Genomic DNA, 55059 nt, shown 5'->3' with positions numbered 1-55059 from the left:
TGGCCTTCGCGCTGCTGGCCCTCGTGTACTTCTACGTGCACTACCTGTTCGCGTCCAACACGGCGCAGATCGTGGCGATGTACGCCGTGTTCCTGACCGCCGCGGTGGCCGCCGGCACCCCGCCGGTCTTCGCTGCACTCGCCTTCGGCTTCATCGGCAACCTCTTCGGCGGCCTGGCCCACTACTCCTCCGGCCCCGCGGGCGTGGTGTACGGCTCCGGCTACGTGCCCACCAACGAGTGGTTCCGAGTGGGCTTCCTGGCGAGCCTCGTGAACATCGTCATCTGGACCGTGGTGGGCGGCGCCTGGATGAAGGTCCTCGGCATGTGGTGAGGTCCGCTCGGGAATGAGCAGCGCGCCCCCGCCTCGGGAGTCCTCCTCGACGCGGGGGCGTTGCCGTGTCCGGTTCCTCCCGCACCGTGTCCGGTTCCTCCCGCGCCGTACGATTCCTCCCGCGCCCACCAGCGAAGCATCATGACCACGCCGATGATGCGCCCGATCTCAGCGCCACCGCTCGAGGGCCTGGGCGATCTCCGCGAACGCCCGCTGCCTGGCCGCCACGCCGACCACGAGGTCGTCGGCGCCGTCGTCCGGTGCCTCGATCCATGCGCCGTCGAGGTCGAGGAAGACCACCGTGGCACGCCACCCGTGGCACCACTCGGAAGGCCCCGGCCGGAATCACCGGGTGAGGGCCGTCCGGGAGCTGCCCTCCGCCTGCACGGGGACCGTTGCGGGGACGACCCCGGTGAACCACCCTCCAGCGGGCAGCAGGCTCACCTGCGCCTCGAGGCGGACGATCACGGTCGCGCCGTCCCCGGCCACCCCGGCCTCCATGCCTGCGAGGCCGGGCACGCTCTCCTGCCCGCCCACGGCCGACAGGTATGCGCCGGCGGACGCGGCGACTTCGTCGTCGGACAGGACCACCGTGGGGTTCTCGTCCAGGCGGAAGCCCAGCTCCTCGGCACCGGCGAGCGCGGCCCCGTCCGCGAGGGACTGCAGCCGCCTCACCTGGATGGCCACCGTGGTGACGGCCAGCATGACGAGCATGAGGGCGATCAGCACGGCGCACAGTCCGACGGTGAGGACGGTGGTCTGGCCGCGGTCGTCAACGAGTCGGGTCCGAGCACGCATCAGAACCTCGGCACCATCTGCCGAGCCTCGGAGCCGACGCTCACGGGGCTGAGCGAAGCGGACCAGGACGCCGGTGCGAACGGCACGGGGACCTCGACGGCCACGCTGACCTCGACCACCTCAGCGGGCTCACGGGTTCCGCAGCCGCCGACGCTGCACCGCACGGACACGTCGGCGAGGTCGGAGGAGACGCCGTAGTCGGCGAGGGTCAGCTGGATGGTGGAGGCGGCCTGCCCGGCGGAGACCTCCTCCGTGCTGGCGACGAGGACCCTCGCGGCCTGGTCCGCCGCGGCGACCGACGCGAAGGCGGCGGCCTGGATCTGGGACACGTAGATCATCAGATACACCACGGGGATGAGCAGGACCAGGGACAGCATGAGGAATTCGACCGTCGCAGAACCGCGCTCCCCGACGTCGTTCTGCGTCTCAGTGCCGGTACGCATGGCCGCTCACCGTGAGTGGAACGGGTCCCGGGAGGAATCCGACTCCGGGCAGCGAGCTCGAGACGGTGACGCGGACGATGGGAACGCCTCCCTGGCTCGTCGTCTCCGCCGTGATGGCCGCACCCGACTGACCGGGAGCACTCGCCGCCAGGACTTCCCGCGCCCGTTCCACACCGTCCCCGGGGTGGCGGTCCGCGAGTGCCCCATAGCGGGCCCCCGCCGACGCGGCGTCGATCATCACGTTCCGGGTGTGGATGACGATGCCGGCCTGCAGGAGTGCGGCGAAGAGCAGGACGACCAACGCCATCACCATCGACGACTCAGCGACGGCGGCACCCGTCTCGTCCTGCCGGCGGCTCCCCGGCCGGAGCCCGGGAGCCGCCACAGGGGGCATCCAGTGGGACTGCGACATGGGTCAGGCGCCCGTGGACACCTTGTCGATGGCCTGGTTGAACAGGTCCTGCAGAGCAGGGCCGGCGATCAGCAGGAGGCCCGCCACCAGGACGGCGGACATCAGGGTGATCATGACCCAGCCCGGCACGTCGCCGCGGTCGTCACGGACGTCGGTGGGGATGAAGCTCTGCAGTGCGGTGATCAGGGCGGCGAAGGCGTGGTGGTGGTTCATGGTTCCCTCCTCGGGATGGCGGGCATGGCCCGGTGCGGTGCGATGGGTCGTCTGGGCGGATGGCTGGCGGGTGGGGGCTATTCAGTTGTGGGTCTTCAGAAGCCCAGACGCATCAGCGAGATGCCCGGGAAGACGGCGAAGATGACGGTGAGCGGCAGGATGCCGAAGACGAGCGGGACCATCATCTGGATCTCTTTGCGGCCTGCGGCCTCCATGAGCTCACGGCGGCCCATCTCGCGGACGTCCTGGGCCTGGGCACGCAGGACGTCGGCCAGCGGAGTGCCGCGGTCGAGGGCGATGAGGACACCCCCGATGAAGCGCTCGATGGGCGGCAGCTGGACTCGGCGAGCGGTGGCCTTCAGGGCCGCGGCGAGGGAGGCGCCCGCACGCATGTCCGCGAGCGCCTGTTCGAACTCGCCGGCCAACTCGCCTCGTGCACTGGTCGCGATCCGCTCCAGAGCCCCCGCCGCGCTCTCTCCCGCACCGACGGAGAGTGCGAACAGCTCCGCCACGGAGGGGAACTCCGTGAGGATGGCGGTGCGGCGACGGGTGATCTGCATGGAGAGGAGTTGGTCCCGCAGCAGGTGACCGGCCAGCGCACCCACGACCACGAAGGCGAGCCCCGAGAGCGCCGGAATCCGGCCGGACGCCGCCAGCAGGACGGCGACGACGGTCGCCAGGGCCGCGCCTGCGCAGGTGCACAGGACCTGCTGCGCCCGGTAGTCGGCCGGTGTCAGCTCGGATCCTGCCGCCTCGAGCTTGTGGGCAAGCGCTTCCCCAGCCGGAATGAAGCGCTGCAGCCGGCCCATCACCGCACCCATGACGGGATCGAGGATTCGACCCCAGGCACCCCACGGCGAGGTGGCCGCACCCTCCTCCTGCAGCAGGCGCGAGGCAGGGGTGTGGTGGCGCAGCTGCGGGGCCACGCGCTCCACCAGACTCGGACGCCACCCCAGCGGCTGGGCGGCGACGATGAGCCAGAGCCCGGTCCCGAGTGTCAGCCCCAGGACGCCGCCCCAGACGAGAAGAACGCTCACGCCAGCACCCTTCTCTCACGTGGCAGCGCCCCGATGCGCAGCATGACCTGGTAGCAGACCACGGAGACGACGAGGCCGATGAGGAGCACTATTCCGCCGGTCACCGACTGGTAGGCGGCAACGGCCATGGGCTGGGTCCCGAGCAGGACGAGCACGATCCACGGCGCGCAGACGGCCAGGCGGGCCGCGTTCACCGTCCAGGACTGCCGTGCCTCCAGCTCAGCCCGGATACGTGCGTCCTGCCGCAGGAACTCGGAGAGGGTCTGCAACAGCACGCCGATGTCTGCCCCACCGACCTCCCGGGTCAGGCGCAGCGAGACGACGAGCCGGTCTGCCACGGGGTCCGCCATGCGCACCTTCAGCCTCTCGAGGGCGTCGAGGAACCGAGCACCCGAACGGTAGTCCCGGGCGAACGCCACGAAGGGTTCCCGCAGCCCCTCGGGGCCGGAGTCGCCCAGCTGGATGAGGGCTTCCGGGAGGGTCAGGCCGGCCCGGATGGCGGACCGGGCATGGTCGATCGCGTCCGGCCAGAGCTCCCGCAGGGCGATGCTCCTGCGCCGGGCCTGCCAGGTCAGGAGGAGCCAGGGCACGGCGCCGCCGAACAGGCCGAAGCACGCCGCGATGGTCCATGTTCGGGTCACGGCGAAGACGAGCAGGGCGGCCATCAGCGCTCCCGCCGTCATCGCGGACACCACGCCGGCCGGGGACAGCCCGGAGACACCGGACTGGGCGATCAGCACGCGCAGCCGCGAATCGGAGCTCACGCGAGGCGTGCCGGCGGCGGGCTCCGCCCACACCGACCACCACACGAGGAAGAGGCCCACACCCAGTGCCAGACCCCACACCACGGCCATCAGCGCAGCTCCAGGAGCTCGTGCACGTCGACCCCGTGCCGGTCTAACGCCTCGAACTCGAGACTGGCCGCCGGATTCACCTCGAGGTCGCCCTCCCGGTCCCGGCGGAACAGGATCGACGTCTCGATGACCCCTTCCTCCACGCGGGACCCGACACTGAGGATCTCCCGGACCCGCCGGCGGCCCTCGCGATCCCGCTCGCAGTGGACCACCAGGTCGATGCAGGTGGCCACGGTCGGGACCACGAAGCTGCGGGAGATGTTCTCCCCGGCGAGCAGGGGCAGGGTGCACAGCTTGGTGAGGGCGTCGGAGGCCGAGTTGGCATGGATCGTGCACATGCCCGCCAGACCCGAGTTCAAGGCGACGAGCATGTCGAGCGCCTCAGCCTCGCGGACCTCGCCCACGATCAGGCGGTCCGGCCGCATGCGCAGGGCCTCCTTCACCAGGCGACGAAGCGGGATCTCGCCATGGCCCTCCAGGTTGGGCTGGCGGCACTGCAGCCCCACGACGTCGCGCACCGGGATCTGCAGCTCGAAGATCTCCTCCACGGTGATGACGCGCTCCCTCGGCCCGATGGAGGCCGCCAGGCAGTTCAGCAGCGTCGTCTTGCCCGCCTGGGTGGCCCCCGAGACGAGGACGTTCATCCCCGCGTCCACGGCGGCGTCGAGGAAGCGCGCCGCGGAGGCAGAGAGCGAGCCGGAGCGAACGAGGTCGTCCAGACGTCTCGTTCGGCTGATGAACTTGCGGATGTTGACGGCCCAGTGCCGCCGAGTGATGTCCGGGATGGCCACGTGCAGGCGCGAGCCGTCGGGCAACGAGGCGTCCACGAACGGCATCGAGAGGTCCAGTCGCCTCCCGGTCGTCTTCAGCATCACCTCGACGAGATCCCGGACCTCTTCCTCGGTGAGGACGAGGCCGGTCAGCTCCGAGCGTCCGGCGCGGGCGCAGTAGACCTGGTCGGGGGCGTTCAGCCAGATCTCCTCCACTCCGGGGTCGTCCATCAGCCGCTGGAGGGGTCCGAGACCGGCGATGCAGTCATAGAGGTCCTGTCTCGCCTGGCCGGCATTGTCCAGCGGCGGCAGGGAGCTCACCAGCGAGCGGGACTCGTAGTCCGAGACCGCCTCGTGGATCAGCAGCCGGACGCGTTCGCCCTCCCGTTGCGGATCGACACCCTGACGACGGACGACTTCTCTGACCTCGTCCTCGAGTATGCGCACGGCATCCATGCATCCTCCTGTGCCCGTTTGAAGCGCCATCCCCCGGCGCCGCACCGCATGTCGTGATCAAACCTATCTCCCCGACTCGGATGGGTTCCATGGGGTTCCCCAAGCTGTGGACAACTGTTCATCGGACGTCTTCCCGGGGCAGGTTCTCCACAGTGAGGGACACCCCGTCGCGTCCGCATCGCCCCAGCTGTCATCCTGGCCGCGGCGTCAGCCCGGCGCCCCTGGACACCGGCCCCGAGAGGATCCGTCATGACCTGGACCGTGCGCCTCCTGGGCGAGTCCGGGGACGACGACGTCTGGGTCGTCTCCGACCTTCCCGCCGACCCCGCACGGCAGGACGACGAGGTCCGCCGCCGCTTCCCCGCAGGCTCGCTCCGCCGCGGCCGTTCCGCAGCCGGCGCCCTCACCTACGTCGTCCGTCCGGCCGGCGCGGGCCCGGCCCGACGCGCCCCCGGGCCTGAACTGAGCATCCTGTCGGAGGACGGACCGGACGCGGGGCGGATCGCTCCCGTCTCGCTGGCCGGAGTCTCGGCGGGGCGCGGCACGGGCGACCTCCTCCTGGACGACCCGACCGCGCCCGCCCGCCCCACTCGGTTCGCCCTCGCGGCCGCCGGGCTCACGGTGCGACGCCCTGGCCGCTCGACGCCCCAGCAGTGGAACGGCCTGGAGCCCCTGCTCGTGGGCCGATGCTCCCTCGGAACGATGCGCGGGCCACAGCGTCCCCTGGACCCGCCCCGCGAGGTGGCGGCGGCCGTCGTCGACCTCGGCAGTCCCCCGGGCGAGCAGGCGATGCTGCTGCCGCTCCTCATGGCTGCCGGGCCGATCGTCATCGGCCTCGTGCTCGCCCTGTCCAGCGGAAGCGGGCTCTTCCTGCTGTTCGGCCTGATGTCGGTCCTGACGGTCGGGACCATGATCGGCCTGCAACGACGTGCCCGGCGCGAGCACGCCCGTGCCCTGCGCGGCCGAGCCTCGGAGCTGGCCGCCCGTCGCTCGGGCCAGGCGCCGTGCCCGGGGCAGGTCGCCCGTGCCGCGCGGTCGCGCTCCGCGGATCGCTTCGGGGTCTCAGGGCAGGGGCAGGACGCAGCCTGCGTCCTCCGCTGGGGGACGGGCATGGGGCCGTTTCCGCTGTCCCGGCCGGAGGCCGCGCGGCAATGGCAGGAGGCCGTCGTCGTGTCACAGCCCGCCCTCTCCACCCTGGCCGACGAGCGGAGCATCACGGTGACCGGTGCACGACGTCCCCTCGACGCCGCGGCCCGGTGGGCCCTCTTCCAGCTCCTGCGCCACGCCGTGGCCGCGGGACTGACGCTCACGGTCACCACGCCCCACGGCAGGGAGTGCTGGTGGCGGGGCGGAGCGGCCGCACGCGAGCTGCACCTCGGTCTGCCGGCTTCGGACTGGGTCGCACCGACGCGGGCACGATGGCTTGAGGCGCTGGGCCGGGCCGACGTCGCTCCGCCACCCTCCGCGGATCCGCAGCGCCCGGTGTCCGAGGTGCGGTTCAGCGCCGAGGCCGAGGATCCGTCCGTCCCCTCCGTGCCTGGAGATCGTCTCGACCTCACCGCCCGTTCCCTCCACCACGCCGGGGACGGGACCACGCTGGCCGACGTCGTGATGACGGGCATCTCCCCCGCGACCCTCACGTGGTGGCTCCTGGAGCTGGCCGACGACGTCGTCGGCCTCGGACTCCTCTCGGGGACGACGGCGGCACCGCCGTTGAGCCCGCCGCCGCAGGTGGGGACGCTCTCGGCGGTCGACGGGGTCCGCGCGCCCGTGACGACGGGCGATCCCGCGCGTCCGGCCGCGGGCGGGCCACCGGCCACGGGCGGGCTGTGGCTGGATCTCGCGGCCGACGGGCCCCACATCCTGGTCGCCGGGACGACGGGCTCGGGGAAGTCCGACCTGTTGCTGTCCCTGCTCGTGGGTCTGAGCGCGCACCACCCTCCGGCCGAGCTCGCCTTCATCCTGCTGGACTTCAAGGGCGGGGCGTCCTTCGGGCATCTGGCCGCCCTTCCGCACACCATGAGCGTGGAGACGAACCACGTGGGCGCCGCCTCGCTGCGCGCCCTCTCGGCGATCAGCGCTGAGCTGAGGCGACGCGAGGCGCTCTTCGCGGGGCTCGGGGTGAGCGACTACCCCGCCTTCCGCCGTCGCCGTCCGGACGTGGCGCTCCCTCGCCTGGTGGTGGCGGTCGACGAGCTGCGGGTCCTCATGGACGACCACCCCGACGCCGGTGCCGTGCTCCATCGCCTCGCCGCGACCGGGCGGTCCCTCGGATTCCACCTGCTGCTCGCGACGCAGCGGGCGACGGGTGCAGTCAGCGGGGACATCCGCTCCAACCTGGGCGCCACGATCGCCCTGCGCACGGCCACGGAGCAGGAGTCCTGGGACCTCGTCGGCTCGCGGGACGCCTTCCACCTGGACGCCTCCCGCCCCGGATCGGCCATCCTCGCCCGGGCGGGCCGCGCGCCCGTCGCGTTCCGTGCCTCGCAGTGGGCGGTGGCTGCCGCCGAACCCGTGTGGCGGCGGGCGGGCGAGGAGGCCGTGCCGGCCGCCACCGCCGCTTCGTGGGAGGCCGTCGTGGAGCACGTGAGGGACGCGTACGCGCAGGGATGCTGGCCGACACCGGCGCCGGTGGTCTCTCCCGCCCTCCCGGGAGTGTGGGCCCCCGACCGCTCGAGCAGGCGGGGCCGCGACGCTCTCGCCCTCATCGACGACGCGTCCCGCGCACGGCACGTGGTCTGGCGCTGGCCGCACGGCTCCGCGGGGAACACGGCATGGATCGCGGAGGCGGCCGGCGGCCGCGAGCTGATCCTGGAGTCCGTCCTCGACGTGGCCGCGCGTGGGCCGGGCGGCGTGCTCGTGCTCGACGGCTCCGGAGAGACGGGTCACCCGGGCCTGCCCCATGGCCACACCATCCTCACCCCCGACGGGGGTGACGAGGCCGCCCAGGCTGCCGTCGCGGCGCTCGACGCGCTCGCCGATCACGGCGGCACCGCGGTGGTCACCGGGTGGGCCGGCTGGGCAGGTCTCCGGGTGGGCGAGACGTACCGGTCCTTCGATGAGGAGCTGCACCACTGGCTGGGCACCCAGCGGGGGAGACGGGTGCGGTTCGCGGCCCTGGGCGGCCGCGACCTCGCGACCTCACGCCTCCTGCTGCACCTCCCCCACCGGTTCTACGTGCCGGCGGGCACGAGCGGGGAGCACCGGCTCGTGTGGCCGAAGGTCATCGCGGTGGAGCCGCTTCCCGGCCGGGCCGTCTTCGTCTCCCCCGATCACCCGGAGCCCGGCATCCCCGCTCAGCTGTCCTTCCCCAGCAGAGAGCCCGCCCGCGGACCCGCTGCGGTGTCCGGCCCCGCGTCTACGCTGTGACCCATGGCTCAGATCATCCTCTTCCACCACGCCCTCGGCCTCACGGACGGTGTCCGCGACCTCGCCGAGAAGATCGCCTCCGGCGGCCACCAGGTGCACACCCCGGACCTCTTCGACGGCGCCGTGTTCGGCACCCCGCAGGAGGGCATCGCGCACGTGGAGAGGCTCGGCGGCTTCGACCGGATCGCGCTCGAGGGCATGCGCGTGGCCGCGGAGTTCCCGTCCGCGTCCGTCGTCGCCGGTGTCTCGATGGGCGTGGTCCCCGCCCACAAGGCGGCTCAGACCGTGCCCGCCTTCCGCGCGTGCATCGACATCTCCGGGTTCGTCCCGCTCACCGCGTTCGCCCCTCTGTGGCAGCCCCACACGGCCCTGCAGGTGCACCTCGCCTCCGAGGACGCCTGGGTCAGGGACGAGGACCTGCCGCTGGCCCGCTCGATCGCCGCGACGGATGAGAATCCGGACGCCCCCGCGGTGCTCTTCGAGTACGAGAGCGCGGAGCACCTCTTCATGGACTCCTCCACCTCCGGCTACGACGCCGACCTCACGGACGTGGTGGTCCGCCGCATCCACGAGCTGTTGGCGTGAACCTCTCCGCGCGCTCCGGAGCCCGGGCCCGCACGGGCGCCGGACGGACGGCGCTCGCCGCCCTGCTGCTGGCCGTGCCCGCCGCGGTGGGCTGGCTGTGGCTCACCGTGCCGATCGACGGTGTCCTCCGGGTCCTCCTCCCCGTCCTCGGCTCGCTGGCCTCCCTCGCCGGGGCTGGGCTGCTGCTCACGGACGCACGGCGCCGAACGTGGGCCGTTGCCGTGCGCGTGGCGGACCTCGTCCTCGGCGGGCTCGGCGTGATCCTCACCCTCGCGTTCGGCGGGTCCGCCCTGTCCATGATCTCCACCCTCAGCGACGAAGGGTGGGACGCCGTCGGCGACGCCGCGGCCGCGTTCTCCGCCGCCGCCGCTCTCGTCGCGCTCGCCGCGGTCACGCTGCTGTTCACCATCGTGCGGCGCTGGTGGCCGGGCGACCTCACCCTCTGACCGCCGCCACCGCCGCCGTCAGCGCACGGCACCCCGCCGTCGTCGGGTCAGCGTGGCCAGCGCGGCCACCGCCACGAGCACGAAGCCCACGAGGGCGGCGAACACGTAGCCGGCCGCCGGCGAGATCGCGTCGATGAAGACGCCCGCCACCGGCGCGCCGAGAGCGGCGCCCGCAGTCATGGCCGAGCCGTAGAAGCCCATCGCCTCGCCGCGGCGCTCCTCCACCACCAGGTTCGAGAGCCGCGAGGACGCAGCGGCCAGCGTGGGCGCCGTGAGCAGGCCCGAGGGGATCGAGGCGAGCGCCAGCGGCCACAATCCGTCCACGACCGCCATGGGCAGCGTGAACAGGGCGAACAGGGCCATGAGCAGGTACGGGTGGACCTGGCGCCCCCAAGCCCCGTAGAACAGGCCGCCGATCGCCGAGGCACCGCACCACAGCGCATACACCACGCCCACCGCGGCCGCCTGGCCGGCGCGCTCCAGCTCGGCCACCATGGACACCTCGGTGCCCACCATCACGATGCCCGCCGCCATGGACACCACGAGCACGCCCAGGGCCTCCGGGGTGACCCACGCGAAGTTCTTCTCCCGCCACAGCGCGAGCCGCTCCCGCCGCGTCAGGCCCGGGCGGGCCTGGGGCACCGGCCCGGAGCCGTCCTCCGCGATGCGGGGCATGGCGCCCGTGATGATCGGGATCGCTCCGGTCACCAGCGGCACGGTGCCCGTGGCGAGGTCCGGGGCGGTCATCTCCACGTGCATCGGCGCGCCGTGCACGGACTGGGCGACCGCCTGATCACGGTCCTCGGCCTCCGTGTACGGGTCGTTCGTGGCCGGCCCGACGACGGCCAGCTGGCTCGAGCGCGTCGGCGGGTTGAACCACATCAGCAGCAGGCCGCCAAGGGCGCTGGAGAGGCCCACGATGGTCAGCCCGAGCGCGCTGGACCACGTGGCGGCCACCACGGCGCCGAGGGCCGGGCCCATCATGAAGATGGTCTCGGTGATGATCGAGTCGAGGGCGAACGCCGTCTGGCGATCCTTGCCGTGGGTGAGCACGCCGAGGCCCTGGCGCACCACGGAGAAGATGGGCAGCGCGAACACGCCGCCGAGGAACACGGCCAGCAGCATCCAGGGGAAGGGCAGCCACGGCACGATCGGCCAGATGAGGGCCTCCGCCACCACGGACGGCAACAGCGCCCGGCGCAGACCCTTGGCGTCGACCACGCGGCCGCGCCACGGAGCGCCGACGGCGATGCCCAGCGTCATGGCCGCCGCCGCGAGGCCGGCCTGGCCGTAGCCGAGGCCGAGCGTCAGCGCCACGTGCAGAGTGAGGATCACGCCGGCCGCCGTGTGGGGGAAGCGGGCGATGAAGCCCACCATCAGCAGATGGCGGATCCGAGAGTCCTGCAGCAACCGTCCGTACGCTCCGAAGTCCACCCCAGAAGCTTAGGGCTTCCGGTGTGTGGTGCAGTCCGGCTCACAGCGGGCCTGCCGAGACCGTGCCCGCTCAGTTCTTCCGCTGGTCCTTCGCGCGCAGCAGGTCCAGGGCGATCGCCGTGCCCAGCACCGCGCAGCGCACCACGGGCGGCATCGCGGGGTCCACGGTGAGCTGGTACCGCGAGCGCCCCGCGAGAGCGTTCAGGAACCCGGCGAACTCCGCCGTCACGCGGGCGATCTGCCGCTCCCCGGCCGCGAACGTGTAGTCGTAGTCGAACAGGTCGCCCGTCACGGAGAACCGCGTCCCGTCGACCACCTCCACGCTCACGGCGGTGCGGAAGAACGCGAACTCCCGGGCCACGTTGGCCAGCGGATACCCCTGCGCGTCCAACACCTGGAAGCGGTCCCGCCCGAAGGTCGCCGGGTCCTGCAGGTGGAAGAGGACGCGGCCGTCCTCCCCGTCCACCACGTCGAACTCACGCGAGCCCATCAGCATGCGGCTCAAGCCCCCGCCTCGCGTCACCACCGTCGCCACGGTCTCCCCGTCGGGGCCGAGGATCGCCATGTCGTTGGAGTTCCACGTGGTCATCTGCTGCACCGTCACGGCGTTCACGTGCGCGAGGCGGCCTGCGTCGAAGGTCCCGGTCATGCGACCAGTGTCCCGCCGTCGTCGTCCTCCCGGAATACCCCCGGCTCGGCACGCGTTGACGGATATGGTTCAGTTTTGAAAGACGACGAGGGGCCCGCCCCTCGCCCGTCCGGCACCGCCCCGCCCCGCCCCGCCCCGCCCCGAAGGAGCAGCCCATGCAGTTCGGCGTCTTCACCATCGGTGACATCACCACCGATCCGACCACCGGCACCACCCCCACCGAGCACCAGCGCATCAAGGACACCGTGCGCATCGCGCGGCACGCCGAGCAGGCGGGCTTCGACGTGTTCGCCACGGGCCAGCACCACAACCCGCCGTTCGTGGCCCCGGGCAACCCGCCCACGCTGCTCGCGTACCTGGCGGCCGTGACGGAGAAGATCCAGCTCTCCACGGCGACCACGCTCATCACCACGATGGACCCGGTGCGCCTGGCCGAGGACTACGCGTACCTGCAGCACCTCGCCGACGGCCGCGTGGACCTCACCCTGGGCCGCGGCAACACCGGACCCGTGTACCCGTGGTTCGGCAAGGACATCCGTCAGGGCATCGCCCTGGCCGTGGAGAACTACCACCTTCTCCACCGCCTGTGGCACGAGGAGACCGTGGACTGGAACGGGACGTTCCGCACGCCCCTGAACAACTTCACCCTCACGCCCCAGCCGCTCGACGGCGTGGCGCCCTTCGTGTGGCACGGCTCCATCCGCTCGCCCGAGATCGCCGAGCAGGCCGCCTACTACGGCGACGGCTTCTTCCACAACAACATCTTCTGGAACAAGGAGCACGTCATCCAGATGGTGCGCCTGTACCGCCAGCGCTTCGAGCACTACGGCCACGGCAAGGCACACCAGGCCTACGTGGGCCTCGGCGGCCAGGTCTACATGGCCAAGAACTCGCAGGACGCCGTCAAGGAGTTCCGCCCGTACTTCGACAACGCGCCGGTGTACGGCCACGGCCCCTCCCTCGAGGACTTCACCCGCCAGACCCCGCTGACCGTGGGCTCCCCGCAGGAGGTCATCGAGCGCACCCTCGGCTTCCGCGACTGGGTGGGCGACTACCAGCGTCAGATGTTCCTGATCGACCATGCGGGCCTGCCCACGGACACCGTCCTTAAGCAGATCCACATCCTGGGCGACGAGGTGCTCCCCGTGCTCCGCAGGGAGTTCGACGCCCTCACGCCGGCCGACGTGCCCGAGGCGCCCACCCACGCGTTCCTCGTCGAGCGCGCCCGTCGCGGCGAGGCGCCCGTCCCCGGCGGCGCCGAGGGCTCGGCCGCCCACGCGGAGCGGGAGTCCGGCCGATGAGCGCCGTCACCGACCCGTTCACGCCCGAGACGCGGCACATCGCCGTCGTCTCCGGCGGCCTCGGGGAGTCGTCCCAGACCCGCATGCTCGCCGAGCGCCTCGCCGAGGCGGCCTCGAGTGCCCTCGCGGGCCGGGGCTCGGCCCCCGAGATCCACCTCATCACCCTGCGGGAGCTGGCGGTCGACGTCGCCCAGGCGCAGGTGACCGCCACCACCTCCCCGGCCCTGCGCGCCGCGCTCGACGAGGTCGAGCAGGCCGACGCCGTCATCGCCGTCTCCCCCACCTTCAAGGCGTCCTATGCGGGCCTTTTCAAGGCCTTCTGGGACCTCGTGGACGACGACGCCGTGCGCGGCACCACCGTGCTGCTCGGCGCGACCGGTGGCACCGCGCGGCACTCGCTCATGATCGACACCGCGATGCGGCCGCTCTTCTCCTACCTGCGCACGCGCATCATCCCCACGGCGGTGTTCGCCGCCTCGGACGACTGGGGCGAGGTGACCGGGGCCGCGGCGTCCATGCGGGACCACCCGCTGAACGCGCGCATCGCGGCCGCAGGGAGGGACCTCGCCGAGGTCATGCTCCTGCGCCCCGTGCGGCCGCGCCGCGCGAACGGCGAGGCAGAGCTGGAGGTGACTCCGTTTGACCAGCTCCTCAACCCCGGCGCCTGAGCCGGTTCCCGGCGCCGCCGACGCCGCGACGTGGTACGGCTCCGCCCCCGAGGACCGCAGGCCTGAGGGTGCGGCCCAGCAGGCGTGGCGCGCGTACTTCGAGTCCACCCAGATGCTCTCCGAGCTGCTCGAGCGCGGACTGAAGCGGGACGCCGGGCTCTCGCTGGCCGACTACAACCTGCTGCTGCTCCTCTACGAGTCCCCCGATGGCCGCCTGCGCCTCGGAGAGCTCGCCGGGCGCATGGTCTTCTCCCCCTCGCGCATGACGTACCAGGTCAAGAGCCTCGTGGCCCGCGGCCTGATCGAGCGCCACCCCGCGGAACGGGACCGGCGCGGATTCGAGGCTGTGATCACGGACGAGGGCCGCCGCGCCTTCCGCCGCGCAGCCGTCCATCACGCGCGCGAGATCGACGACCTCTTCCTCAGCTCCCTGGAGCCCGGGGAGGCGGAGACCCTCGGCCGGGTGTTCTCCCGGCTCGGCCACCGCCTCGAGGGGCGGTGCTGACGCACCAGGCCCGGTGATCCTCGCGGAATCACCGGGCCCGGTGTGCTGCTGTGGCCGTGAGGCCGGACGGATCAGCCGATGCGCTGGCCGCCCAGGGTCACCACCGTGTCCGCGGGGGCGTCGGCGGAGCTGACCGCGATCACCTTCACGGAGCCGCCGGCGGGGACGTCCGCCGGGACGTTGATCCAGGCCATCGGCTGCACGGTGTGCAGGTGCATCTCGCCCAGCACGGCGCCGTCCGCGTCCAGGGCGTAGACCTTCATGTACTCGAACCGGCCCTCGTCCGTGGTGATCTGGGTGCGGGTGCCGCGGGCCACGCCCTCGGCGGCGGTGTAGGTCACCTCGGTGGTGAGGTCCGGGGCCGGCGTGGCCCTGGCGGGAGCGGAGGCCTTGGCCTTGGCCTTGGCGGGAGCGGAGGCCTTGGCCTTTTCGGAAGCGGCGGCCTTGGCCGGAGTCTCAGCCTTGGCCGCGGCGGGAGCCTTGGCGGCCTTCTTCTCCGCGGCAGCCTTCTTCTCGGCGGCCGCCTTCGCCTCCTGCTTCGCGATCAGCTCGTCGGCGATCTCCTTCTGCTCCTCCGCCGGGATCGTCGTGACCTCGGACTCGGCCACGGGGGCCGCTCCGGCGGTGGGCATGTCGGCGGCGTGCTTCGGGGCGGGGCGCGCGGCGTGCTTGGGGGCGGGGCGGGGGGTCTTGCCGGACGTCGCCGAGGAGGCCTTGGCGGCGTCGAGGGCACGGGTCGACTCGATCGGGACCATGATCGAGGACATGGCCTTCGCGTCGCAGCTGACCGCCTCGCCGTCCTCGTCGAAGGTCACCGGCGCGACGCCCGAGATGACGCCCACCACGCGCTGCTGCGCGTCGTAGACCGCTCCGCCCGAGTCGCCGGGGTGGGTGGTGGCGGCGTCGAGGGCGACCTGGTCGGCATAGCCGTCGGCGCACACGGCGTCGCTGTCGAACGCGTGGGCATGGCTCAGGGAGTTGGGGTGGCCCATCGGGACGGAGGAGCCGTGCGTGTACACGGTCTCGCCCGCCTCCACGGAGGCGGCGGGCCGGGTGGCCCAGTCGCCGACCACGCGGACGTCCTCGGCCAAGCCGATGCGCACCAGGTCCACGCCGGACTCGCCGGGCAGGGCGGTGACGGTGCCGATGCGCGCGCCCTCGGCGGAGCGCACCGGGGAGCCGACCTCCCACACGGCCCCGCCGCAGTGGGCCGCGGTGTAGGCGGTGGACTCGTCCACGATGGTCAGGCTGCACGCCCCGGCCGGCGCCGAGAGCGCCGATCCCTGGGTGAGCGGGGTGGACGCGAGGGCGGGGCCGGCGGCGGCGACCGCCACGGCGCCCAGCGCGGCGGTGGCCGCGCCGGTCAGGGTTCTGCTTCTCATGACATCTCCTCCAGATGGATGCCTAGGACCGGCCGGAAGTGCACGGTCGTCCAGGGCGGGGCGGCCGCAACGGCGGCGCCCCTCCCCCACCACGGTAGCCGATGGGGGTCGGCACGCCCATGGGAGCGCGGGGCTCAGGGCCGGCGGACGGTGATCTCCACGGAGTCGGCCCGCTCAGCCAGCAGGGGCAGGTCCGACAGCACCATGCGCAGCGTGGCGGCCATGAGCCGCACGTCGGCGTCGTCCGCGCCGCGGGTCGGCATGGCCACGACCCTGAGCTCCGGGCCCGAGCCGCCGCCGTTCATCACCGCGCCGGACGCCGTGCGCGTCGCGACGCCGGATCCCGGCGCGAGGCCGAGGTTCAGCAGGTGCGGCACGAGGTCCGCGACCTCCGCGATCTCATCGGCCACCTCCTGGTCCACGTACGACGGCGTCCACTCCTGCTGCTGTGCGAGCGCCCACACGGCGGGGCGGCGCACCACGTAGGTGTGCTCGGCGCCGGCGTCGACCACCACGAGCTCACATCCCTCGTCCACCGCCGAGAGGCACGCCCGCGGCATCCACACGGCCACCGGCCGCGCCTCGGGGTTCCACGCCGTGAGGGCGGGCACGTTCGTGAACACGGGCAGGGCGGTGCGGCCGTCGGCGGCGCGCAGGGTCACCAGGGCGACGTCGGCCGCCTTGTCCCCGTGCGCGCCGACCTCGTGCCCGTGGCCGGCGTGGTCCGCGTGGTCGTGCACGTCCGCCTCGTCGACCGCGAGCGTCGGGACCACGGCGGCGAAGACCCGGATGTGCCCGAGCACCGCGGAGACGTCCTGCTCGGTGGCCTCCGAGCGGGCGAGCCGCTCCATGACGTCGGTCCACCGGGCGTCGGCGGTGCCGTCGTCGGCGTCGAACGCGTGCAGCGGATTGGCGGAGCCGTCCACGCCGCCGCCGGCGAGGTCGCGGCCCTCCCACGGGACGCCGGCCGTGTCCGCGACGTTCTCCCCGGCCGTCTTCTCCCGCATCCGGTCCAGCGCGGCGCGGATGTGCCCCGGCAGCTCCCGCGATGCCGGCCGCTCGAGCGCGACGGTCTCCTCGTGCGCGGAGTCCGCGCTCATTCGGCCACCGCGAAGGGGTGCGCGGCCCGCGCCTCGTCCACCGTGGAGCCGCCGGCCACCGCGAGCGCCTGCTCGAGGCTGAACCGGCCCGCGTAGAGGGCCTTGCCCATGATGGCCCCCTCGACGCCGTCGCCCACCATCCCCGCGAGCGCGGCGACGTCCTCGAGCGAGGAGATGCCGCCGGAGGCGACCACGGGCTTGGCCGTCTTCGCGCACAGCTGCGCGAGGAGCTCGGTGTTCGGCCCCTTCAGGGTGCCGTCCTTCGTGACGTCGGTGACCACGTAGCGGGCGCAGCCGGCGTCCTCGAGGCGGGCCAAGACCTCCCAGAGGTCGCCGCCCTCCTTCGTCCAGCCGCGGGCCGCCAGGGTGGTGCCGCGCACGTCCAGGCCCACGGCCACCTGCTCGCCGTGGCGCTCGATCACGCGCGCCGTCCACGCCGGGTCCTCCAGGGCCGCGGTGCCGAGGTTCACGCGGGTCGCGCCCATCTCGAGGGCCCCCTCGAGGGACGCGTCGTCGCGGATGCCGCCGGAGAGCTCGATCTTCACGCCGAGCTCCTCCACCACGCGGCGCATGACGTCGCGGTTGTCCCCGCGGCCGAACGCGGCGTCGAGGTCCACGAGGTGGATCCACTCGGCGCCGGCGCGCTGCCAGTCGAGGGCCGCGGTGAGCGGGTCGCCGTAGGAGGTGGCGGAGCCGGCCTCCCCCTGGACGAGACGGACGGCACGGCCGTCCTGCACGTCCACGGCGGGCAGCAGCTCGAGGGCGGGGGTGTTCGGGGTCATGGGGTACCTCTCAGCGGGAGACGGTCAGGAAGGCGGCGGCGATCGCCATGGCGGCGAGCACGAGGGCGATGACGACGGCCCACCCGGGGGCCTTCTGCGTGCGCATCGACCAGGCGGCACCGAGCAGGATGCCGCCGAGGGCGAGGTAGAGGACGGACCAGTAGGGCATCAGAGGGTCTCCAGCCAGTTGCGGAGCAGCGCCTGCCCGGCCTCGCCGGACTTCTCGGGGTGGAACTGCGTGGCGGACAGCGGCCCGTTCTCCACGGCGGCGATGAAGTCCGCGCCGTGGTGCGCCCACGTCACCTGCGGGGGGCGCATGGTGGGGATGGTCTGGTCGAACTCCCAGCGCAGCACGCCGTAGGAGTGGACGAAGTAGAACCGCTCGTCCTCGATCCCCCGGAACAGCGCGGAGTCCTCCGGCGGTCGGACGGTGTTCCAGCCCATGTGGGGCAGGACCTCGGCCGGGAGCTCCTCGACCACGCCGGGCCATTCCCCCATGCCCTGGGTCCGCTCGCCGTGCTCCACACCGGCGTCGAAGAGGACCTGATGGCCCACGCAGATGCCCAGCACGGGGCGACCCCCGGCCACGCGGCGGCCGATCCAGCGGGTGCCGCCGACCTCGGTGAGGGCGCGCATCACCGAGGCGTAGGCGCCCACGCCGGGCACGAGCAGCCCGTCCGCGTCCAGCACGGCGTCCGGATCCCGGGTGAGCTCGACGACGGCCCCGGCGCGCTCGAGGGCGCGCACGGCCGAGTGCACGTTGCCGGAGCCGTAGTCCAGGACGGCGACGCGCGGGCGCACCCCGGGCACGGACGTGGGCGCCGCCATCAGAGCGCGCCCTTCGTGGAGGGCACGTCGTCCACGCGCGGATCGTCCTCGACGGCCGCGCGCAGGGCGCGGGCGAACGCCTTGAACTGGGCCTCCACGATGTGGTGGGGGTCGCGGCCGCGGACGACGTCCATGTGCAGGCAGATGGCCGCGTGCTGCGTGATCGCCTCGAAGACGTGCCGGGTCAGGGAGCCGGTGAAGTGGCCTCCGATGAGGTGGTACTGCTGCCCGTCCGGCTCGCCCTCGTGCACCAGGTACGGACGCCCGGAGACGTCCACGACGGCGCGCGCGAGCGCCTCGTCCAACGGCACGGAGGCCTCGCCGAAGCGGCGGATGCCCCGCTTGTCCCCGAGGGCGACGCGGAGCACCTCGCCGAGCGTGATCGCGACGTCCTCCACCGTGTGGTGCACGTCGATGTGGGTGTCCCCCGTGGCGCGGACCCTGAGGTCGATCCGCGAGTGGCGCGAGAGCGCCGTGAGCATGTGGTCGTAGAACGGGACACCCGTGGAGATGTCCGCGGCGCCGGAGCCGTCCAGGTCCATCTCCACGTGCACGTCCGACTCGCTCGTGGTGCGCTCCATGCGCGCCCGGCGTCCGGAGATCAGCTCGGCTGCCACGGGTCCTCCTGGGGATACGGGGGTGACGGTCGCATCCATCCTAGGTTCGGCGGCGCATGCCCGGCCGCGCGCGTCGTTGCGTCTCGCGCGGCGGCCGGCGCGGGGTCACCGTGCACCCGCGGCGAGGGCCTCCTCGAGGGCGGTGAGGAACGCGGTGGTCTCCTCCTCCGTGCCCGCGGTGACGCGCAGGTGGTGCGGGATGCCGACGTCGCGCACCAGCACCCCCCGCTCGAGGAGCGCCTCCCACACGGCGTGCGCGTCCTCCAGGTGGCCGAAGAAGACGAAGTTCGAGTCCGAGACGGCCGGGTCCAGGCCCAGCTCGCGCAGCCGGGCCACGATCCGGTCGCGCTGGGCCTTGATGTCCGCCACGGTCTCCAGGAGCGTCTCCACGTGCTCGAGGGCGGCGATCGCGGTGGCCTGCGTGACCGAGGAGAGGTGGTAGGGCAGGCGCACGAGGCGCAGGGCATCCGCCACGGCCGGGTCCGCGGCGAGGTAGCCGAGGCGGGCGCCGGCCAGGGCGAACGCCTTGGACATGGTGCGGGTGACGATGAGCCGCTCGCGCCCCTCCAGGAGGGTGAGGGCCGAGGGCGTGCCGTCGAGCGCGAACTCGGCGTAGGCCTCGTCCACGACCACCATGGCGCCCGGGCCGCCCTCGGCCTCGTTCCGGGCCTGGGCGGTGTAGACGGCCTCGATCACGTCCAGCCCGAGGGCGGTGCCCGTGGGGTTGTTGGGCGAGGCGAGGAAGACGAGGTTCGGACGGTGCTCGCGCACCATGGCCGCGGCATGCTCGGCCGAGAGGGTGTGGTCCGCGGCGCGACCGCCGTCGACGAATGCCGTGTCCGTGCCCGCGGCCAGCAGCGGATACATGGAGTAGGAGGGGAGGAAGCTGAGGACGCTGCGGCGCGGCCCGCCGAAAGCCTGGAGGATCTGCTGGAGCACCTCGTTGGAGCCGTTGGCCGCCCACACGTGTGCCGCGGTCAGCCCGTGGCCGAGGTACCCGGCCAGGCTCTCCCGCAGCCGGGTGAACTCGCGGTCCGGGTAGCGGTTCAGCCCCCCGGCGACCTGCGCCACCCGTGCCACGACGGCCTCCGCGACCTCCGGGGGGACGGGGTGCGTGTTCTCGTTCGTGTTGAGCATGAACGGCACGTCCAGCTGGGGGGCGCCGTAGGGGCTCTGCCCGCGCAGGCCCTCGCGCAGCGGGAGGGAGCTCAGATCGGTCATACGGGCCATTCTAGGAACGGGAGCACGCCGAGCGCGCCGTGAGTCGCCGGCCGGCCCTCAGTCCCCCGCGGGCACGAACAGGGACTCGCCCAGCTCGAGCTCCCGGCCCTCCAGGCTGTTCAGCTCGGCGATCCGCGTCATGGTGGTGAAGGGGTCCTCCTCCGGCGCAGCCTCGGCGGCGATGGACCACAGGCTGTCCCCCGGCATGACCGTGACGGTCTCCAGACGCGCGCCCGGGCCCTCGGAGGAGACCGCCGCAGGGGAGGTGAGGACGCCCGCGAGGAACGCCGCGACGACGGTGAGCACGGCCGCCGCCAGCATGAGCGGAAGCCCGCGGAGCACGAGACGGCCGCGCCTGTTGAGGCGGAACCCGCTCGGAGCGGGGCGAGCGGGGACGGGACGGGAGAGAGCTGCGGTCAGGGTGGTCATGGTGATGGTCGCCTTCCTCCCGCTGCGAGCGGGAATTCGAACGTGTGTTCGAACCTGTTCGAATCCATGTCTAGCACACACCTTCGAGACACGCCCAGCGTGGATCGAACATATCTTTGGATCCAGTGACGGACTCCACTAGGGTCGAGGGCACCGGACGTGCTCCGACCCGCGGTGGATCGCCTTCAGGGCAAGACCATCAGCAGGGGTGGACACGCTAAGCGACCTCGGGAGAACGGACCGCCGCATGGCCACCCCTGACCACCAGACCCCAGCCGGGTCCGCCCCCTCGCTCACGTCCCGCCAGCGGCGGATCGTGGAGACCATCCGCCACGCGATCGCTGAGTGCGGCTACCCGCCCTCCATGCGGGAGATCGGGGACGCGGCGGGCCTCGCCTCGCTCTCCTCCGTCACGCATCAGCTCGGCCAGCTCGAGCGCTTCGGCTACATCCGCCGCGATCCGGGCCGCCCCCGCGCGCTCGAGGTGCTGCTGGCCGAGGACGGGACGACGCTGACCCCCGAGACGGCCTCCCCCGTCGCCCCGGTCTCCGAGCTCCCCCAGATCCCCTCGTGGCACACGGACGCCGCCGAGGGCGACGCCGTCTCCATCCCGTGGGTGGGACGGATCGCGGCCGGCGGCCCCATCCTCGCCGAGCAGCAGGTGGAGGAGGTCATGACGATCCCGCGCCGCCTCACGGGTGAGGGCGAGCTGTTCATGCTCCGCGTCTCCGGCGACTCGATGGTGGACGCCGCCATCTGCGACGGCGACTGGGTGGTGGTGCGCCGGCAGGAGACCGCGGACAACGGGGACATCGTGGCCGCGCTGCTCGACGACGAGTCCACCGTGAAGACCTTCCGCCAGCGCGACGGCCACACGTGGCTGCTCCCCCAGAACACCGCCTACGAGCCCATCATGGGTGACCACGCGACCATCATGGGCCGCGTGGTCACCGTGCTGCGGGCGCTCTGAACGGCGCCCGCGGCGCGGACGGTCAGACCAGGCCGAGCCACCGCCAGTACGTGGCGGAGAAGAGCAGGACCATGAGGTAGCCGATCACCGTGATGGGCAGTCCCGCCTTGAGGAACTGCATCGGGGTGAACGCGCCCGTGCCGTACGCGAGCATGTTCTGCGGCGCGGAGACCGGCAGCAGGAAGCCGAAGCAGATCAGGAACTGCATGATCACGACGAACCCGAGGCCGCCCTCCGCGGCGTTCGGGATGGACGCGGCGAAGGCGATGAACACCGGGATCAGGGCGCTCGAGAGCGCGGTGGCCGAGGCGAAGCCCAGGTGGATGAGGATCGTGAAGGCGCCCATGACGGCGATCAGCGCGACGATCGGCAGCTCGGCGAGGCCGAGCGCGGTGAAGGTGCGCTCCGAGAGCCACGCGGCGGCGCCCGTCTTGAGCAGCAGCGAGCCGAGCGAGATGCCCACGGCGAACACCACGAGCGTGCCCCAGTTGACGAGCTTCTCCACGGTCTTCCACGAGAACACGCCGACGCGCGGGAGCAGGAGGAAGGCGACGGCGGCCAGGGTCACGGTGGTCGCATCGACGGGATGCAGGACGCCCTGGGTGGCCCACGCGGTCACCAGGAGGACGGCCACCACCGTCAGGCGCATCTCCTTGCCCGTCATCGGGCCGAGGGCGGCGAGGTCGCGCTGGACGACCTCGCGACCGCCGACCATGCGGTCGGTCTCCGGCTTGATGGCCCAGCGCATCACGAAGTAGAGCACCACGGACATGACGGCGGCCCACGGCGCGCCCCACACGAACCACTCGAGCCACGTGATCTGGCGGCCCATCTGGTCCTGGATGAAGCCGACAGCGACGAGGTTCTGGGCCGCGGAGGTCATGATGCCGATGTTCCAGATGGAGATGGCCTGCGCGGCGGTGATGACGAGCAGGGCGCTGAGCTTCGAGTCGGTGGGCATGCCGAAGGCCGCTACGAGGCCCATGAGGATCGGCACCACCGCGCCGGCGCGTGCCGTGGCCGACGGGACGAAGAAGGACAGGATGATCGTGATGACGATCGTGCCGATGAGGATGTTGCTCGTCTTCTCGCCGGCGAACTTCAGCACGAGCAGCGCCACGCGCTTGTGCAGCCCCGTGGCCTGCATGGCGGCGGCGAGCACGAGGGCGCCGGCCACGAGGGCCACCGCGGAGTTGGAGAAGCCGCCCAGCGCGAGCCCCAGGGCGCCTGACGTGCCGAGGGCGGTCTCCGGGTCCGCCATGTCCGGGGCGAATCCGACGAGGAACGCGATCAGCCCGATGATGAGCACGGCGCTGACCGGGTAGGTGACGGCCTCGCTCACCCACACGATGACGGCGAACGCGAGGACCGCGAGCGCCCGCTGTCCGGCGACGGAGAGTCCGAGCTCCTGCAGGCCGGGCATCAGGGCCACCGCGGCCATCGCGAGGACGGCCAAGGCCAGCCACACCGGCTTGAGGTTCAGGTGCGCCAGGAAGGAGTCGTGGTGGCGATTCGCCGCGCGCTCGTGCGCCCGGACCACCTCCCGCTCCTCGCGGGCCTGGCCGCCCAGGGAGGCGCGGCGTTCGGCCGTCCTCCGCAGTCGATGGGATCTTGAGGTCCTGCCGGTGGCCAGGGCCGCCCGCCTTCCCGCCGCGCGCGGCGGCGTGCTCGCTCCGGAGGGCCACGGGGCCGGGGCCCTCCCCACGACTCTAGGCCTGACGTGGGCTCCTGACGGCCGCCGGCCGGGTGTCGTCGGACGCCCTCAGTCCTCCTCGGCGAGGCGCGCCAGCACGCCCCGCACCACCTGCCGGTCCGTGGTCCGCCAGAAGTCCGGCAGAGCGCTCGTGATGTAGCCGCCGTAGCGCTCGGTGGCCAGACGTGAGTCCAGCACGGCGACGACGCCGCGGTCCCCGACGGCGCGCACGAGGCGGCCGGCGCCCTGGGCCATGCGGACGGCGGCGTGCGTGGCCGACACCTTCATGAACCCGTTGCCGCCGTGCCGGGCGATGTCCCGCGTGCGCGCCTGGGAGAGCGGGTCGTCCGGGCGCGGGAACGGGATCCGGTCGATCACCACGAGGCGCAGCGAGGAGCCCGGCACGTCCACGCCCTGCCACAGGCTCATGGTCCCGAAGAGGGAGGCGTCCCGCTCCTCGGCGAACTGCCGGACGAGTGCGGAGAGGGTGGCATCGCCCTGGCACAGGATCGTCTGCGTCGGGCCCAGCCGGCGGCGCATCTCCGCCGCGGCGTCCTCGGCGGCCCGCCGGGAGGAGAACAGGCCGAGCGTGCCGCCGTTCGAGGCCTTCATGAGCTCCCCGAGCTCGTCGAGGGACTCGGGGGAGGCCGTCCTCCCGGGACGCGGCAGGTGCCGGGCCACGTACAGCACGCCCTGGCGGGGATAGTCGAAGGGGCTGCCGACGTCGAGGGCGGTGTACGCGGGGGCGTCAGGCCCGGCGAGGCCGACGTCACCGGCCACCGAGTCGAACCGCCGCTCCCCCGTGCCCACGGTCAGCGTGGCGGAGGTGAGCACCGTGGTGGCCTTACCGAAGAGCCCCTCACGCAGCTTGCCTGCCACCGAGATGGGGGCCACGTAGAGCTGCGGCGGGTCCTCCTCGTTGCCGGGCTGCCAGCCGACGCCGGGCTCGAAGTGCCCGGGCCGCGTGGCCCACAGGACCTCCGGGAAGTCGGCCTCGGGGCGCGCGGCGAGCATGCGCTCGGTGACCTCGAGGACCTCGACGAGGCGGGAGCGGGCCATCTGGTGGCCGCCGTCGCCGTCGGCCTCCTTGTCCTTGCTCTGGCCGAGGTCTGAGAAGCACTGCCGGGCGGCAGCGAGGACGGCGGTCAGCGCCTGCTCCTGCACCTCGTCCGGGCCGGTGGCGAGCAGCCCCGAGGGGGTGCCCGCGAAGGCGCGGTCCAGGGCAGCGCCGGCCTGCACGAGGTCCTCGACCGCCACCGAGGTGTGGCGCCGGACCGAGGTGGCGGCGCCGTGCACGATCGAGCCGGAGAGCTGGCCCGTCACCGCGCCGGTGACGCGGTCCTGCAGCTCGTGCGCCTCGTCCACCACCACGGCGGAGTAGGCGGGGAGCACGGCGAGTCCCTCGAACGCGCTGATCGCGAGCATCGCGTGGTTGGTGACCACCACGTCGGCGTCCGCGGCGTCCGCGCGGGCGTGCTCCGAGAAGCACTCGTCCGCCATGGGGCAGCGGGACGCGCCGAGGCAGTCGACGGCCGAGACCGAGACCTGCCGCCAGGCGCGGTCCGTCACGGGGACCTCGAGGTCGTCACGGTCGCCCGTCTCCGTCTCGTCCGCCCACGCACGCAGGTACATGACCTCCTTGCCCAGCAGCGACGACGGCCCTGAGGCCCCGTCCGAGGCGGAGCCGATCACGCCGCCGTCGTCGGCCACCGTGAAGAGGGCCTCCTCGCCCTCGTCCCCGGGATACCCGCCGTCCACCTTGTGCCGGCACAGGTAGTTGGAGCGCCCCTTGACGAGCGCGACGACGGGCTCGCGCGGCAGCTCCCCCTTCAGCGCCTCCACGAGGCGCGGGGCGTCCCGCTTCATGATCTGCGCCTGGAGGGCCAGGGTGGCCGTTGCGATCACGACGGGGTCCTCCTGGTCCATGGCGTGCTGCAGCGCCGGGATCAGGTAGGCCAGCGACTTGCCGGTGCCGGTCCCGGCCTGGACCAGCAGGTGCCGCCGCGACTCGAGGGCGCGCGCGACCTGCAGGACCATCTCCTTCTGGCCCGCGCGCTCCTGGCCGCCCGTGGCCTCGACCACGGCGTCCAGGAGCCGCAGCGCCTCCCTCTCCCGATCCGTGCGGGGGGCCGAGACGGCCCCCTCCGCGGCGTCCGCCCCGCTCATGAGGCGTCGGAGTCCACGCGGTGCTCCGCGAGCTCGGCGGCGATGTCCTCGCGCACGAGGACGGTCAGGCGGGTGCCGCCCTCCTCATAGGCCTCGGCGAGGATCTCCGCATCCGCGGAGTGCAGGCGCGAGACCACGTCGCCCCGCGTGAACGGGACGAGCAGCTCGAGGCGCACGCCGGGCCGCGGGATCGTGGCCGCAATGGCCTTCTCCAGCTCGTCGATGCCGGCGCCGGTGCGGGCCGAGACCACGACGGTGTGCGGCTCCTTCGAGCGGATGCGGGCGATGACCACGGGATCCGCCGCGTCCGCCTTGTTCAGCACGATGATCTCCGGGATGCGCTGCGCGTCCACCTCGGCCAGCACGCCGCGCACGGCGGCGATCTGCCCCTCGGGGTCCGGGTGCGCGCCGTCCACGACGTGGAGGATGACGTCCGCGTCCGCGACCTCCTCCAGGGTGGAGCGGAAGGCCTCCACGAGCTGCGTGGGAAGGTTGCGCACGAAGCCCACGGTGTCCGAGAGCGTGTAGCCGATGCCGTCCGGGGTCACGGCCTTGCGGACCGTGGGGTCCAGGGTGGCGAACAGCGCGTTCTCCACGAGCACCCCCGCGTGGGTGAGGCGGTTGAGCAGTGAGGACTTGCCCGCGTTGGTGTAGCCGGCGATGGCCACGGACGGCACCCGATTGCGCCGGCGGTTGGCCCGCTTGGCCTCGCGCGCCGGCTTCATGGCGGAGATGTCCCGGCGCAGCTTGGCCATGCGCGTGCGGATGCGTCGGCGGTCCAGCTCGATCTTCGTCTCGCCAGGGCCGCGGGAGCCGATGCCCTCGCCGCCGGCCGCACGGCCGCCGGCCTGGCGCGACATGGACTCGCCCCAGCCGCGCAGGCGAGGCAGGAGGTACTCGAGCTGGGCCAGCTCGACCTGCGCGCGGCCTTCGCGGGACTTCGCGTGCTGCGCGAAGATGTCCAGGATCAGCGCGGTGCGGTCGATGACCTTGACCCGCACCACGTCCTCGAGCGCGCGGCGCTGGGACGGGGCGAGCTCGGAGTCCACCACCACGGTGTCCGCGCCGGAGAGGGCCACGATCTCCGCGAGCTCACGGGCCTTGCCCTTGCCGAGGAACGTGGCCGGGTCCGGGGTCGCGCGGCGCTGGATGACACCGTCCAGCACCTCCGAGCCCGCGGTCTCCGCGAGCGCGGCGAGCTCCTGGAGGGAGTTCTCGGCGTCCTCCGCGGTGCCCTCGGTCCACACGCCCGCCAGGACCACCCGCTCGAGGCGCAGCTGGCGGTACTCGACCTCGGACATGTCCTCGAGCTCCGTGGAGAGCCCGGCCACGCGGCGCAGGGAATGGCGCGCGGCCAGTTCGTCCTGGTCGCCGTCGAACTCGGTGTGCTCGTCCCCGCCCTCGGCGAGCGCGAGCGCGCGGCCCCCGACGACGGACGCCCGATCGCGCGTCTGGGAGGCCTGCTCGGACGCGTCGTCCCGGCCGGACGCGCGGCGGGCGTCGTCGGCGGCGAGGATGCGGTCGATCACGGCCTGGATCTCGTCCTCGGATCCTGCCGCGGCGGGTCCCGGCCCGTTCTGGCCGGCGGTGTTCTGGTGCTCTTCAGTCATGGTCTCCTCTGGGCGCCCGTCGGTGGGGCCCGGTTCGAATCAGCGTAGTGGGTGGGGCGGACGCGCTAGCGGCCCTGTGGAGCTCGGGCGACGTCCTCGCGGGTCCACGCGTCCAGCCGGCCGGTTCCCTCAGGCAGCCGCGCGATCAGCGCCTCCAACGGTGCGGTGGCGATCCCCCTGCCCTCGTGGTCGGGGTGGACGGCGATCGCGTCGATCGTGGCGAGGCCGGCCTCCTCTGCGCCCTCCGCGCCGGGCTCGACGTCGAGGATCCCGAGGACCTCACCCCCCGAGCCGACGGCGACCCACCGGGTCGAGGGGAAGGACAGGGCGCGGCAACGCAGCCAGCTCGGCGTGTCCGGCGGGCGCGCAGGGCGCAGCGTGATGCTCATGGGGATGTCCTGTTCGCGTCAGCGGGGCCCGGGCGCACGGAAGCGACGCCTCAGGGGCGGGATGCGGGGTGTGACGGCGGCCGGAGCGGGGCTCCACGGCGGGCGTCAGGCGAACAGCAGGAACATGAATGACACCCTACCCGGCCCCCACCGCAGCGGGAAGCCTCTCCCCCGTGGGCGAACACCCTCTCCGACATGGCGCCGCAGGCCGCCCCGGCGCCGCCGACCACGCCACGGTCCCCGTGAACGGCGCCGGCCAGGCGAGACGGTCCGCGGCCCACCGCCTGACTACGATGGTCCGCGTGAGTCAGCCAGCCCACTACTTCTCCTCCGACCCCGGGACGCCCGAGCGACGCCGGCGGATCGAGGTCGAGCTCGCGGGCCGGACCGTGGCCGTGCAGACGGCCAACGGGATCTTCTCGCCCGACGGGATCGACAAGGGCACCGCCGCCCTGCTCTCCGTGGTCCCCGTGCCGCCGTCGCACGGCGCCTTCCTCGACGTCGGCGCGGGCTGGGGACCGCTCGCCCTCACGCTCGCACTGCGCTCGCCCGAGGCCCATGTGACCGGCGTCGAGGTGAACGAGCGGTCGATCGGTCTGGCCCGGGACAACGCGGCCGCCGTGGGCGCCGAGAACGCGGTGTTCCTGCGGCCCGAGGACGTGCCGGCGGACGCGGGCTTCGACCTCATCTGGTCCAACCCGCCCATCCGCGTGGGCAAGGAGGTGCTCCACGAGCTGCTGGAGCGCTGGCTGCCCGCGCTGAACCCGGGCGGCGAGGCGTGGCTCGTGGTGCAGAAGAACCTCGGGGCCGACTCGCTGCAGCCCTGGATCGCCGGGATGCTCGAGGACCGCACGCCGGGGGCGTTCACCGTGCGGCGCGCGGCGACCGTCAAGGGGTTCCGCATCCTGACGGTGACCCGGCAGGCCTGACCCGGGGCCGGAGCGTCGGCCGGCGACCGGGTCTCAGCCGCGCAGCTCGCCGTCGAACACGAGCTCGGCGGCCCCCGCGAGGACGACGTGCTCCTCTCCGTCGGAGGCCAGGACGAAGTCCACCGCGAGCACGCCGCCCGGGACCTCCACGAGCCACGAGTCCGCGCCCTCGGGCCCGGCCCACACGCGCATGGCCGCCGCGGCCGCGCACGCGCCGGTGCCGCACGAGTGGGTCTCCCCCACGCCGCGCTCGTGCACGCGCATCCGCACCCGGCCCACGCCCCCCTTGACGAGCGGCTCGTGGGCGGCCACGAACTCCACGTTGGTGCCGTGCGGCGGCTCGGGGTCCACCTCGGGAGCCGTGTGCAGCTCCAGTGCCTCGAGCTCCGCGAACGCCCCGAGCGGGACCACCGTGTGGGGGTTGCCCATCGAGATGCTCAGGCCGGGACGGGCGTCCGTCAGCCCGGTGGCGCGCACCATCGAGTCGGCGGCCGCGTCCTCCGCGAGCTCCGGGTCGATCAGGCTCCAGGGGCCCATGTCGATCGCGTAGCCGTGCTCCATGCGGGTGACGGACTTCGCGCCCGCGCGGGTTCCGATGGTCAGCGCCGAGCCGACGGGCAGGTCCACGAGCTCCTTCTCCACGAGGAAGTGGACGAAGACGCGCACGCCGTTGCCGCACATCTCGGCGACCGAGCCGTCCCCGTTGCGGTAGTCCATGAACCACTCGGCCTCGGGAGCCGCGGCCAGCACCTCACGGCCCTCGGGGAGGTGCGCCGAACGCACGGCGCGGATGACCCCGTCGGCGCCGATCCCCTGGTGGCGGTCCGCGAGCATCGCGACGCGGGAGGGCTCGAGGTGCGCGTTGCCGTCCGGGTCGGCGATCAGCACGAAGTCGTTGCCCGTGCCGTGGCCCTTCGTGAAGGGCAGCGTGGGCGTGGTGTCGACGACGGCGGAGGCGCCGGGCAGGAGGCTCATGCGGGCCAGTCTAGGAGGCGGGCTAGGCGGCGAGCACCGCGAGGGAGCGCTCGAGGACGTCGGGGGCGAGGGCGTCGACCCAGCGCACGCGGGGATCGGCGCGGAACCACGTCTCCTGGCGGCGGGCGAAGCGCCGGGTGGCCACCACGGTGCGCTCGACGGCGTCGCCCAGGCTCGCGGTGCCGTCGAGGACCTCGAGCACGGGCGCGTACCCGATGGCCTGGGAGGCGGTGCGCCCCTCCCGCAGGCCGGCGGCGTCGAGGCGCCGCACCTCCTCGACGAGCCCGGCGTCCACCATGGCCGCGACGCGCGCGGCGATGCGCGCGTGGAGCACGGCGCGGTCGATCCGCAGCCCGAGCTGCACGGCCGGCGCCACGGAGTCCGCGTAGCGCCGCCGCGGCATGAACGCCGAGAACGGCCGGCCCGTGATCCGGTGCACCTCGAGGGCGCGCACCAGGCGCCGCTCGTCCGCGACCTTCTCCGCGGAGACCGGGTCGACGGCGGCGAGCTCGGCCCGCAGCGCGGCCTCCCCGCGTGCGGCCAGCTGGGCCTCGACCTCCCCGCGGACCGCCGGATCGGTGGGAGGGAACTCCAGCTCGTCGAGGGCCGCACGGACGTACAGGCCCGACCCGCCGACGAGGATCGGGGTGCGACCCCGCGCCCGGATCTGCGCGAACAGCTCGCGGGCGCGCCGCTGGAAGTCCGCGACGGAGGCCTCCTCGCGCACGTCCAGGACGTCGAGGAGATGGTGCGGGACGCCCTCGCGCTCGGCCTCCGTGACCTTCGCGGTGCCCACGTCCATGCCGCGGTAGAGCTGCAGCGCGTCACCGTTGACGATCTCCCCGTCCAGCCGGTGCGCGAGGGCGACGGCGAGAGCGGACTTGCCGGTCGCCGTCGCCCCCACCACGGCGACGACGGGAGGGCGCGCGGCCGGCATGCTCACCCGCGCGGGCGGATCGTCGGCATGCCGAGGCGCGTCGCCCCGGAGGCGGAGGGGGCCGTCCCGTCCGGCGCGCCCGGGCCGGGGACGCCGCAGGACTCGGCCTGGGCCCGGTCCCACGCGTCGCCGGCGCGCGAGCGGCGCAGGGCGTAGTCCTCGGGGCCCGGATCCGCGATCGCGAAGAACGGGCGCGCCTCGGCGACGATCACGGTGACGAAGTCGCCCGGGCGGGGCGTCTCGGCGCCCTCGGGCACGGAGAAGTGCACGAGCCGATTGTCCTTCGCGCGTCCGGCGAGGCGGCCGCGCTCGGCCGACTTCGAGCCGGAGTCGGCGGTGACGAGCAGCTCCTGCCGCGTGCCCGCAAGGGTGGCCATCTCCTCCGCGGAGATGCGGTCCTGCAGCGCGACGAGCCGCTCGAAGCGCTCTTGCACGACGGCCTTGGGCACCTGGTCCTCCATCTCGCCCGCCGGCGTCCCGGGGCGGATGGAGTACTGGAAGGTGAACGCCGAGGCGAAGCGGGAGGCCTCGACCACGCGCATCGTCTCCGCGAAGTCCTCCTCGGTCTCCCCCGGGAAGCCCACGATGATGTCGGTGGTGATGGCCGCGTGCGGGATGCGCTCGCGGACCCGCTCGAGGATGCCGAGGAACCGGGTGGAGCGGTACGAGCGGCGCATCGCCTTGAGGATCCGGTCCGAGCCGGACTGCAGGGGCATGTGCAGCTGGGGCATGACGTTCGGGGTCTCGGCCATCGCGTCGATGACGTCGTCGGTGAAGGCGGCCGGGTGGGGGCTCGTGAAGCGCACGCGCTCGAGGCCCTCGATCTGACCGCACGCGCGCAGCAGCTTCGCGAAGGCGCCGCGGTCACCGAACTCGACGCCGTAGGAGTTCACGTTCTGGCCGAGGAGGGTGACCTCCACGGCGCCGGCGTCCACGAGCGCCTGCACCTCGGCGAGGATCTCCCCCGGGCGGCGGTCCTTCTCCTTGCCGCGCAGGCTCGGGACGATGCAGAACGTGCACGTGTTGTTGCAGCCCACGGAGATCGAGACCCAGCCGGAGTGCGTGGAGTCGCGCTTGGTGGGCAGCGTGGAGGGGAACACCTCGAGGGACTCGAGGATCTCCATCTCGGCCTCGGCGTTGTGGCGGGAGCGCTCGAGCAGCACGGGCAGGGAGCCGATGTTGTGGGTGCCGAAGACGACGTCCACCCAGGGCGCCTTCGCCTGGATGGTCGCCTGGTCCTTCTGGGCGAGACAGCCGCCGACGGCGATCTGCAGGCCCGGGTGCGCGGCCTTCACGGAGCGGAGGTTGCCGAGGTTGCCGTAGAGGCGGTTGTCCGCGTTCTCGCGGACGGCGCACGTGTTGAACACGACGAGGTCCGGCTGGTGGCCCTCTCCCGCGAGGGCGTAGCCGGTCGACTCCAGGAGGCCGGAGATGCGCTCGGAGTCGTGCACGTTCATCTGGCACCCGAAGGTGCGGACCTCGTAGGTGAGGCCGTCGTGCGGGAGGGCGGGGGCGGGGTCCGTCAGAGTCACCGGACCATTCTAGGAGGCGTCCGCCTCGTGCTCCCCGAGGACCTCCGTGACCACCCCGAACGCGAGTCCGGGGGCGTAGCCCTTCCGACCGAGCATCCCGACGAGGCGGCGCACCACCTTGTCCCGCTCGGCGCGGTTCTCCGGGGAGTCGGCCGGCGGCACCGTCTTCCCGCGCATCCGGCGGCGGGCGAGCTCGAGGGCGGCGGCGCGCTCGTCCTCCGGCTCGATGGCCTCGAGGGCCTCCTCGGCGACGTCCCGGTCCACGCCCTTCTCGTGCAGCTCCCGGCCGATGGCCCGGCGGGACAGGCCGCGGCCGCGGTGACGACTGCGCACCCATACCTCGGCGAAGGCGGCGTCGTCCACGAGCCGCACCTCCTCGAACCGGTCGAGCACGTGCTCGATCAGCTCCGGCTCGGCCTCGCGCTCCGCGAGCTTGCGCTCGAGCTGGCCGCGCGAGCGCGGGCCCATCGCGAGCTGCCGCAGCACGACCTCGCGCGCGGCCTCCGCGCGCTCCCGGGGGTCCTCGGGCAGGGGCGCCGGCCCCGGCCGACGACGTCGGCGAGGACGCGCGGCCTCGTCCGACGCCTCGGCGCTGCGGCCCACGACGGACGGCTCAGGCTCCGGAGCGGGCGGGGACGAGGGCGCGGCGGCCTTCGGCGCGCGACGCTTCTTCGTGCCCGGCGCCGTCGTCGGGCCCGGAACCGTCCCCGCGCCGCTGGTCCACGGCAGTGGCGTGACCCCGCCCGTGGTCGGCGCGGGGCTGGGCAGGTCGCTCGCCCGCGTGAGGAGCGCGCTCAGGTCCGCCGGCTCCGGAGGCGCCGGTTCCGCCGGCGAGGCCGCGGCGGGATCCAGCCCGGCCAGGTCGAACCAGAGCCGGGCCACCTCGGAGTCCCGGGAGTCGTCGAACCCGGCGCCGTGCCCCGACATCAGGCCTTGGTGTCACCCGCCACGGCCGCGAGGACCGGCGCCCCGTCCTCCTCGGCGGCCTCCGGGTCCACGCCGATGCCGAGCTTCGTGAGGATGCGCTGCTCGATCTCGAGGGCCAGGTCCGGGTTGTCCTTGAGGAACCGGCGGGCGTTCTCCTTGCCCTGGCCCAGCTGGTCCCCGTCGTACGTGAACCAGGCGCCGGACTTCTTGACGATGCCCTCCTCGACGCCCATGTCGATCAGCCCACCCTCACGGGAGATGCCCACCCCGTAGAGGATGTCGAACTCGGCCTGCTTGAAGGGCGGGGCCATCTTGTTCTTCACGATCTTGACGCGCGTGCGGTTGCCGACGGGGTTGCCGCCCTCCTTCAGCGTCTCGATGCGGCGCACGTCGATGCGCACGGAGGCGTAGAACTTGAGGGCCTTGCCGCCGGTGGTGGTCTCCGGGGAGCCGAAGAACACGCCGATCTTCTCGCGCAGCTGGTTGATGAAGATGGCGGTGGTCTTGGTCTGGTGCAGGCGGCCGGTGATCTTGCGCAGCGCCTGGGACATCAGGCGGGCCTGGAGACCCACGTGGGAGTCGCCCATCTCACCCTCGATCTCCGCGCGCGGCGTCAGGGCCGCCACGGAGTCGATGACGACGATGTCCAGGGTGCCGGAGGAGACCAGCATGTCCATGATCTCAAGGGCCTGCTCGCCCGTGTCCGGCTGGCTGACCAGCAGCGCGTCCGTGTCCACGCCGAGCTTGCGGGCGTAGGCCGGGTCCAGCGCGTGCTCCGCGTCGATGAACGCCGCGATGCCGCCGTTGCGCTGGGCGTTGGCCACCGCGTGCAGGGCGAGCGTGGTCTTGCCCGAGGACTCCGGGCCATAGATCTCCACCACGCGCCCCCGCGGGAGGCCGCCGATGCCCAGGGCCACGTCCATGGCCACCGAGCCGGTCGGGATGACCTCCACCGGCGCCTGGGTCTGATCGCCCAGGCGCATGACGGAGCCCTTGCCGAACTGCTTGTCGATCTGGGCCAGTGCCGCCTCGAGGGCCTTCTCACGATCCGTCACGTTGCTCATCCTTCACCCCTTGATGTGGTCTGTGCTCGTGCGGGACTCTGCGACGCCCGCCTCGGCCATGTCAGTGACACTACGAGGTGGGGCGGACACGTTAGGCGCGCACCCAGTCTGCTGTGCACGGGCCGGCGGCCCCTGCGGCTGTGCAGGACTCTACCCCATGGATTCGAACACGTGTTCGAAGCGGTGCCCCGACCCGCCGCAGGGTCAGCGCGTCGGCGGCACGTCCCGCCCGAGACGCCGTTCGGCGGGGATGTCGTTCAGCTCGCAGACGGCCCGCCACACGGCCCGCGGATCCACGCCCGCGGACAGCGCCTCCCGCGCCGTGGCGTCCAGTCCCGGCAGGTGCAGGCTGTCCGCCTCGACCGCGGCGCGCGCGGCGCCGAACTCGTCGTCCATCAGTCTCCAGAACTCGCTCACCCGCACGGTGGCCCTCCTCTGCTCGTCACGGACTCCTCCTCGCGGGGGCGCGGCCCCTCGCCCGGGGCCGGCCTCCCCCGCATGCACACGGGCGCCCCGCCGTGATGGCAGGGCGCCCGGAGGCGGAGCGGTGGGGATCAGCGGCCGGCCAGGGAGCCCAGCTCCGCGGCGCCGGCCTCGCCCATGCCCTCGGGCACGGTGTCCGGGATGACCACGCCCTCCTGCTCGGCAAGGCGGTCCGAGACCTCGCGGAGCATGAAGGACAGGGGGACGTCGAGCGCCCCGCAGATGGAGGCCAGCAGCTCGGAGGAGGCCTCCTTCTGGCCGCGCTCCACCTCGGAGAGGTAGCCGAGGGAGACGCGGGCGTCGTGGGAGACCTCGCGGAGCGTGCGGCCCTGCCGCTGGCGCACGTCACGCAGGACGTCGCCGATCTCGTGCCGGAGGACGGGCATGGTGCGCTCCTTGATGTCGGGGGTCTCCGCGCGGGGGCGAGGCTGCTCGCCGACCCAGCGGGTGATGCCGTTGGCATGGACGGGGTGTCGCATCATGTCTATCGCGTGCTCCTGGACTTTCGCTGAGGACGCCGGACGGGGGCCTGATCCCCCACGGCCGTCTTCTTGACTCGTTCCATTCAACCGGCTGGAGGCCGGGTTCATTCCCGCTCGGCCGCACCGCGCTCAGGAACCCCCGCGACGCTCCCCCGCGGTGGCGAGCCGCTCGAGGCACGCGACCACGGTCCCCCGGCGGATCGCGGCCCGGTCGCCCGGCAGGCGCAGCCCCCACGCCTCGGCCTGCTCCACGCCCGCCTCGTCCGTCCACGCCAGCGCGATGAACACGGTCCCCACCGGCTTGCCCTGATGGGGCTCCGGCCCGGCCACGCCGGTGGTCGCCACGCCGACGTCGGCGCCCAGCACCCGGCGCGCACCGCGCGCCATGGCCTCGGCCACCCCGGGATCCACGGCCCCGCGCTCGGCCAGCAACGCCGCCTCGACGCCGAGCACCTCCGCCTTCACGCGGTTCTGGTACGCCACCACACCGCCCTGCAGGACCGCAGAGGCGCCCGGCACGTCCGCGAGGGTGGCGGCCACGAGGCCCGCAGTGAGCGACTCGGCGGTCGCCAGCGTCAGCTCGTCCCGGGCGAAGCGGGCGACCACCTGCGCGGCCGTGCTCATGCGGCGGTCCGGCCCGCGAGCGCGTCCCGGCGGAGCGCGGCGGCGTCGCGGACGTACTCCACGCCGGTGACCACCGTCAGCGCGGTGGCCACGCCGATCACGGTCCAGCCCAGCCACGGCCACCAGCCGCCCACCAGGGCGCCCAGCGGCATGAGCAGCAGGCCGATGCCCGCCGCCTGCAGCACGGTCTTCAGCTTGCCGCCGCGGCCGGCCGGCATGACGCCGTACCGGATCACCACGAAGCGCATGAGGGTGATCCCCCATTCGCGCACGAGGATCACGATCGTCACCCACCACCACAGCTCGCCCAGGAGGGAGAAGACCACGAGCGCGGCCCCCGTGAGCAGCTTGTCCGCGATCGGGTCCGCGATCTTCCCGAAGTCCGTGATCAGCCCGCGCGCGCGGGCGATGTCGCCGTCGAGCTTGTCCGTGTACATGGCCGCCGCGAACAGCCCGAAGGCCACCCAGCGCGCCGTGAGCGAGTCCTGGCCCCACGGCCCGCCCGCCCACAGCGCCCACACGAAGAAGGGGACCATCAGAATCCGCACGCTCGTGAGGATGTTCGGCAGGTTCCAGGCCGACGGCCGCTCCCCCGCCCGGCCCTCGGCCGTCCGCTCCGTGCTCATCTGCCCGTCAGCTCCCATGCGTCCTCGGATTCCCCCTCGTCCTCCCCATCGTCCCAGGCCTGGGCCTGCGGACGGGAGTCGAGGTCCTCGGCCACCAGGTCACGCGGTGCCGCGGACGACGACGGCGCAGGCGCCGGAGCAGGCCCCGCCGGCGCGGTGTCCCCCGAGATCGCGGCGAGCACCTCGGCCACCTCGTCGGGCTTGACCAGCACGTCGCGCGCCTTCGACCCCTCGGAGGGGCCGACGACGCCGCGGGACTCCATGAGGTCCATGAGGCGGCCGGCCTTCGCGAAGCCCACGCGGAGCTTGCGCTGCAGCATGGAGGTCGAGCCGAACTGGGTGGTCACCACGAGCTCGACCGCCTGCAGGAGCAGGTCCAGATCGTCGCCGATGTCCTCGTCGATGACCTTCTCGGTCTTCTCCGGCACCACGTCGTCCCGGTACTGCACCTGCATCTGGGCCTTCACGTGCTCCACGACCGCGTGGATCTCGGACTCGTTCACCCACGCGCCCTGCACGCGCATGGGCTTCGACTTGCCCATGGGCAGGAAGAGCGCGTCGCCCTGGCCCAGGAGCTTCTCGGCGCCGGGCTGGTCGAGCACCACGCGGGAGTCCGTGACGGAGGACGTCGCGAACGCCATGCGGGAGGGCACGTTGGCCTTGATCAGGCCGGTGACGACGTCCACGGAGGGGCGCTGGGTGGCGAGCACCAGGTGGATGCCGGCGGCGCGCGCGAGCTGGGTGATGCGCACGATCGAGTCCTCGACGTCCCGCGGGGCGACCATCATGAGGTCCGCGAGCTCGTCCACGATCACCAGCAGGTACGGGTACGGCCGGAGGACGCGCTTGGAGTCCGGCGGCAGCTTCACCTGCCCCGCGCGCACCGCCTTGTTGAAGTCGTCCACGTGCTTGAAGCCGAACGCCGCGAGGTCGTCGTAGCGGGTGTCCATCTCCTTCACCACCCACTGGAGGGCCTCGGCGGCCTTCTTGGGGTTCGTGATGATGGGCGTCACGAGGTGCGGGACGCCCTCGTAGGCCGTGAGCTCCACGCGCTTGGGGTCGACCATGACCATGCGGACCTCGTCCGGGGTGGCCCGCATGAGGATCGAGGTGATCATCGAGTTCACGAACGAGGACTTGCCCGCGCCGGTGGCGCCGGCGACGAGCATGTGCGGCATCTTCGCGAGGTTGGCCACCACGTAGCCGCCCTCCACGTCCTTGCCGACGCCCATGACCATCGGGTGGTCGGTGCGGTGCGCGGCCTGCGAGCGCAGGACGTCGCCGAGCACCACCACCTCCTTGTCCGGGTTGGGGATCTCGATGCCGATGGCGCGCTTGCCGGGGATGGGGCTGAGGATGCGCACGTCGGAGGAGGCCACCGCGTAGGCGATGTTCTTCTCGAGCGCCGTGACCTTCTCTACCTTGGTGCCGGGGGCGACCTCGACCTCGTAGCGCGTGACGGTGGGGCCGCGGGAGAAGCCGGTGACCTGCGCGTCCACCTTGAACTCGGTGAACGTGGTGGTCAGCGCGGCGACGACGCGGTCGTTGGCCTCGGAGCGCTCCTTCGGCTGCGGGCCAGCGGGCAGCAGGTCCGACTGGGGCAGCGTGTACGCGGCGTCCCCGCCGAGCTCGGCCTGCCGGCCCCGGGCCGGAGCGGCGGTCATGGGCGGCACGGGGGCCGGCGTGCTCACCGCCGGCACCGGGGCAGGCACGGCCGACGCCGACTCCTCCTCGGGCTCGGCCGCCTCCTCCACAGGCTGCGTCGGCTCCTCCGCCTCGCCGTCCGGCGTGGCGGCGTGACGGGCGCGGGCGTGCTCGCGGACCCGCTCGAGGGCCCGGTCGGCGGCGGTGGGGCGCTTGACCCCCGGGGGAAGCACCGGGGCCGCGTCCTCGTCCACCCAGGGGTCGAACGACTCGGCGGTGGCGTCGCCGCGGGCCGCGGGAGCGGCCAGGTGCTCCTCCGCGTCGAACACGCCCTGCTGGCCCCGCGCGGGACGGCGGGGGGCGGGCGCGGCGGCGCGCGGCTCGAGCACGAGCGTGGCGTCCTCCTCCGTGGCCTCCGCGGCCTCCGCGGTCCCGGCGGCGTGGGAGCCGGCCCCGGCCGCGGAGTCCAGGATCACGGGAGAGTCGTAGGCGGCACTCTCGTGGCCGCGTTCGGATGCAGCGTCCCGGCCGCGGTCACGCCGCCCGAAGAGGCGGGCGAACAGGCCCGGGCGGGGACGCGCGGAGTCCTCCGCGGCGTGGCTGCCCACGGCGTCGAGGTAGGACTGGTCGTGGTCGGGGTGGGTGCGCGCGGGCTCCGCGGCCTCCTCCCCGGCGGCGCGCCGCTCACGGCGTGCGTCCCGGCGCTCGGCGCGGCGGGCCGAGGCGCCCTCGGGGTCCTGGCCGGTGAGCCAGTCGTACGCGCCCGTGATCCGTTGCGGGATCGAGCCCAGCGGGGTGGCGGTGAGGACGAGCAGGGAGAAGAAGGCGAGGGCGGCCATGAGCACCCACACGGGGACGGCCGTCAGGAGCGAGGCGAGCGGGACGGTCGCGAGGTAGCCGACCATGCCGCCGGCGTGCAGCACGTCCTCGAAGGACTCTGCGGCCGAGGGCAGCCCGCCGGCCAGGTGGGCGAGGCCGCTGCCCGCCACCGTGGCCATGAGCAGGCCGATGATGATGCGGCCGTTGGCGCGCAGCTCCTGGGGCGTGCGGAAGCACCGCACCGCCACCACGAGCAGGGCGAGCGGCAGCAGGAAGGCGAACCATCCCACGGTGCCGCCCACCACGCGGTGGACCACCTCGCCGAAGCCCGGCGTCTCCCGCAGGCCCCACCACTCCACCGCGGCGATGACCGCGGCGACGATCAGCAGGAGCAGGCCCGTGCCGTCCCGGCGTTCGTCGCGCGGGATGCGCACGTCACGGCCGAGCTTGCGGAAGAGCGCGCCCACGGGGGTCGCCACTCCCATCCACGCCGCGCGCAGGGCGCGGACAGGGGCGGGGGGCTGATCGGAGGCAGCGGCGGTCGCGCCCTTCCCGGCGGAGGCCCGGGCGGCGGTGGAGCCGGCTCGGGTCTTCGACGAGGAGGACGACGACCGCGGGGGGGAAGTGCGGGTCGCCATGCCCTCCACGGTACCGCCCGGGGCGGACGCGACAGCGCCCGCAGGCGTGTCAGGCCTCGAGGATCACCGGCACGATCATGGGGCGGCGGCGCAGGCGGCGGTTGACCCACGTGCCCATGGTGCGGCGCACGACCTGCTGCAGCTGCTGCGTGGTGTGCTCCTTCTGGCCCTGCACGGCCTCCTCGATGGCGCGGGCGATCTTCGGCTTGATCTCCTCGAAGACCTTCTCGTCCTCGGCCACGCCGCGGGCGTGCACGTCCGGGCCGGACACGATCGCGCCGCTCTGGCGGTTGACGACGGTGACGATGGAGATGAAGCCCTCCTCGCCCAGCACACGGCGGTCCTTGAGGTCGAGGTCGGAGATCTCGCCCACGGAGGAGCCGTCCACGTAGACGTAGCCGCAGTCGACCTCGCCGACGATCTGCACGCGGCCGTCGGTCATGTCCACCACGGTGCCGTTGGCGGCCAGGATGACGTTCTCCTTCGGCACACCCGTCTTCTCGGCGATGCGGCCGTTGGCGATGAGGTGGCGCGTCTCGCCGTGCACGGGCATGACGTACTCGGGCTCCACGATGTTGTAGCAGTAGAGCAGCTCGCCCTCGGAGGCGTGGCCGGAGACGTGGACCTTGGCCATGCCCTTGTGGACCACCTGCGCGCCGAGCTTCATGAGCCCGTTGATCACACGGAACACGGAGTTCTCGTTGCCCGGGATGAGCGAGGAGGCGAGGACCACGAGGTCCCCCTCCTGCAGCTGCACCTGGTGGTCGCCGTTGGCCATGCGGGACAGCGCGGCCATGGGCTCGCCCTGGGAGCCGGTGACCATGAGGACGACCTCGTCGTCCCGGTACTTGTCGATCTTGCGGATGTCCACGAGGATCCCGTTGGGCACGTTGAGGTAGCCCAGCTTCTGCGCGATCGTCATGTTCCGGATCATCGAGCGGCCGCCGAAGGCGACCTTGCGCTTGTGCTTCGCGGCGGCGTCGAGCACCTGCTGGACGCGGTGCACGTGCGAGGAGAACGAGGCGACGACGATGCGGCGCTCGGCCGTGGCGAAGTAGCGCTCCAGCGTGGGGCCGATCTCCTTCTCCGTGGTGGTGAACCCGGGGACCTCGGCGTTCGTGGAATCGGTCATGAACAGGTCCACGCCCTCCTCGCCGAGACGGGCGAAGGAGCGCAGGTCCGTGATGCGGCCGTCGAGCGGCAGCTGGTCCATCTTGAAGTCGCCGGTGTGCAGGATGCTGCCTGCGTCCGTGTGGATGGCGACGGCGAGGGCGTCCGGGATGGAGTGGTTCACGGCCACGAACTCGCACTCGAAGGGGCCGTACTCCTCGATGTCCCCCTCCGTCACCGGGACGAGGACCGGCTTGATGCGGTGCTCCTCGAGCTTGGCCTCGATGAGGGCCAGCGTCAGCCTGGAGCCGATCAGCGGGATGTCCTTGCGCAGGCGCAGGAGGTAGGGCACGGCGCCGATGTGGTCCTCATGACCGTGGGTCAGCACGATGCCGACGACGTCGTCGAGGCGGTCCCGGATGTAGTCGAAGTCGGGGAGGATCAGGTCCACGCCCGGCTGGGTCTCCTCGGGGAAGAGCACGCCGCAGTCGACGATCAGGATCTTGCCGTCGATCTCGAAGGTGACCATGTTGCGGCCGACCTCCTCGAGGCCGCCGAGCTGCACGATGCGGCAGGTGTCACGGGCGAGCTTGGGCGGGGTGGACAGGCGGTTGCCTGGAGTCATGTGAGGGAGTCCTTGTCAGAAGGTGATGCCGGCCTCGGCGAGGTCGGCGCGGATGAGGGAGAGCTCGTCGGCGGTCGCCGGGACGAGGGGCAGCCGCACGGCTGCGGAGGGAATGTGGCCCTGGGCGGCGAGCACGGCCTTCGCGGCCACGGCCCCCTGGACGTGGGTCATGATGCCGCGCTGGACGGGGTCCAGGGCGAAGTGGTGCTCGCGGGCGGCGGTCAGGTCTCCGGCCGCCACCGCGTCCACGAGGGCGCGGTACAGGGCGGGGGCCACGTGCGCGGCCACGGAGACGACGCCGACGGCGCCGAGCGCCATGAGCGGCAGGGTCGCGCCGTCGTCGCCGGAGTAGAGGTCCAGGTCCGAGTGCGCGAGGACCGTGGTGGTGGACTGCAGGTCGCCCTTGGCGTCCTTGAGCGCCTGGATGTTCGGGTGCGCCGCGAGCGCGATGAGCGTCTCGGGCTGGATCGGCATCACGGAGCGGCCCGGGATGTCGTAGAGCATGATCGGCAGGTCGACGCCGTCCGCGATGGTCTCGAAGTGTGCGCGGATGCCCGCCTGGTTGGGCTTGTTGTAGTACGGGGTGACCAGCAGCAGGCCGTCCACGCCGGTCTTCGCGGCGAGGCGGGACAGGTGCAGGCTGTGCGCGGTGTCGTTGGTGCCGGTGCCGGCGATGACCGCGGCGCGGTCCCCCACGGCCTCGACCACGGCCCGGAACATGTCCAGGTTCTCCGCGTCGGTGAGCGTGGAGGTCTCCCCCGTCGTGCCGGTGACCACGAGGCCGTCGGCGCCCTGGTCGACGAGGTGGGCGGCGAGCGACTGCGCGGCCGCGAGGTCCACGGCACCGTCCTTGGTCATGGGCGTCACCATGGCCGGGACCACCGTGCCGAAGAGCTTCTCGGTGGGGGCGGTGGTGTGACGGGCGGCGTTCATGCTCTCCAGCCTACCTGCGAGAATGCCTGCGTCCGGGACCCGGGCGCCCACCCCGCCCTCCGAGGAGCCTTGATGACGCACCCCGCCCCGCCCGCACGGCTGGCCGGAGTGGACGCCGCCCGTGGCGTCGCCCTGCTGGGGATGGTCGCCGTGCACGTCACCGCCCCCCTCGACGCCGACGGGGAGCCGAGCCTGGCCCACCTCCTCTTCGGGGGGCTGGCCTCGGTCCTCTTCGTCACACTCGCCGGGGTGGGCCTCGCCCTCATGACGGGCGGGGCGGCCGGAGCGGACCCGGCCCGTCTGCCCCTGCTGCGCCGCCGGATCGCCCGCCGCGCCGGCCTGCTCTTCGCGCTCGGGCTGGCATGCGCGTGGCTGGGGACGCCCGTGGCCGTGATCCTGTGCCACGACGGACTCCTCTTCCTCCTCGCCCTGCCGTTCCTGGGGCTGCGGGCCCGCGCGCTCGCACTGCCGGCGGGGGTCGGGCTGATCGGCGGCCCCGTGCTGGTCTTCGCGCTCAGCGCGGCGGGGCAGGCCCTGCTGGGGCAGGAGGAGTTCCTCATGGACGCCCGCCTGTGGGTCACCCCCTCCCCGGAGCACCTCCTCACCCCGGGGCTGCTGCTCACCGACCTGCTGCTGACCGGCTACTACCCCGTCCTCTCGTGGATCGGCTTCCTGCTGCTCGGCCTGTGGCTGGGGCGCCTGGAGCTGGAGCGTCCGCGCGTGGCCGCGGCCCTGCTCGCCGGAGGCGCCGTGGCCGGGGCGGCCGCGACCGCGGCCGGTTCGTGGCAGCACCACGACCCCGCACAGCTCCAGCGGATCGCCGCCGGCACGGGCGTGTCCCTCGCCGAGCTGCCGACGGCCCTGGCCACGGGGGACCACCGCCTCGCATGGCTCGTGCCCGATCCGCTGTGGCTCGCGGTGGTGGCCCCGCACTCGGGATCCGTGCTGGAGGCGGTGCGCGCGGCGGGCTGGGCGGCGGCGGTCCTGGGGCTGTGCCTGCTGGCCGCGCGGGCGAGCGGCCTCCGCCCCGCGCTCGCCCCGCTCGCCGGGGCCGGGCGGGTGACGCTCAGCCTCTACGTGGGGCACCTCGTGCTCATCGCCGCGCTGGGCGCGGCGGGGCTGCCGTCCGAGGGCGGGGCCGTCGTCGCCGCGTTCTGGATCCTGTGCCTGGGCGCGGGCTTCGCGGCGCTGCGCACGGGGCGGCGGGGCCCGCTCGAGGCGGGCGTCGCGGAGCTCTCCCGCGCGGGCGAGTGAGGCCCGCGGCGGCGGGGGCTCAGCCCTCGGCGTGCAGGCGGACGGCGTCGCGCGCCGCGGCACGGGCCCGGCGGCGGTCCCCCGCGGCGTCGTAGGCGAGGGACAGCCGGTAGCGGGCACGCCAGTCCCGCGGCGCAGCCTCGACCTCGGCCCGGCAGGTCTCGAACTGGGCGTCGGCCGCGGCGCGGTCGATCCGGCCTCCGGGCGAGCGCGGCAGGTCGTCGGCGGGCAGCCCGCCGTCGGCCGCCAGGATGCCGGCGAGCCGCTCCGTCTGGAGGCCGAAGCGCAGCTCGCGTGCCAGCAGGAGCAGGCCCAGGACGACCACGACGATCACGGCGACGCCGATGGCCTTCGCCACGAACTGGGGCGCAGACATGAAGGCGACGGCGAAGTACACCGCGATCGCGGAGAAGAAGAGCAGGAGCGCGCTCGTGAAGCCCACCCACACCTTGGACGCGAGGGTCGAGCGGGTGGTCTCAGCCAAGGTCGAGGTATCCGTCCAGTCCGTAGGTGAGACCGGGGCGGGAGGCCACGGTCCGGAGGCCCAGCACGACGCCCGGCATGTAGGCGCCGCGGTCGAAGGCATCGTGGCGCACCACGAGCTGCTCCCCCGGCCCGCCCAGGAGGACCTCCTGATGGGCCTCGAGGCCGCGCAGGCGCACGGCGTGCACGTGCACCCCGTTCACGACGGCGCCCCGTGCTCCGTCGGGGTCACGCTCCGTCGCGTCGGGCGAGGGGCCGACGCCCGCCGCGGCCCGCGCGTCGCCGATCAGCTCGGCGGTGCGCACCGCCGTGCCGGAGGGGGCGTCCAGCTTGGCGGGGTGGTGCAGCTCGATGAGCTCGACCGACTCGAACCACCGCGCCGCCTTCGCGGCGAACGCGGAGGCGAGCACCGACCCCACGGAGAAGTTGGGGGCGATCAGCACGCCGACCCCGGGGTGCTCGGCCAGCCGGGCCTCGAGAGCCACACGGCGCTCGGGGCCCCACCCCGAGGTCCCGACGACGGCGTGGAGCCCGTTCTCCACCGCGAAGGCGACGTTGTCCGGCGAGGCGTCCGGGACGGTGAGGTCCAGGACGTGGGTGGCGCCGGCGTCGACGACGGCCGTCAGCGGGTCCCGCGAGCCGAGCTCGGCGGCGAGCTCGAGGCCCTCGGCGGCACGGACGGCCTCGACGGCCCGGCGGCCCATCTTGCCGTTCGCGCCCAGGACGGCGACGCGCGGGGCGGCCACGGGGGCAGCGTGAGGGGTGTCAGACATGGGATCCAGCCTAGTGGTCGCGCCTCAGGCCGGAGCGACGACGACGCGTCCCCGCTCCCCCGCCGCCAGACGCGCGGCGACGGCGCGGACCTGGCCGACGTCGACGGCGCGCACTCGCTCGAGCGAGGCGGCGAGGTCGACGAACTCGCCCGTGACCAGCTCGGCGCGGCCGAGGCGCGACATGCGGGCGCCGGTGGACTCCATGCCCAGCACGGTGCCGCCGCAGAGCTGACCGTGGGCGCGGTCGAGCTCCTCGGCCGTGATGTCCTCGGAGGCCATGCGGTCGAGCTCGGCCTCCATGAGGGCGGAGACCTCGTCCACCCGGTCCGGCTGGCAGCCCGCATAGAGGCCGTAGTAGCCGGCGTCGGAGTAGCCCGCCGAGAAGGAGTACGTGGAGTAGGCGAGGCCGCGCCGCTCACGGATCTCCTGGAACAGCCGCGAGGACATGCCGCCGCCGAGCACGGACTGCATGACTCCGAGGGCGAAGCGGTCCGGGTCCGTGGTGGAGAGGGAGCGGCCGCCGACGATCACATTGGCCTGCTCCACGGCCTTCTCCACGGTGTGCGTGCCGGTCAGCACGCGGGAGGCCGCGGCGCCCGCGGTGTCGACGCCGCGCCGCGGCGCCGGGGACGCCCCCGGAGCCAGGTCCCAGCCGGAGCGGCGCAGGGCGTCGAGGACGAGGCCGCAGACGACGTCGTGGTCCAGGTGGCCCGCGGCGGTGACCACCAGCTCGTCCGGCCGGTACCAGTGCCGGTAGTGGGCGAGGACACGCTCGCGGCTGACGGCGAGGATGGTCTCCGGCGTGCCGCCGATGGGGCGGCCGAGCGGATGCCCGTCCAGCATGACCTCGGCGAGCTTCTCGTGTGCGACGTCGACGGGGTCGTCGGCGTCCATCGCGAGCTCCTCCAGGATGACGCCGCGCTCGGTCTCGAGCTCGTCCGGGTCGAGGACGGACGAGGTGAGCATGTCCGTGAGGACCTCGACGGCCATGGGGAGGTCCTCGTCGAGCACGCGCGCGTGGTAGACCGTGGACTCCTTCGCGGTGCCCGCGTTGGACTCGCCGCCCACGCGGTCGAAGGCCGCGGCGATGTCCATCGCCGAACGGGTGGCGGTGCCCTTGAAGAGCAGGTGCTCCAGGAAGTGGGTGGAGCCGTAGCCGTCGGTGGACTCGTCCCGCGAGCCGACCGCGACCCAGTAGCCGATGGTGACGGAGCGCTGGTCCGGCATGGACTCCGTGAGGACGCGCACGCCGCCGGGGAGGACGGACCGCCGGACGACGGACCCGTTGCCCTCGTCCGCGAGGACGCCGTCGAAGTCCAGGGGGATCTCACGCTGAATGCTCATGCTGGCCATTCTGTCCGATCGGCGGAGGCGGGGTGTGCACGGCGGTGCGGCGCCGGTCGTCGCGCAGGGTGACCCTGCGGCGCAGCAGGGGAGGGAAGATCCGGGCCCGCGACTCCATGGCGACCAGCTGACCGGACTCCGGTGCCGTGGAGAGGCGGGGCAGAAGGAGACAAGCGTCCTCCGACGTCGCGCCGTCCTCCCCCGCCCCGCTCGAGGCGGGGCCGAGCATGGCCCGGGCGACGCCGCCCGGGACGGGGCCGTGACCGGGGAGCCACGCCGGGTCACCGGCACCGGCACCGGCACCGCAGGCGTGGCCGAGGAGCGACCGGTGGAGTGCGCGTGGGGATGGTCGCCCGTGCCCACGATGGTGGCCGCATCCCGGGTGAGGCCGACGTACGCCGCGACGGACTGCTCGAGGGGCAGCAGCGCACTCAGGTGGGCCATGCCCGCGCCCGCGGCAGCCGGCGCCAGGCGCACGCTCACCCGCCGCTGCGCAGGGGACCGCTCCCGACGTTCCACCGCGCCGGCCTGATCCAGCCGCAGTGCGTGAGCACGGGCCTCGCCTCCGAGGCGACGGATCCCCGTCTCACCGAGCCTGTCCGCCATGAGCTCGTTCACCCGGCGGCGCTGCTCGGGCTCGAGCCAGATGCTCTCCCGCACCATGACCGTCGCGTGCTCCTCCGAGATCAGGCCGCGGGTGAGGGCCGTCAGCGTGAGCAGCATCTCGTGGACGAGAGCACGGTCCATGCCCACGTGCCGACCGCCGCGGTGGGGAGACTCCCGCCGGGCGAGCGCGACCTCCGCGCCCAGCCCACGGCAGCGGTCCCGCCGGGCGATGCCCCGCTCCCCCTCGGATGCGGAGCGCAGCGCGTGGAGACGGGCCGTGAGCGTCGCCTGGGCGGCGGAGGCGGAGGCCTTGAGCTCCTCGAGCGCGCGAACGGCCTCGGGGAAGGCGGACTCGTCCTCAGGGAGGTCGGCGGCGGCCCGCTCCCGGACGACGTCGACGACGTGGTCGGCGCCCAGGGGCCGGTGGCCCAGATCCGCTGCGCGAGTGAGGCCCGGGGAGGATGGCCGATCCGGGCACAGCGGCTGATCCAGATGAGGGACGCGCGCCGGATCTGCACAGGGCTCGCCCCGGGCGGGGGCCTCCGCCCCGCTCCGCGCCCGCGCCCCGCGCGTCACCGTCCGCTCATCCATGACCCCCACGCCACGAAGGGTCCCGGACAGGTCAAGCGAGCCTCCCGGAACTGTGGAGGAGCGGTCGGGACGGTGCCCGCCCCCTGCCCATGCCGCCTCACGCGGCCTCGGCTGACGTCATGAGCGCGTCCGTCCCCTCCCGATCGAGCCGGTCCAGCCGCTCCCCCGGCCCCGCCCGCACCGTGCTGCTCGTCGCGGTCGGCGCCCTGCTGATCTACGTCACGCAGGCCCTGGTGCCCACTCTCCTCGACGGCAGCGGGTTCACCCGGAGCGCTCTCCTCCCCGGCCTGGATCCGATCGTGGTGCTCGGTCTGCTCGCATGGGCGGCCGTCACGGGGCTCCTGCTCCTCACGCGCCGCACCGGCCCGGCCTGGCTCGTCCTCGGCGGCCTCGCGGCCTATGTCGCGGGATTCGCCGCCGGCGCGATGATCCTCGACTCCGGGACGCACGCCGGAGGCTGGGACCTCGGGTGGGAGATCGTGTTCTTCGTGATGATGAGGCTGGGCGCATGGGTGCCCGCGCTGCTGGTCAGCATCGCCGTCGCGGCGTTGTCCCGGCGCTGACCCGGCCCTGCCCCCCGGACGACGACGACGCCGCACCCTCCAGCGGAGGGCGCGGCGTCGTCGTGCGTCAGGCGGAGGCGATGGGCCTCAGCCCCGGATCACCGGGATCAGGCCTCGGTCTGCGAGGACTCGATGGCGTCCTGGGTCTCCGAGTCCGCGGCGTCGTCGGCCACGACCGGGGAGAGCGAGAGCTTGCCGCGGTCGTCGATCTTGGTGATCTCGACCTGGACCTTCTGGCCCACGCCGAGGACGTCCTCGACGTCGTCCACGCGGTTGCCGCCGTTCATCTTCCGGAGCTCGGAGATGTGCAGCAGGCCGTCCTTGCCCGGGGTGAGCGAGACGAAGGCGCCGAAGGTGGTCAGCTTCACCACGGTGCCGAGGTAGCGCTCGCCGATCTCGGGGACCTGCGGGTTGGCGATCGCGTTCACGGCCGAGCGGGCGGCCTCGGCCGAGGGGCCGTCGGTCGCGCCGATGAGCACGGTGCCGTCGTCCTCGATCGAGATGTCCGCACCCGTGTCGTCCTGGATCTGGTTGATCATGGCGCCCTTGGGGCCGATGACCGCACCGATCTTGTCCACGGGGATCTTCACGGCGATGATGCGCGGTGCGGTGGGCGCCAGCTCGTCCGGGGTGTCGATCGCCGCGTTGAGCACGGAGAGGATGTGCAGACGGGCCTCGCGGGCCTGGGTCAGCGCGGCGGCCAGCACGGAGGCCGGGATGCCGTCGAGCTTGGTGTCCAGCTGGATCGCGGTGACGAACTCCGAGGTGCCTGCCACCTTGAAGTCCATGTCGCCGAACGCATCCTCGGCGCCCAGGATGTCGGTCAGGGCCGCGTACTGGGTCTGGCCGTTCACCTCGGCGGAGACCAGGCCCATCGCGATGCCGGCCACGGGAGCGCGCAGCGGCACGCCCGCGTTCAGCAGGGACAGGGTGGAGGCGCACACGGAGCCCATCGACGTAGAGCCGTTGGAGCCGAGGGCCTCGGAGACCTGGCGGATCGCGTAGGGGAACTCCTCGCGCTCCGGCAGCACCGGCACGAGCGCACGCTCGGCGAGCGCGCCGTGGCCGATCTCGCGGCGCTTGGGCGAGCCCACGCGGCCGGTCTCGCCGGTGGAGTACGGCGGGAAGTTGTAGTGGTGCATGTAGCGCTTGGACGTCTCCGGCGCCAGCGAGTCGATCTGCTGCTCCATCTTGAGCATGTTCAGCGTGGTGACGCCCATGATCTGGGTCTCGCCGCGCTCGAAGATCGCGGAGCCGTGCACGCGCGGCAGGACCTCGACCTCGGCGGTCAGCTTGCGGATGTCCGTCAGGCCGCGGCCGTCGATGCGGACCTGCTCCTTGAGGATGCGCTGGCGCACGACCTGCTTGGTCACGGAGCCGTAGGCCTTGGCGATCTCGCCGCGGCGGTCGGCGAACTTCTCGCCCTCGCCGGCCAGCTTCTCGATGACCTCGCGCTGGTAGTCGTCCGAGGCGGACTCGCGCTCCTGCTTGTCCCCGATCGAGAAGATCTCGGTGAGGCGCTTCGAGGCGAGCTTCTCGACGGCGGCGTACGCGTCGTCCTCGTAGTCCTTGAAGACCGGCACCTCGACGGGCGCCTTGCCGGCGCGGGCGGCCAGGTCGGCCTGGGCCTCGCACAGCGCGCGGATGAACGGCTTGGCGGCCTCGAGGCCCTCGGCCACGACCTCCTCGGTGGGCGCGGAGGCGCCGGAATCCTTGATGAGGGTCCAGGAGTCGGGGGTGGCCTCGGCCTCGACCATCATGATCGCGACGTCGTCGCCCGAGACGCGGCCGGCGACGGCCATGTTGAACACGGCGTCCTTGAGCTGCGAGTGCTTCGGGAAGGCGACCCACTGGCGCTTGCCGGCGCCGTCGTCGATGAGGGCGATGCGGACGCCGCCGATGGGGCCGGAGAACGGCAGGCCGGAGAGCTGCGTGGACAGGGACGCGGCGTTGATGGCCACGGTGTCGTAGATCTCGTCGGGCGCGATGGAGGTGACGGTCACGACGACCTGCACCTCGTTGCGGATGCCCTTGACGAACGCGGGGCGCAGCGGGCGGTCGATCAGGCGGCAGGTGAGGATGGCGTCCGTGGACGGACGGCCCTCGCGGCGGAAGAACGAGCCGGGGATGCGGCCGGCGGCGTACATGCGCTCCTCGACGTCCACCGTGAGGGGGAAGAAGTCGAAGCCCTCGCGCGGGGACTTGCCCACCGTGGTGGCGGACAGCATCGACGTCTCCTCGTCGATGTACACCATCGCGGCGCCGGCGGCCTGCTGGGCGAGGCGGCCGGTCTCGAACCGGACGGTGCGGGTGCCATAGGCACCGTTGTCGATGACGGCTTCGGCGAACGTGATCTCAGGACCTTCCATGGGGTCCCTCCTTTCAGGACGACGAGCCCGCGTCGGTGCCATCGTCCTGGTCTTCGATCGAGGCCCTCGGCCTGCCCGCTGCGAGGCGGGCGTCCGGGAGCCACTGTCGAGGACCGCGAAGGATGGGTGCGGGTCCGTCTGGGTGATTCTCTTGCTGGTGCGGACCGCCCGGTTGGCGGCGCACGGTTCCTACACTAAGGGCGGCACCGGTGTCCGCGGGAGGTCCCACGGGCCGATGCCGCCCTCAGCGGCGGGTCACTTGCGGAGGCCGAGGCGCTCGATCAGTGCGCGGTAGCGCTCGATGTCGACCTTCTGCAGGTAGCCCAGCATGCGACGACGGCGACCGACCAGGGCCATGAGGCCGCGGCGGGTGTGGTGGTCGTGCTTGTGGTCCTTGAGGTGCTCGGTCAGGTCCTTGATGCGGCGCGAGAGCACCGCGATCTGGACCTCCGGGGAGCCGGTGTCGCCCTCGTGCGTGGCGAACTCCTTGATGATCTGCTGCTTGACAGCGGGATCCAGGGCCATGTCAGGCCTCCTTCTCTGTGGTGCCGCGAACAGGGCCGCGCGCTCGCCGGAGCGGGACGCGCGGGGCCTCTCCACCGCGGACTGCAGGGAGGCCGATGGTCGAGTCTACCGCAGGATCATCCCGACGGCGGAGGCGCCCGGCGGCGCGCCGCCCCTACGGTGGTGCCGTGACCTCCGCTCCCCCGCCGCTCGGCCCGCTCGGCCCTCCCCTCCGCCCGCTCGACCTGCCCCTCATCGGCCACGAGTACCCCCAGCTGCTGCGGACCCCGCGCAGCCGGTGGTGGCAGCCGCTGCTCTCGCTGCTCCTCGTGCTCGGATCGCTGCTGTCCCTGATCGCGGCGCTGCTGCCGGCCATGTCGGCCGCGATCCTCTCCGAGGTCGGATGGGACGCGCTCCTCTCCTCCGACCCGGAGGACGTCGCCGCGGTGGAGGAGGCCGCCTTCTCGAACTCCGCGCCGCTGACGCTCCTGAACAACCTGCCGCTCATCGCGCTGATCGGCGTCGCCCTGCTCGCCGTGGCCGTCTGCCACCCCGTGGCCGCCCGGTTCGTCCACTCGGTCGAGGGCCGCGTGCGCTGGCACTGGCTGCTGCGCGCGCACCTCGTGCTGCTGCCGCTCCTCCTCGTCTACGTGCTCGGCACCTGGGCCCTCGACGGCACCCCCACCGCCCCGCGCTCCGAGGACTGGGCCTGGCTCCTGGCCATGACGTTCGTGCTGACCCCCCTCCAGGCCGCCGGCGAGGAGTACCTGTTCCGCGGCTGGCTGCTCTTGGCCATCGGCTCGTGGTTCCGCCGCCCCGTGCCGGCCGTGGTGCTCACCGCGCTCGTCTCGGCCGGGACGTTCGCCCTGGCCCACGGCTCCCTCGACCCGTGGATCCTGCTGGACCTGGCCGTGTTCGCGGTCGCCGCGGTGGTCCTGACCTGGCGCACGGGCGGGCTCGAGGCGGCCGTGGCCCTGCACGTGGTGAACAACGTCGTCATCCTCGCCGCCGGCACCCTCGCGGGGACCGTGGACGAGAGCTACGTGGACGCGGAGGCCACGGGCTCACCCCTGGCGACCCTGGTGTCCGTCGTCGTGATCTCGCTCGCGAGCGCCCTGCTGCTGTGGCAGGCGAAGCGGGCGGGCGTCGCCCGCGCCGTGCCGGTCAGCGTCGGCGCGCGCCCCTGATCAGCGGCGCCGAGGGGCCGTCGCCCGCCACGCCACCGTGACGTAGGGCAGCTCGATCACGGCGCCCGGCGCATGGCCGAGGTGCTCGAGGAGGTACCAGTCCAGGTTCGCGGCCATCCTGGCCCGGGTGGCCTCGGAGGCGCGCAGCCAGGACGCACGCGATGCCATGAGCCCGTGCAGCTGCGGCACGGGCTGCTCCACGGTCCACGTCCACCGCGCGTGCTCCTCCGCTCCGAACGGAGCCGCGAACCGGCGCTGCTCCGGCTTGGCGGCGTGAACGTCGCCGGCGCGCATGATCCGGGTGAGCCGGTGCACCCACGGCACGGAGGTGTCCAGCTGGTTCCACACCGCCGCGAGCCGCCCGCCCGGGCGCAGCACCCGCGCGGCCTCGGCGCTCGCAACGGGCACGTCCGTCCAGTGCCACGCCTGGGCCGCCACCACGACGTCGGCGCTCGCCTCCGGCAGGCCGGTCGCCTCGGCCGTGCCGGGCAGGGCGCGGACGCGGTCGGGCAGGGCGGGGTCGAGTGCGGCGACGTCGCGCTCGAGCACGGCCCGCATGGCCTCCGACGGCTCCGTGGCCACGACGCCGCGGACCCGTGAGGTCGGTCGCGCCGCCAGCTGCCGCGTGAACAGGCCCGTTCCGGCGCCGAGCTCCACGACGTCGAGACCGCGCCCCGCGGCGGTCGGCTCCGACGCGGCCGGATCCGTCAGCACCCAGTCCACGCACGCCTCCGGAAAGGAGGGCCGGACGGCGTCGTAGTGCTCCCCCGCCGCCGCGCCGCCGAGGCCGAAGGGGTTGGGTGCGTCCGTGCGCGGCCGCGCGGGGCGGCCGGGCAGGCTCGGGACGGGCCGGCCGGGCAGGCTCGGATCGGGCTGCTCGGGGACGCTCACGGCGGCGTTCAGGACGGGCGCGGCGCCGCGCCGAGGATGGCGCGCGCCCGGTCGACGTCGTCGTGCATCTGCACCACGAGCTTCTCGACGCCCTCGTAGGCGACCATGCCGCGCAGCCGCTCGACGAACTCGACCTCGACCTGCTGACCGTAGAGGTCGAAGTCCTCGACGCGCTCCTCGGGGCGGTCGATCACGTGGGCCTCGACCACGCGCGAGACGCCCTCGAAGGTGGGGTTGGAGCCGATCGAGATCGCGGCGGGGTGGGCCGCGCCGTCGGCGTCGTGCAGCCAGCCCGCGTACACGCCGTCGGCCGGGACCATGCCGGCCACGTCCGCCGCGAGGTTGGCCGTGGGGAAACCGAGCTCGCGGCCGCGGGCGAAGCCGTGGACGACCTCGCCGGCGAGCACGTGGTTCCGGCCCAGCACGGCGGCCGCCTGGGCGACGTCGCCCGCGGCGAGGGCCTCGCGGATCCACGTGGAGGAGCAGCGGCGCTCGGGCGTCGCGCCCTCGAGGGCCGGGAACTCGTCCACCGCCTCCACCTCGAAGCCGTGCCGCTCCCCCAGGGCCACCATCGCGGCGAAGTCGCCGGCGTTGTCCTGGCCGAAGCGCACGTCGTGGCCCACGACGACGGTGCACGCGCGGAGCCCGTCCACGAACATGCCCCGCACGAACTCCTCGGGGCCCTGCCGGGCGAACTCGAGGCTGTAGCGCTGCAGCAGGACGGCGTCGATCCCGGCCTCCTCGAGGAGGAGCAGCCGCTGCTCGGTGCTCACGATGTCCTCGTGCGGGACCTCGGGGCGGTGCACGGCGCGCGGGTGCGGCGTGAACGTCACGGCCACGGCGAGGGCGTCCTGCTCGCGGGCCAGCTCGACGACGCGGCGCAGCACCTGCCGGTGGCCGCGGTGCACGCCGTCGAAGTTGCCGAGCGTGACCACGGTCCGCCGCAGGTCCGCGGGGACCTCCGCGAGGCTGTTCCAGATCAGCATTCAGCGCACCCCGGCCCCGTCGGCGCGGGAGGGCCGGTGCGCGAGCAGCCAGGCCAGGCCCACGATCGGCAGCACGAGCGGGACGTAGCCGTAGCCCGCGCCGAAGCGCGACCACACGGTCTCGTCCGCGAACAGCTCGGGGTCCAGGAGGGTCAGCAGGCCCACCCCCACGACGCCCACGAGCTCCACGCCCACGGCCGCCACCGCGACGCGCCACGCCCGCGCACCCGTGCGGGCGAGCGAGAGGGTGGCCACGATGTACACGAGGGCCGCGAACGCCGAGAGCAGGTACGCCAGCGGCGCCACGCCGAACTGGGTCAGCAGCTGGAAGAGGCTGCGCGCGAAGGCCGAGAGCGCGAACACGGCGTAGACCATCACGATGATCCGGCCGAACCCCTGGTTGCGGGGGGCGCGGGTGCTGCGGGCGGGCGTCGTCTCCATGGGTCCTCTCACCACTGTCCGAACCAGATGACCTGCATGCGGTGCAGCATGACCACGATGGTCGGCCCGACGACGGCCAGCACGAGGTTGGACCAGCGCGTCTTGTCCGAGGCCGCCCAGCCCACCGCGACCACCGGCACGATGAGCGCCGTGAGCACGTAGCCCCAGAACTCCCAGCCGGGCCCGTTCAGCGGCTGCCCGCCGAGCTGGCGGAACGCCGCGGCCCCCGCGTACACGAGCAGGAAGAGCTCGACCGCGGCCACGGAGAGGATCGAGGAGTCGGCGGGGTGGCGTCGCACGGCCGTCATCACCACGCAGGTCAGGAAGGACAGGACGCCGATCACGGTGCCCGCCCAGAACCATCCGTCGAGGATCACGCGTCGCCTCCCGCCGGTTCGAAGACCAGGTGGGGCCGGGCCACGTCACGGCCCGCGCGGCGGCCGTCCTGCAGAAGCGCGACGACGGCGCCGCCGGGGGCCCGTCCGGCCACGAGGGCGGCCTCGCCGCCGGAGGAGGGCGGAGTCGGCGCGCCGGGCGTGCCGGAGAGCTCGCCCGAGGGGTCGATCGCCCGCCCGAAGGAGAGCTCCCGCGCCTCGTGCTCCGTGAGCTCGCGCACCGGGAAGAGGACGGCGGCGGCCGCGGAGAGCTCCGTCATGGAGAACCGCTCGGCGAGCTGGTCGAGGGTCACGGCGTCGGCCACGTCGAACGGGCCCACGTGCGTGCGGCGCAGCGCCGTGAGGTGGCCGCCCGTGTCGAGGGCCTCCCCCAGGTCGCGCGCCAGCGCGCGGATGTAGGTGCCTGAGGAGCAGCGCACGGTGACGTCCAGGTCCACGAGCCGGCCGCCGTCGAGCCGCCGGAGGTCCGCGACCTCGAAGGAGTGCACCGTGACTGCACGGGCCGCCAGCTGCACGTCCTCCCCCGCGCGGACGCGGTCGTAGGAGCGCTTCCCGGCGACCTTGATCGCCGAGACCGACGACGGGACCTGCTGGATGCGGCCCGTGAGGGCGGCGACGTGCTCCGCCACGCGTTCGGGGGTGACGGCGTTCGCCAGGCGGGTGGCCACGACCTCGCCCTCGGCGTCGTCCGTGACGGTCGACTGCCCGAGGCGGATGGTCGCCGTGTACGTCTTGTCCGTGCCCGTGATGGCGGTGAGGAGCCGGGTGGCCTTGTTCAGGCCCACCACCAGCAGGCCCGTCGCCATGGGGTCGAGCGTGCCGGCGTGGCCCACCTTGCGGGTGCCGGCGAGCCGCCGGACCCGCC

At 73.3% G+C, this 55059-nt stretch carries 56 protein-coding genes (2 of these 56 cut by a window edge); 12 read left to right on the top strand and 44 right to left on the bottom strand.

From position 1 onward, the window contains the following. Positions 1 to 332, top strand: partial view of an anion permease gene (locus NJC10_RS04160; protein WP_413466383.1) — the 3' end only. 1189 nt of this gene lie to the left of the window's left edge; the window shows 332 of its 1521 coding nt (coding positions 1190-1521); its start codon lies off the left edge, out of view; its stop codon occupies positions 330 to 332. A 168-nt stretch (positions 333 to 500) separates the two neighbouring features. Here NJC10_RS04160 and NJC10_RS04155 read toward each other — a convergent pair whose 3' ends face one another. The 8 genes from NJC10_RS04155 to NJC10_RS04120 form a co-directional block, all read right to left on the bottom strand. Beyond that, complete coding sequence (locus tag NJC10_RS04155; RefSeq protein ID WP_319074760.1) at positions 501 to 632, bottom strand: hypothetical protein; 132 nt, start codon at positions 630 to 632, stop codon at positions 501 to 503. 45 nt (positions 633 to 677) lie between these two features. Continuing rightward, positions 678 to 1130, bottom strand: a complete 453-nt coding sequence (locus NJC10_RS04150) for a pilus assembly protein TadG-related protein (protein ID WP_319074759.1) — start codon at positions 1128 to 1130, stop codon at positions 678 to 680. Continuing rightward, positions 1130 to 1573 carry a hypothetical protein gene (locus NJC10_RS04145; protein ID WP_319074758.1) on the bottom strand — a complete coding sequence of 148 codons (444 nt, stop codon included), beginning with the start codon at positions 1571 to 1573 and terminating at the stop codon, positions 1130 to 1132. Before NJC10_RS04145 ends, NJC10_RS04150 begins: the two co-directional genes overlap by 1 nt. After that, the gene (locus NJC10_RS04140; protein WP_298713463.1) at positions 1557 to 1967 is read right to left on the bottom strand and encodes a TadE/TadG family type IV pilus assembly protein; all 411 of its coding nucleotides are present in this window, start codon (positions 1965 to 1967) and stop codon (positions 1557 to 1559) included. Before NJC10_RS04140 ends, NJC10_RS04145 begins: the two co-directional genes overlap by 17 nt. Positions 1968 to 1988: 21 nt before the next feature. Next, a complete protein-coding gene (locus tag NJC10_RS04135) occupies positions 1989 to 2198 on the bottom strand; it encodes a hypothetical protein (protein ID WP_298712852.1) in 210 nt (69 codons plus the stop codon). A 95-nt stretch (positions 2199 to 2293) separates the two neighbouring features. Further along, on the bottom strand, positions 2294 to 3235 hold the full coding sequence (locus NJC10_RS04130; RefSeq protein WP_319074755.1) for a type II secretion system F family protein: 942 nt from the start codon (positions 3233 to 3235) through the stop codon (positions 2294 to 2296). Further along, on the bottom strand, positions 3232 to 4089 hold the full coding sequence (locus tag NJC10_RS04125) for a type II secretion system F family protein (RefSeq protein WP_319074753.1): 858 nt from the start codon (positions 4087 to 4089) through the stop codon (positions 3232 to 3234). The genes NJC10_RS04130 and NJC10_RS04125 overlap by 4 nt, the downstream gene beginning before the upstream one ends. Next, the gene (locus NJC10_RS04120) at positions 4089 to 5315 is read right to left on the bottom strand and encodes a CpaF family protein (protein ID WP_319074752.1); all 1227 of its coding nucleotides are present in this window, start codon (positions 5313 to 5315) and stop codon (positions 4089 to 4091) included. Before NJC10_RS04120 ends, NJC10_RS04125 begins: the two co-directional genes overlap by 1 nt. A gap of 249 nt (positions 5316 to 5564) precedes the next feature. Between NJC10_RS04120 and NJC10_RS04115 the strand changes: the two genes are divergently transcribed. Genes NJC10_RS04115 through NJC10_RS04105 form a run of 3 tightly spaced genes read left to right on the top strand, consistent with a single transcriptional unit; the run spans position 5565 to position 9715 of the window. Next, on the top strand, positions 5565 to 8684 hold the full coding sequence (locus tag NJC10_RS04115) for an FtsK/SpoIIIE domain-containing protein (RefSeq protein WP_319074750.1): 3120 nt from the start codon (positions 5565 to 5567) through the stop codon (positions 8682 to 8684). Positions 8685 to 8687: 3 nt separating this feature from the next. Continuing rightward, positions 8688 to 9269 carry a dienelactone hydrolase family protein gene (locus NJC10_RS04110; RefSeq protein WP_248115222.1) on the top strand — a complete coding sequence of 194 codons (582 nt, stop codon included), beginning with the start codon at positions 8688 to 8690 and terminating at the stop codon, positions 9267 to 9269. Next, entirely contained in the window at positions 9266 to 9715 is a 450-nt protein-coding gene (locus NJC10_RS04105) for a hypothetical protein (RefSeq protein WP_319074748.1), read from the top strand. Before NJC10_RS04110 ends, NJC10_RS04105 begins: the two co-directional genes overlap by 4 nt. An 18-nt stretch (positions 9716 to 9733) precedes the next feature. Here the strand turns inward: NJC10_RS04105 and NJC10_RS04100 are convergent, their stop codons facing one another. Together NJC10_RS04100 and NJC10_RS04095 are read right to left on the bottom strand one after the other, a co-directional pair. Continuing rightward, complete coding sequence (locus NJC10_RS04100; RefSeq protein ID WP_319074747.1) at positions 9734 to 11149, bottom strand: MFS transporter; 1416 nt, start codon at positions 11147 to 11149, stop codon at positions 9734 to 9736. A gap of 70 nt (positions 11150 to 11219) precedes the next feature. Then, positions 11220 to 11798 (bottom strand): hypothetical protein, encoded by a 579-nt coding sequence (locus NJC10_RS04095; protein WP_319074746.1) that lies wholly within the window; start codon positions 11796 to 11798, stop codon positions 11220 to 11222. Positions 11799 to 11953: 155 nt separating this feature from the next. On the opposite strand from NJC10_RS04095, the gene NJC10_RS04090 reads away from it, so the two are divergent. The 3 genes from NJC10_RS04090 to NJC10_RS04080 are packed head-to-tail and all read left to right on the top strand — an operon-like array spanning position 11954 to position 14272. Continuing rightward, complete coding sequence (locus tag NJC10_RS04090; protein ID WP_319074745.1) at positions 11954 to 13099, top strand: LLM class flavin-dependent oxidoreductase; 1146 nt, start codon at positions 11954 to 11956, stop codon at positions 13097 to 13099. After that, positions 13096 to 13767, top strand: coding sequence for a CE1759 family FMN reductase (locus NJC10_RS04085; protein ID WP_319074744.1), 672 nt, complete (start codon positions 13096 to 13098; stop codon positions 13765 to 13767). Before NJC10_RS04090 ends, NJC10_RS04085 begins: the two co-directional genes overlap by 4 nt. Continuing rightward, positions 13739 to 14272 (top strand): MarR family winged helix-turn-helix transcriptional regulator, encoded by a 534-nt coding sequence (locus NJC10_RS04080; RefSeq protein WP_319074743.1) that lies wholly within the window; start codon positions 13739 to 13741, stop codon positions 14270 to 14272. Before NJC10_RS04085 ends, NJC10_RS04080 begins: the two co-directional genes overlap by 29 nt. Before the next feature lie 71 nt (positions 14273 to 14343). Here NJC10_RS04080 and NJC10_RS04075 read toward each other — a convergent pair whose 3' ends face one another. The 8 genes from NJC10_RS04075 to NJC10_RS04040 form a co-directional block, all read right to left on the bottom strand. Next, positions 14344 to 15654, bottom strand: a complete 1311-nt coding sequence (locus NJC10_RS04075; RefSeq protein ID WP_319074741.1) for a trypsin-like serine protease — start codon at positions 15652 to 15654, stop codon at positions 14344 to 14346. Between the two features lie 134 nt (positions 15655 to 15788). Beyond that, positions 15789 to 16754, bottom strand: a complete 966-nt coding sequence (locus NJC10_RS04070) for an SseB family protein (protein WP_319074740.1) — start codon at positions 16752 to 16754, stop codon at positions 15789 to 15791. Further along, a complete protein-coding gene (gene priA, locus NJC10_RS04065; RefSeq protein ID WP_248115231.1) occupies positions 16751 to 17536 on the bottom strand; it encodes a bifunctional 1-(5-phosphoribosyl)-5-((5-phosphoribosylamino)methylideneamino)imidazole-4-carboxamide isomerase/phosphoribosylanthranilate isomerase PriA in 786 nt (261 codons plus the stop codon). The genes NJC10_RS04070 and priA overlap by 4 nt, the downstream gene beginning before the upstream one ends. Positions 17537 to 17546: 10 nt before the next feature. Further along, positions 17547 to 17705, bottom strand: a complete 159-nt coding sequence (locus tag NJC10_RS04060) for a hypothetical protein (RefSeq protein WP_248115232.1) — start codon at positions 17703 to 17705, stop codon at positions 17547 to 17549. Continuing rightward, positions 17705 to 18364: an imidazole glycerol phosphate synthase subunit HisH gene (gene hisH / locus NJC10_RS04055; RefSeq protein ID WP_319074737.1), complete on the bottom strand. Its 660-nt coding sequence runs from the start codon at positions 18362 to 18364 to the stop codon at positions 17705 to 17707. Before hisH ends, NJC10_RS04060 begins: the two co-directional genes overlap by 1 nt. Beyond that, on the bottom strand, positions 18364 to 19020 hold the full coding sequence (hisB, locus tag NJC10_RS04050; RefSeq protein ID WP_319074736.1) for an imidazoleglycerol-phosphate dehydratase HisB: 657 nt from the start codon (positions 19018 to 19020) through the stop codon (positions 18364 to 18366). Before hisB ends, hisH begins: the two co-directional genes overlap by 1 nt. Before the next feature lie 66 nt (positions 19021 to 19086). Continuing rightward, positions 19087 to 20202 (bottom strand): histidinol-phosphate transaminase, encoded by a 1116-nt coding sequence (locus NJC10_RS04045; protein WP_248115234.1) that lies wholly within the window; start codon positions 20200 to 20202, stop codon positions 19087 to 19089. Positions 20203 to 20259: 57 nt separating this feature from the next. Further along, positions 20260 to 20631 (bottom strand): LysM peptidoglycan-binding domain-containing protein, encoded by a 372-nt coding sequence (locus tag NJC10_RS04040; RefSeq protein ID WP_248115235.1) that lies wholly within the window; start codon positions 20629 to 20631, stop codon positions 20260 to 20262. Positions 20632 to 20878: 247 nt separating this feature from the next. Here NJC10_RS04040 and lexA point away from each other — a divergent pair, with 247 nt between their 5' ends. Further along, complete coding sequence (lexA, locus tag NJC10_RS04035; protein WP_319074733.1) at positions 20879 to 21601, top strand: transcriptional repressor LexA; 723 nt, start codon at positions 20879 to 20881, stop codon at positions 21599 to 21601. 22 nt (positions 21602 to 21623) lie between these two features. Here lexA and NJC10_RS04030 read toward each other — a convergent pair whose 3' ends face one another. From NJC10_RS04030 to NJC10_RS04015, 4 genes are all read right to left on the bottom strand, one after another. Further along, positions 21624 to 23141 carry a DASS family sodium-coupled anion symporter gene (locus NJC10_RS04030; RefSeq protein WP_319074732.1) on the bottom strand — a complete coding sequence of 506 codons (1518 nt, stop codon included), beginning with the start codon at positions 23139 to 23141 and terminating at the stop codon, positions 21624 to 21626. A gap of 222 nt (positions 23142 to 23363) precedes the next feature. Continuing rightward, the gene (locus NJC10_RS04025; RefSeq protein ID WP_319074731.1) at positions 23364 to 25460 is read right to left on the bottom strand and encodes an ATP-dependent DNA helicase; all 2097 of its coding nucleotides are present in this window, start codon (positions 25458 to 25460) and stop codon (positions 23364 to 23366) included. Further along, on the bottom strand, positions 25457 to 27070 hold the full coding sequence (gene hflX, locus NJC10_RS04020) for a GTPase HflX (protein WP_319074730.1): 1614 nt from the start codon (positions 27068 to 27070) through the stop codon (positions 25457 to 25459). Before hflX ends, NJC10_RS04025 begins: the two co-directional genes overlap by 4 nt. Positions 27071 to 27135: 65 nt before the next feature. Then, positions 27136 to 27459: a GNAT family N-acetyltransferase gene (locus NJC10_RS04015; RefSeq protein ID WP_319074728.1), complete on the bottom strand. Its 324-nt coding sequence runs from the start codon at positions 27457 to 27459 to the stop codon at positions 27136 to 27138. 293 nt (positions 27460 to 27752) lie between these two features. On the opposite strand from NJC10_RS04015, the gene NJC10_RS04010 reads away from it, so the two are divergent. Next, positions 27753 to 28388, top strand: a complete 636-nt coding sequence (locus NJC10_RS04010) for a class I SAM-dependent methyltransferase (RefSeq protein ID WP_319074726.1) — start codon at positions 27753 to 27755, stop codon at positions 28386 to 28388. Between the two features lie 33 nt (positions 28389 to 28421). Here the strand turns inward: NJC10_RS04010 and dapF are convergent, their stop codons facing one another. From dapF to dapA, 12 genes are all read right to left on the bottom strand, one after another. Then, positions 28422 to 29363: a diaminopimelate epimerase gene (gene dapF, locus NJC10_RS04005; protein WP_319074725.1), complete on the bottom strand. Its 942-nt coding sequence runs from the start codon at positions 29361 to 29363 to the stop codon at positions 28422 to 28424. Between the two features lie 22 nt (positions 29364 to 29385). After that, the gene (gene miaA, locus NJC10_RS04000) at positions 29386 to 30300 is read right to left on the bottom strand and encodes a tRNA (adenosine(37)-N6)-dimethylallyltransferase MiaA (RefSeq protein WP_319074793.1); all 915 of its coding nucleotides are present in this window, start codon (positions 30298 to 30300) and stop codon (positions 29386 to 29388) included. A 2-nt stretch (positions 30301 to 30302) separates the two neighbouring features. Then, on the bottom strand, positions 30303 to 31832 hold the full coding sequence (gene miaB / locus NJC10_RS03995) for a tRNA (N6-isopentenyl adenosine(37)-C2)-methylthiotransferase MiaB (protein WP_319074724.1): 1530 nt from the start codon (positions 31830 to 31832) through the stop codon (positions 30303 to 30305). Positions 31833 to 31841: 9 nt separating this feature from the next. Beyond that, a complete protein-coding gene (locus NJC10_RS03990) occupies positions 31842 to 32759 on the bottom strand; it encodes a regulatory protein RecX (RefSeq protein ID WP_319074722.1) in 918 nt (305 codons plus the stop codon). Continuing rightward, the gene (gene recA, locus NJC10_RS03985; RefSeq protein WP_248115244.1) at positions 32759 to 33823 is read right to left on the bottom strand and encodes a recombinase RecA; all 1065 of its coding nucleotides are present in this window, start codon (positions 33821 to 33823) and stop codon (positions 32759 to 32761) included. The genes NJC10_RS03990 and recA overlap by 1 nt, the downstream gene beginning before the upstream one ends. A gap of 204 nt (positions 33824 to 34027) precedes the next feature. Next, the gene (locus NJC10_RS03980) at positions 34028 to 34246 is read right to left on the bottom strand and encodes a DUF3046 domain-containing protein (protein ID WP_248115245.1); all 219 of its coding nucleotides are present in this window, start codon (positions 34244 to 34246) and stop codon (positions 34028 to 34030) included. A 131-nt stretch (positions 34247 to 34377) separates the two neighbouring features. Then, positions 34378 to 34788, bottom strand: a complete 411-nt coding sequence (locus NJC10_RS03975) for a helix-turn-helix domain-containing protein (protein ID WP_282442432.1) — start codon at positions 34786 to 34788, stop codon at positions 34378 to 34380. A 129-nt stretch (positions 34789 to 34917) separates the two neighbouring features. Then, a complete protein-coding gene (locus NJC10_RS03970) occupies positions 34918 to 35412 on the bottom strand; it encodes a CinA family protein (protein WP_298712737.1) in 495 nt (164 codons plus the stop codon). Beyond that, the gene (locus NJC10_RS03965) at positions 35409 to 36056 is read right to left on the bottom strand and encodes a CDP-alcohol phosphatidyltransferase family protein (RefSeq protein ID WP_248115247.1); all 648 of its coding nucleotides are present in this window, start codon (positions 36054 to 36056) and stop codon (positions 35409 to 35411) included. The genes NJC10_RS03970 and NJC10_RS03965 overlap by 4 nt, the downstream gene beginning before the upstream one ends. After that, complete coding sequence (locus tag NJC10_RS03960; protein WP_319074720.1) at positions 36035 to 39139, bottom strand: DNA translocase FtsK; 3105 nt, start codon at positions 39137 to 39139, stop codon at positions 36035 to 36037. Before NJC10_RS03960 ends, NJC10_RS03965 begins: the two co-directional genes overlap by 22 nt. Before the next feature lie 49 nt (positions 39140 to 39188). Further along, a complete protein-coding gene (locus tag NJC10_RS03955) occupies positions 39189 to 40874 on the bottom strand; it encodes a ribonuclease J (protein ID WP_319074719.1) in 1686 nt (561 codons plus the stop codon). A gap of 15 nt (positions 40875 to 40889) precedes the next feature. Then, positions 40890 to 41807: a 4-hydroxy-tetrahydrodipicolinate synthase gene (dapA, locus tag NJC10_RS03950; protein ID WP_319074718.1), complete on the bottom strand. Its 918-nt coding sequence runs from the start codon at positions 41805 to 41807 to the stop codon at positions 40890 to 40892. 72 nt (positions 41808 to 41879) lie between these two features. Between dapA and NJC10_RS03945 the strand changes: the two genes are divergently transcribed. Next, on the top strand, positions 41880 to 43061 hold the full coding sequence (locus NJC10_RS03945; protein ID WP_319074717.1) for a heparan-alpha-glucosaminide N-acetyltransferase domain-containing protein: 1182 nt from the start codon (positions 41880 to 41882) through the stop codon (positions 43059 to 43061). Between the two features lie 19 nt (positions 43062 to 43080). Here the strand turns inward: NJC10_RS03945 and NJC10_RS03940 are convergent, their stop codons facing one another. From NJC10_RS03940 to NJC10_RS03930, 3 genes are read right to left on the bottom strand one after another with little or no spacing between them, the layout of a single operon-like run. Further along, positions 43081 to 43545, bottom strand: coding sequence for a hypothetical protein (locus NJC10_RS03940; protein ID WP_298712724.1), 465 nt, complete (start codon positions 43543 to 43545; stop codon positions 43081 to 43083). Then, positions 43538 to 44317 (bottom strand): 4-hydroxy-tetrahydrodipicolinate reductase, encoded by a 780-nt coding sequence (gene dapB / locus NJC10_RS03935; protein WP_319074716.1) that lies wholly within the window; start codon positions 44315 to 44317, stop codon positions 43538 to 43540. Before dapB ends, NJC10_RS03940 begins: the two co-directional genes overlap by 8 nt. A 24-nt stretch (positions 44318 to 44341) precedes the next feature. Then, a complete protein-coding gene (locus NJC10_RS03930; RefSeq protein WP_319074714.1) occupies positions 44342 to 45661 on the bottom strand; it encodes a M16 family metallopeptidase in 1320 nt (439 codons plus the stop codon). A 1316-nt stretch (positions 45662 to 46977) separates the two neighbouring features. Here NJC10_RS03930 and NJC10_RS03925 point away from each other — a divergent pair. After that, on the top strand, positions 46978 to 47421 hold the full coding sequence (locus tag NJC10_RS03925; RefSeq protein ID WP_319074712.1) for a hypothetical protein: 444 nt from the start codon (positions 46978 to 46980) through the stop codon (positions 47419 to 47421). Between the two features lie 107 nt (positions 47422 to 47528). Here the strand turns inward: NJC10_RS03925 and NJC10_RS03920 are convergent, their stop codons facing one another. Together NJC10_RS03920 and rpsO are read right to left on the bottom strand one after the other, a co-directional pair. Next, positions 47529 to 49790 carry a polyribonucleotide nucleotidyltransferase gene (locus tag NJC10_RS03920; RefSeq protein WP_319074711.1) on the bottom strand — a complete coding sequence of 754 codons (2262 nt, stop codon included), beginning with the start codon at positions 49788 to 49790 and terminating at the stop codon, positions 47529 to 47531. Between the two features lie 255 nt (positions 49791 to 50045). Next, the gene (gene rpsO, locus NJC10_RS03915) at positions 50046 to 50315 is read right to left on the bottom strand and encodes a 30S ribosomal protein S15 (protein ID WP_319074709.1); all 270 of its coding nucleotides are present in this window, start codon (positions 50313 to 50315) and stop codon (positions 50046 to 50048) included. Between the two features lie 167 nt (positions 50316 to 50482). Between rpsO and NJC10_RS03910 the strand changes: the two genes are divergently transcribed. Next, complete coding sequence (locus tag NJC10_RS03910) at positions 50483 to 51481, top strand: CPBP family intramembrane glutamic endopeptidase (RefSeq protein ID WP_319074708.1); 999 nt, start codon at positions 50483 to 50485, stop codon at positions 51479 to 51481. Here the strand turns inward: NJC10_RS03910 and NJC10_RS03905 are convergent, their stop codons facing one another. The 5 genes in view from NJC10_RS03905 to truB are tightly spaced (at most 8 nt apart) and all read right to left on the bottom strand, a layout consistent with a single transcriptional unit that may run on beyond the window. Further along, positions 51482 to 52372, bottom strand: coding sequence for a class I SAM-dependent methyltransferase (locus NJC10_RS03905; RefSeq protein ID WP_319074707.1), 891 nt, complete (start codon positions 52370 to 52372; stop codon positions 51482 to 51484). Positions 52373 to 52380: 8 nt separating this feature from the next. Continuing rightward, complete coding sequence (locus NJC10_RS03900) at positions 52381 to 53358, bottom strand: bifunctional riboflavin kinase/FAD synthetase (protein ID WP_319074706.1); 978 nt, start codon at positions 53356 to 53358, stop codon at positions 52381 to 52383. Beyond that, positions 53359 to 53799, bottom strand: a complete 441-nt coding sequence (locus tag NJC10_RS03895) for a hypothetical protein (protein WP_319074705.1) — start codon at positions 53797 to 53799, stop codon at positions 53359 to 53361. Positions 53800 to 53807: 8 nt separating this feature from the next. Beyond that, positions 53808 to 54176: a hypothetical protein gene (locus NJC10_RS03890; RefSeq protein ID WP_248115262.1), complete on the bottom strand. Its 369-nt coding sequence runs from the start codon at positions 54174 to 54176 to the stop codon at positions 53808 to 53810. Next, positions 54173 to 55059, bottom strand: the 3' portion of a protein-coding gene (gene truB / locus NJC10_RS03885) for a tRNA pseudouridine(55) synthase TruB (protein WP_413466380.1). Its footprint extends 124 nt past the window's final position; 887 of the gene's 1011 nt are visible here — the last part of the coding sequence; the start codon falls outside the window, past its right edge; the stop codon is at positions 54173 to 54175. Before truB ends, NJC10_RS03890 begins: the two co-directional genes overlap by 4 nt.

Origin of the sequence: Micrococcus sp. M4NT (genome assembly GCF_033790745.1) — a bacterium.
Classification (GTDB): Bacteria; Actinomycetota; Actinomycetes; order Actinomycetales; family Micrococcaceae; genus Micrococcus.
This window is presented reverse-complemented; position numbering and strand designations above follow the sequence as displayed.

Coding starts and splice junctions, on each gene's coding strand:
- priA (WP_248115231.1), bottom strand. CDS start 17,536: ATGACCCCGAACACCCCCGCCCTCGAGCTGCTGCCCGCCGTGGACGTG.
- dapB (WP_319074716.1), bottom strand. CDS start 44,317: ATGTCTGACACCCCTCACGCTGCCCCCGTGGCCGCCCCGCGCGTCGCC.
- NJC10_RS04150 (WP_319074759.1), bottom strand. CDS start 1,130: ATGCGTGCTCGGACCCGACTCGTTGACGACCGCGGCCAGACCACCGTC.
- NJC10_RS03945 (WP_319074717.1), top strand. CDS start 41,880: ATGACGCACCCCGCCCCGCCCGCACGGCTGGCCGGAGTGGACGCCGCC.
- NJC10_RS03895 (WP_319074705.1), bottom strand. CDS start 53,799: ATGGAGACGACGCCCGCCCGCAGCACCCGCGCCCCCCGCAACCAGGGG.
- lexA (WP_319074733.1), top strand. CDS start 20,879: ATGGCCACCCCTGACCACCAGACCCCAGCCGGGTCCGCCCCCTCGCTC.
- NJC10_RS04025 (WP_319074731.1), bottom strand. CDS start 25,460: ATGAGCGGGGCGGACGCCGCGGAGGGGGCCGTCTCGGCCCCCCGCACG.
- NJC10_RS04015 (WP_319074728.1), bottom strand. CDS start 27,459: ATGAGCATCACGCTGCGCCCTGCGCGCCCGCCGGACACGCCGAGCTGG.
- recA (WP_248115244.1), bottom strand. CDS start 33,823: ATGAGCAACGTGACGGATCGTGAGAAGGCCCTCGAGGCGGCACTGGCC.
- hflX (WP_319074730.1), bottom strand. CDS start 27,070: ATGACTGAAGAGCACCAGAACACCGCCGGCCAGAACGGGCCGGGACCC.
- NJC10_RS03930 (WP_319074714.1), bottom strand. CDS start 45,661: ATGAGCATTCAGCGTGAGATCCCCCTGGACTTCGACGGCGTCCTCGCG.
- NJC10_RS04095 (WP_319074746.1), bottom strand. CDS start 11,798: ATGACCGGGACCTTCGACGCAGGCCGCCTCGCGCACGTGAACGCCGTG.
- NJC10_RS04075 (WP_319074741.1), bottom strand. CDS start 15,654: ATGAGAAGCAGAACCCTGACCGGCGCGGCCACCGCCGCGCTGGGCGCC.
- NJC10_RS03960 (WP_319074720.1), bottom strand. CDS start 39,139: ATGGCGACCCGCACTTCCCCCCCGCGGTCGTCGTCCTCCTCGTCGAAG.
- NJC10_RS03990 (WP_319074722.1), bottom strand. CDS start 32,759: ATGTCGGGGCACGGCGCCGGGTTCGACGACTCCCGGGACTCCGAGGTG.
- NJC10_RS03970 (WP_298712737.1), bottom strand. CDS start 35,412: ATGAGCACGGCCGCGCAGGTGGTCGCCCGCTTCGCCCGGGACGAGCTG.
- NJC10_RS04145 (WP_319074758.1), bottom strand. CDS start 1,573: ATGCGTACCGGCACTGAGACGCAGAACGACGTCGGGGAGCGCGGTTCT.
- NJC10_RS04070 (WP_319074740.1), bottom strand. CDS start 16,754: ATGAGCGCGGACTCCGCGCACGAGGAGACCGTCGCGCTCGAGCGGCCG.
- NJC10_RS04045 (WP_248115234.1), bottom strand. CDS start 20,202: ATGACCGATCTGAGCTCCCTCCCGCTGCGCGAGGGCCTGCGCGGGCAG.
- hisH (WP_319074737.1), bottom strand. CDS start 18,364: ATGGCGGCGCCCACGTCCGTGCCCGGGGTGCGCCCGCGCGTCGCCGTC.
- NJC10_RS04090 (WP_319074745.1), top strand. CDS start 11,954: ATGCAGTTCGGCGTCTTCACCATCGGTGACATCACCACCGATCCGACC.
- NJC10_RS03965 (WP_248115247.1), bottom strand. CDS start 36,056: ATGGGAGCTGACGGGCAGATGAGCACGGAGCGGACGGCCGAGGGCCGG.
- NJC10_RS04135 (WP_298712852.1), bottom strand. CDS start 2,198: ATGAACCACCACCACGCCTTCGCCGCCCTGATCACCGCACTGCAGAGC.
- NJC10_RS04060 (WP_248115232.1), bottom strand. CDS start 17,705: ATGCCCTACTGGTCCGTCCTCTACCTCGCCCTCGGCGGCATCCTGCTC.
- NJC10_RS03955 (WP_319074719.1), bottom strand. CDS start 40,874: ATGACTCCAGGCAACCGCCTGTCCACCCCGCCCAAGCTCGCCCGTGAC.
- NJC10_RS04110 (WP_248115222.1), top strand. CDS start 8,688: ATGGCTCAGATCATCCTCTTCCACCACGCCCTCGGCCTCACGGACGGT.
- miaA (WP_319074793.1), bottom strand. CDS start 30,300: ATGCCGGCCGCGCGCCCTCCCGTCGTCGCCGTGGTGGGGGCGACGGCG.
- dapF (WP_319074725.1), bottom strand. CDS start 29,363: ATGAGCCTCCTGCCCGGCGCCTCCGCCGTCGTCGACACCACGCCCACG.
- NJC10_RS03900 (WP_319074706.1), bottom strand. CDS start 53,358: ATGCTGATCTGGAACAGCCTCGCGGAGGTCCCCGCGGACCTGCGGCGG.
- NJC10_RS04125 (WP_319074753.1), bottom strand. CDS start 4,089: ATGGCCGTGGTGTGGGGTCTGGCACTGGGTGTGGGCCTCTTCCTCGTG.
- hisB (WP_319074736.1), bottom strand. CDS start 19,020: ATGGATGCGACCGTCACCCCCGTATCCCCAGGAGGACCCGTGGCAGCC.
- rpsO (WP_319074709.1), bottom strand. CDS start 50,315: ATGGCCCTGGATCCCGCTGTCAAGCAGCAGATCATCAAGGAGTTCGCC.
- NJC10_RS04115 (WP_319074750.1), top strand. CDS start 5,565: ATGACCTGGACCGTGCGCCTCCTGGGCGAGTCCGGGGACGACGACGTC.
- NJC10_RS04140 (WP_298713463.1), bottom strand. CDS start 1,967: ATGCCCCCTGTGGCGGCTCCCGGGCTCCGGCCGGGGAGCCGCCGGCAG.
- NJC10_RS04010 (WP_319074726.1), top strand. CDS start 27,753: ATGGTCCGCGTGAGTCAGCCAGCCCACTACTTCTCCTCCGACCCCGGG.
- NJC10_RS04120 (WP_319074752.1), bottom strand. CDS start 5,315: ATGGATGCCGTGCGCATACTCGAGGACGAGGTCAGAGAAGTCGTCCGT.
- NJC10_RS03925 (WP_319074712.1), top strand. CDS start 46,978: ATGAGCGCGTCCGTCCCCTCCCGATCGAGCCGGTCCAGCCGCTCCCCC.
- NJC10_RS03975 (WP_282442432.1), bottom strand. CDS start 34,788: ATGATGCGACACCCCGTCCATGCCAACGGCATCACCCGCTGGGTCGGC.
- NJC10_RS04085 (WP_319074744.1), top strand. CDS start 13,096: ATGAGCGCCGTCACCGACCCGTTCACGCCCGAGACGCGGCACATCGCC.
- dapA (WP_319074718.1), bottom strand. CDS start 41,807: ATGAACGCCGCCCGTCACACCACCGCCCCCACCGAGAAGCTCTTCGGC.
- NJC10_RS03920 (WP_319074711.1), bottom strand. CDS start 49,790: ATGGAAGGTCCTGAGATCACGTTCGCCGAAGCCGTCATCGACAACGGT.
- NJC10_RS04040 (WP_248115235.1), bottom strand. CDS start 20,631: ATGACCACCCTGACCGCAGCTCTCTCCCGTCCCGTCCCCGCTCGCCCC.